The following is a 57,671-nucleotide window of genomic DNA, read 5'->3' as shown; positions in this document are numbered from 1 at the left end:
GGCGCAACCGCATTCCCGGTGAGTACGAGCCACTGCTCGCGGAATCGGAATGCGGTGGACACGATCCCGCAACCTTCGCAGACATCGCCCGCAGTGGACGAACAGTGGTGCGGGCCTCGGATCTACCGTCGACCGAAGTCGCCCACAGCCTCCGGAACGCGGCGGTATGGCGTCCACTCGGACTCGACCGCGAGGTGCGAGTCGTCTTCACAGTGGACGGGTTGTGTTGGGGAGCGGCCGGTTTCGTCCGCTCGGGTCCGGACTTCACGGATCGGGAACTGGAGTTCCTGACAATGACCGCACCGGCGGTGGCGGTTGCGACCCGGGTGGCCGCCGTCCATCCCCTGCACGCACGCCCCGGAGCCGATCCCGGTCCTGCCGTGATCGTGACGGATCCCGCGGGTGAGCCGGTCGCATCGACGGTCGCGGCGCGGATCTGGGAGGATCGGCTCGCCGGTCCGGTGCGACTGGCGCTGCTGTTGCGGGCGGCAACATTCGGGGCTCGGGCGAGTACGACCGGGGTGTTCCGGGCACGTATCCGCAACGACGGCGGAGGCTGGATCGTCGTCCGTGCGGCGCCGTTGAGCGCCGACGGCGACGAGGCCCGCACGGCGGTCACCATCGAACCCGCGGCCGACAGTGAACTCACAGACATGCTGTTCGCCGCGTACGCGCTGACCGCCCGCGAGTGCGAAGTGTGCACCGACGTGCTGAACGGACTGTCGACGGCCGAGATCGCTCGGCACCGGGGCATCACGCCGAACACGGTGCACGACCATCTCAAATCCGTCTATGCGAAGACGGGGGCGGGTAGTCGCGCGGAACTCGTCGCTCGGTTGGCCGGCCGGCAGATGCCCCGACCGTCCCTGTCGCCCCCATACACGCCGACGATCAGGTCCGCGCACTGAGCGATCACGCTCACTACACATTGAGCGGGGTTGCTCGTTGTATGCCACAGTGCCACTCGGTGCATGCAGCTGCCACGCCCGAGATCCCTCTGTTCCAGAGCAGGTGACGTCGGCCCGTTGTTTTTTGCACCTTGTTGCACATAGTCTGGCGTGAGAGGGACCGCCCCAGACGAAGAAGGAACACACCATGACGCTGCCACCGATCCTGTCCGGCCCGCTGAGCCTGCCCCTGGTCGCTTCCCCGATGTTCATCGTGTCGGGACCGGAACTGGTGTCCGCCCAGTGCCAGGCCGGAGTCGTCGGGTCGTTCCCGGCACTCAACGCCCGTCCCCAGTCGATGCTTGTCGACTGGCTGCAGCAGATCACCGAGAGCAACGCCGACTACGCGGTGCGCCACCCCGAGGAGTACGTCGCGCCGTTCGCCGTCAACCAGATCGTGCACCGCTCCAACGAGCGACTCGAGCAGGACCTCGAGGTGATCGTCGAGCATCGGGTCCCCATTGTGATCACCTCGCTCGGTGCCCGAGAGGAGGTCAACGAGGCTGTTCACTCCTACGGCGGCATCGTCCTTCACGACGTGATCTCGAACGAGTTCGCGCACAAGGCGATCGACAAGGGCGCGGACGGCATCGTCGCCGTCGCCGCAGGCGCCGGCGGCCACGCCGGGACGCAGTCACCGTTCGCATTGCTCCAGGAGATCCGCCGGTGGTTCGACGGCCCCCTGCTGCTGTCCGGCTCCATCGCCCACGGCCGCTCGATCCTCGCTGCCCAGGCCGCCGGTGCCGACCTCGCCTACGCCGGCACAGCCTTCCTCGCCACCGAGGAGGCCCGCAGCGCCGACGACTACAAGAACATGATCGTCGACAGCACCGCCAAGGACATCGTCTACAGCAACCTGTTCACCGGCGTGCACGGCAACTACCTGCGGGGAAGCATCGTCGCCGCCGGACTCGACCCCGACGACCTCCCCGAGTCCGATCCGTCCGCCATGAACTTCGGGTCCGGTGGCAACACCGGCGCCAAGGCCTGGCGCGACATCTGGGGCGCCGGCCAGGGCCTCGGCGCGATCGAGTCCGTCGTCCCCGCCCGCGAGCTCGTCCAACGACTCCGCGACGAATACGAGCTGGCGTGGACGTCCCTCGAACGACGCCGAGTCGCCATGATCGACGCCGGATAGCGTGACCTAGGCTGACGCGGTGTCTCTCAGGTTCGCCATCCTCACCGCACTGGTCGAGCGCGACAGCACCGGACTGGAACTGACGCGGCGCTTCGACCGGTCGATCGGGTACTTCTGGCCCGCGACCCACCAGCAGATCTACCGAGAACTGGACCGGATGCGGGCGGGCGACCTGATCCGTGAAGTCCCGACGGACGGAAAACCCGGTCGCGGTCAGCCCCGACGTTTCACCATCACAGCGGACGGTCGCCGACTGCTGCGCGGCTGGATCTCCGAGATCGAGGATCCGGACGTGGTGCGCTCCGGTGTCTCCGTGCGCCTGCGCGCGGCCGCGGCGCTCGACGATCCCGACGCCGCGCGTCCCGCGCTGGAACATCAACGCGCCTACCGGACGGCGATGCTCGAGCAGTATCGTGCCATCGAGCAACGCGACTTCGTCGAGGTCCGGGGCGACGCGCGGAGCACCCTGCAACATCTCGTGCTCCGCCTCGGCATCCTCCTCGAAGAAACGTGGCTGACCTGGCTGGACGAGGCGCTCGACACGATCGACCGGCTCGACCCGACACCGGATTCCTCCGCCGACCGCAGCGGAACGGTCCCGTAGACCGGAACACGAGAACCGGGCCGAGGCGTACCACGCGAGGGAGGTCGGCTTGTCTACACGGATGCAGGTCTACCTGTCACGGTGCGTTTCCGGCCTCAGGGTCGACTGCCGTCAGCGCGGTGATCAAGGTCCGACTCGGCCGCATCACGGCCACGGTCTTGTCCCTGTCCGGCCGGTAGTAGCCGCCGATGTCGACCGGCGCGCCCTGCACCTCGTTCAACTCTCGCACGATCGTGTCCTCGTCCCTGGCCAGTGCCTCGGCCAGCGGGGCGAACTGTTCTGCGAGTTCCGGATCCTCGGTCTGCGCGGCAAGTTCCTGTGCCCAGTACATCGCGAGGTAGAACTGGCTGCCCCGGTTGTCGAGCTCGCCGACCTTGCGCGACGGGCTCTTGTTCGTCTCCAGCAGCTTGCCGGTCGCTGCATCGAGCGCGTTCGCCACGATCTTGGCGCGCTCGTTGCCGGTCTTGATGCCGAGGTCCTCCAGGCTTACGGCCAACGCCAGGAACTCACCGAGCGAATCCCAGCGCAGGTGGTTCTCCTCCACCAACTGCTTGACGTGCTTGGGCGCCGACCCGCCGGCGCCCGTCTCGTAGAGGCCGCCACCCGCCATCAGCGGCACGATCGACAGCATCTTGGCGCTCGTACCGAGCTCGAGGATGGGGAACAGGTCGGTGAGGTAGTCACGCAGGATGTTGCCGGTCGCGGCGATGGTGTCCATTCCGCGGTTCAGCCGCTCCAGCGTGTACCGCATCGAGCGCACCTGCGACATGATGTGGATGTCGAGGCCATCGGTGTCATGATCCTGCAGGTACAGCTCGACCTTCTTGATCAACTCGTTCTCGTGGGGGCGGTACGGGTCGAGCCAGAACAGGACCGGCATACCGGAGTTGCGTGCCCGGGTGACCGCGAGCTTGACCCAGTCGCGGATCGGCGCGTCCTTGACGGTGCACATGCGCCAGATGTCACCCGCCTCGACGTGCTGGGTGAGCAGCACCTCACCGGTCTCGGCATCGACGAAGTTGGCCTCGCCCGCCTCCGGAACTTCGAAGGTCTTGTCGTGCGAGCCGTACTCCTCGGCCTTCTGCGCCATGAGACCGACGTTGGGAACGGTACCCATGGTCGTCGGGTCGAACGCGCCGTTGGTCTTACAGAAGTTGATGATCTCCTGGTAGATGCGCGCGAAAGTGGACTCCGGCATGACCGCCTTGACGTCCTTGGGTCGTCCGTCGGCGCCGTACATCTTGCCGCCCGAGCGAATCATTGCGGGCATCGAGGCATCCACGATGACATCGCTGGGGGAATGGAAGTTGGAGATGCCGCGTGCGGAATCGACCATGGCCAATTCGGGACGGTGCTCATGGCAGTTGTGCAGGTCCTGCTTGATTTCGTCGCGCTGCGTACTGGGCAGCGTCTCGATCTTGTCGTACAGGTCGCCGAGACCGTTGTTGACGTTGACGCCCAATTCGTCGAACAGCTTCTGATGCTTGGCGAAGGCGTCCTTGTAGAAGGTCTTCACCGCGTGGCCGAAGACAATGGGGTGCGAGACCTTCATCATCGTCGCCTTGACGTGAAGGGAGAACATCACGCCCGTCTTGCGCGCATCCTCCATCTGCTCCTCGTAGAACTCGAGCAACGCCTTCTTGCTCATGAACATGCTGTCCATGATGTCGCCCTCACCCAGCTCCACTTCGGGCTTGAGGACGATCGTCTCGCCCTCCTTGGTGACCAGCTCCATCCGGACCTTGCGCGCCCGGTCCAGCGTCATCGACTTCTCGCCGTGGTAGAAGTCGCCGTGCCGCATGTGCGCGACGTGGCTGCGTGAGGCCATCGACCACTCGCCCATGCTGTGCGGGTGTTTACGGGCGTACTCCTTCACCGCCCGGGGTGCGCGCCGATCGGAGTTGCCCTCACGCAGGACAGGGTTGACCGCACTGCCGAGAATCTTGCCGTAGCGCTCCCGGATGGCACGCTCTTCGTCCGTCTTCGGGGCGTCCGGGAAATCCGGGACCTGGTAGCCCTTGCTCTGCAGTTCCTTGATGGCAGCCAGGAGCTGCGGCACGGACGCACTGATGTTGGGCAGCTTGATGATGTTGGTCTCGGGCAGTTGCGTCAGACGACCCAGCTCGGCCAGGTTGTCCGGGACGCGCTGCTCTTCCGTGAGGTGCTCGGGGAACTCGGCCAGGATCCGCGCCGGCACCGAGATGTCGCTGGTCTCGACCTCGATGCCCGCGGCTCCAGCGAAGGTACGCACGATCGGCAGGAAGGCGTAGGTCGCAAGCAACGGCGCCTCGTCGGTCAACGTATAGATAATGGTCGACTGCTTGTCGGCGCTCATTCTTGTCTCGACTCCCTACGTCGGTCCGGTCCGCCTCACGAAATGCTCCGCGTGCGGGATTGCATCGGGTATCAGGCTACGTGCGAGAACTCGAGAACGACATTTACTCGCCGGTAACTCGAACTCCGCCGACAGGCTTCGACGGCCCCTCGGGCGCCCAACCGTCGACCTCATGTCCGCTCGCGACCGAGAACGCCGCAGTCCTGCGAGCCACCGCTTCGATGGCCCCTCGACCTGTCGTAACGCGGGTGCGACCGGCGCACAGCATCGCCGTCAGTAAAGAAGTCTTCACAAGCAGTGGGAAGACTACTGTCACAAGCGATTCCGTTGTCGAACCGGACTGCGATCCCTCGTCCGTCCGATCGCGGCTCGAATGCCGACGCCGGAAGATGCTGTCGGCGGGGGCGATCGTTCCGTCGAGAATCGAGGTTCGTCGATCGTTGCTTGGGGGAGACGACCGCGGACCCGAGAGGGAACCGCACGCCTGCGTCCCGATGAAGTACTTCACATTTCTCGCCGACGACTCGACCCGAGCGTCTACCGACAGGAGCCCGCCACTACTCCGACATCAATCGCAGGCGGGCGCGGGAACATCCTCGAACAGCGGCGACCCGATCGGCACGAGGTACACCACGTCGAGGATCACCGGTTCCGTGCCGAGATTGCGACCGACGTGCAGATGGTCCGGACCCGAGGGTTCGTTGATGAAATCACCGGTCTCGAACGTGACAGGCTCGCAGTCTCCTTCAGGATGCGTCAAGGTGCCGGCCCGCACGATGCCGAGCACGGGACCATCGTGATAGTGCCAACCGGTGCTACCGCCCGGTTCGATGGTGATCTCCCGGGCCACGGCGTGCACGCCGTCGGGTACGAACGGCAGCAGTCCCGGTGGCACCTCGATGTCCACCCATGTCACCCCTGAGATGCCCTCGCTCGGAGTGGCGTAGGCCCACCCGGGTATCGCCACCGCTACTGCACATGCCGTCGCCGCGAGTACACCCTGCACAGAGCGCTTCATGCGCACGGACGCTACCGTCTACACGACACTGCTGCAGGACAGCTCGCATTGCGACCCGCTCGCCTGCACCCGCGTCACTGTCGCCGGGTACGTCGAGCGGCCCGAAGGCGAGGAACTGGCCGCCGCGCGCGAAGCCCACCTGGCCGCTGTCCCCGGGACCCGCGTGTACATCGATTTCAGCGACTTCACGCTCTGGGTTCTTCGGGTTCGGCGCGTGCGCTGGGTCGGTGGGTACGGGCGGATGGATTCGGCCACCGCCGAGGACTATGCCGAAGCATTGCCGGATTCTGTGACCCCGTCGGCAGCTCGTGCGATCGCGCATCTCAACGACGATCACGCCGACGCGCTGCTGGCGATGGCCCGGAAGCTCGGCGGGTTCCCGGATGCGGCGGCGGCAACCTGTGTCGGAGCGACCGATACGGCCTCGACCTCGATGTCACCACGCCGCATGGGCGAGCCATGACGCATGCCGGCTATCTGTCACCGCCCGACTCCGACTACGAATTGCGCTCAGCAACAGTTGCTTTGGCTCGCGCGGCGCACCGCCAGACCGTCGTGGACACGTCCGTCTGCATCGACGTCGGCGGCGAGGGCGACACGGTAGTCGAGTCCCGCCTCGTTCACCGTGACGCCGACAGGTGCAGGTCGTGCCGGGCGGCGAGCGCGAGGGCGTCGGTGACATCGAAGGGTCTCATGCGGTTCACGCTCTCTTCGCCGCGTCGTTCCGGTCTACCGATATCCTCGGACGGTGGTGGCGGCCCACGTGCTGCTACAGGCGGGGAACAGGTCGGCCCCACACGCGTGTCCTGCCCGGGAATCGCCGCCCACTCGTGGCAATGTCCACAGAATGCATCCGTACGACCAGGGGTTCGAGCCTCCGCAAGCGTGCTCCGAGTGGTGCCGGGCACGCTCGTTCGACCTGCAGGTGCTCGACGAGGGCGTCACTGTCGACCTCAAATGGTGGAACAGCCACCTCGAACGGACCGGGCACGATATCCGCCTCCGGGGACGGAATCTCGACGGACGGATCATCGACGACGGCGACGCGATCGTCCAACGCAACGACCTCCGCCTCGACAGTGAACTGATCGAAGCCGACCACGCCGGTCTGGGGCTGTTGTTCCTGTGCGCGGCCTGGCGCAGCGCACATCCGCGACGACGCGGTGCCCGACGTTTTCCGGACGTCCGCGACGCACACGCCCCGAAGGACCGGGACCGGTTCACCAAGATCAAGGGAGTCCTCGACTACTGCGCGAAGACCAAGTCGCTACCCGACACCGCGCGGCAGACCTGGTCCGGATGGCCGGACACCCCCGGCGTCGGCGTATCGCTCCTGGCGACCTATCTGTGGGCGGTCGAGGTGCGGACCGAGGCGGGCCCGGCGCAACTTCTCGATCAGCACGCGGTGTCGACGCTCATCCACGAAGGGTGGCTCGAGGATCCGTCGGTCGCCGACTTCACGCTGCGGCGCTATCACCGGTACCTCGAACTCCTCAACATGTGGGCGTCGTTGATCGCCACGCGTCCGGAGATGGTCGAGATGTGGCTCGTCGACCGGTGGCACGCCCGAATCTGCGAAGCCCGGGACGGGTCGCACGCGACTCCGCGATTGTTCTGATCCTCTTGGGCGTCGCGGTGAGGCCGCCCGAATCGTCCCGTGGAGGCTGATGCACACTCGCAGAATGGGGTCACCGACTACGACGACCATCACCATGACGACCGGCGCGCAGCCGATTCCACAGCCGCGATGGAGACTGCCGCTGGTGGGTGATCTGCTCAGCATCGACGTGGCCAAGCCGGTTCAGCGTGAGATGCAGATGGCACAGGAACTCGGTGGGATCTTCGAACGCAAGATCCTCCAGCACCGGTTGATCGTGGTCTCGGGCGCCGATCTGGTGCGCGAGGTCAACGACGAGGACAAGTGGGCGAAGTTCCTCGGCAAGCCGCTGCGCAAGCTTCGCGTCATCGCCGGCGACGGACTGTTCACCGCGTTCAACTCCGAACCGAACTGGAGCAAAGCCCACAACATCCTCGGCCCGGGCTTCAGCCAGGCCGCGATGCGCGGCTATCACGACTCGATGCTCACCGTCGTCGACCGACTGGTCGACAGCTGGGACCGCGCAGCGGCCGACGGCGAGTATGTGGACGTGCCGAAGAGCATGACGTCGCTGACCTTCGACGTCATCGGCCGGTGCGGCTTCAGCTACGACTTCGACTCGTTCGGCCGCACCGAACCCGATCCGTTCATCGCGGCGATGAGCCGGGCGCTCGAGTACATCAACCGTTCGTCGAACGACATCCCCATCCTCCGGACACTGTTCGGCCGCAGTGCCAGGGAGCAGCATGAACACGACATTGCGCTGATGCAGGAGACGGTCGATCGCATCGTCGAGGAGCGGATGCGCTCCGGCGAGCAGCACGGCGATCTGCTGGACCTGATGATGCACACCGTCGATCCCGACCCCGGCGAGCCGCTCGACCGTGAATCGATCCGCAATCAGGTGCTGACCTTCCTGGTCGCGGGTAACGAGACCACCGCGGCCACTCTGGGGTTCGCGGTCCATTTCCTGAGCCGACATCCCGAGGTGGTGGCGAAGGCACGCGTCGAGATCACCGAGGTCGTCGGTGCCGACGGCCGGATCGGGTACGAGCAGGTCGCCAAGCTGCGGTATGTGCGGCGGGTGGTGGACGAGACGCTGCGGTTGTGGCCGGCCGCCCCGGGTTATTTCCGCAAGGTACGCGGTGAGACCACCCTCGGCGGACGGACGCTGCCGAAGGGTTCGTGGGTGTTCGTGCTGTTGCCGCAACTGCACCGCGACCCGCTGTGGGGCGACGATCCCGAGCGGTTCGACCCGGACCGGTTCGAGCCCGCGGCCGTGCGCAAACGGCCGGCGCACATCTTCAAACCGTGGGGCACCGGCATCCGGGCCTGTATCGGTCGGCAGTTCGCGCTGCACGAGGCGGTGCTCACGCTCGCATCGCTGATCCGGCGGTACGACTTCGCTCCGGAACCGGGCTACGAACTCGACGTTCACGAGGCGATCACATTGAAGCCCCGTGACCTACGGGTGCGGCTCTCCCCCGCCTGACCCGTCGCGTCGCCCCGGCAAGAGGGACGGCGGTCGGGTCGTCGACAGAGGCTGGCCGATCGGTGGCGACGAGCACGGCGATCCTTCCGATCATGCACTGAAGGACCACACGTCATCGCTCTATGCTCGGACGATGTTCCTTCTCTTCGGCTTCGGCACCAAGCGACAGAATCTCGGTCCAGGGCAGAACCGGACGTGTCCGCGCTGCCACAACACCACGCAGTGGCTCCGGATCCGGGAGTCCAAGCAGTTCACGCTGTTTTTCGTGCCGGTCGCGCGGTGGGGCCGCCGACAGTTGGAGCAGTGCGGGATCTGCGGTACCGCCGTGGAGATGTGAGCCCGGTCAGTCGGGATCGGCGAAGGCCACGAACGTCCTCGGCTGCCGTTCGGAGACGTGCCGTCATCCAGGCACCGCCCGCCTCCGGCGTGCAGACCGTGACCGAACCGTTATAGTCGGCGTCGTGACTACAGTTCTCGGTGTCTCGGTCGGTGCCAGCGCGGTGCGCTTTGCGCAACGTGACACCGGGAGCCTCGACAGCCCCGTCTTCGGATCCCACTCGATGCCCGCCCTGCTCGACCGGCCGGCCGAGCTGGCCGCGGAGTCCATCGAGACGATGCTCGCCGAAACCGACGAGATCGAGCAGGTGCGCGCCATCGGCGTCGCCTACCAGAACGAGACGCAGGCCGATTTCGTCCAGGGCGCGATGAGCCGCCTGGACATCGACAACTTCCGGCTCGTCCCGGAAGTGACCGCCGCGCTCGAAATGCTGGAAACCACAGGAGATCTCGACGACCACGAGACACTCGTGTTCTACGACCTCGGCAGCTCGGGCCTCACCGTCACCGTCGTCGATCGGGGCACCCGCATCGCATTGAGCACGGCACGCTCGGACCGGATCAGCGGCGACCTCGTCGACCACCTGATCTACGACCACCACGTCGAACTGCAGCGCTTCGCCGAGCCGGCCGACATGGCGGCGCAGCGGGCCCTCACCGCCCGGTGCCGCGACGCGAAGGAGCAGCTGTCCTCGAAGGACGCGGTGTGCATGCCCGGCGAGGGGGGTCTGCTACTGCTCTCGCAGGCCAGCTTCGATTCGCTCATCGACGGACCCGTGAAGGCCTCGGCCCGCCTCACCCTCGACGTCATCCGCCGCTCGGGACGCACTCCCGACGCCGCGGTGCTCATCGGAGGCGGAGCGAACATTCCACTGGTCACCGCCGTGATGGAGTCGTGGCTCGACATTCCGGTGATCGTGCCCTCGCAGCCCGAACTCGTGGCGGCGGAAGGCGCGGCGCTCCTCGCCCGCCCGGACACTGCGAAGGTCGTCGAGACGGCGGAGTTCGCTGCGCCGACGGAGTTCACCGAGACCGCACAGTTCGCCCCGCAGCTGGTCGCGCCGGACGCAGCGACCGCAAGCTTCGCTGCCCCCGACATCCGGCAGGAGACCGAGACGCCCGCGCAGCCGCGGAACCGTCGACGCCTCCTGCTCGCCGGTGGTGCCGTCGTCGTCGCAGCGGCGATCGGCCTCGGTGTCGACCTGCTGCAGAATTCCGGTCGCGATCCGCAGCCCACCTCCACGCACCAGGAGACGCAGGAGCCACCGGCAGCGGAACCGCGGCCCATGACCACCACGGACGCATCGCCCGCGCCGGAAACCGTCCCGGCAGTGTCGGACGAGCAGTCGACGGCCATCGATCGCAGCGAGACCCGCACCGCCTACCGGCCGCAGACGACGGCGGAGACCTCCGCGCAGGTCCCCATCACCACCGGCGCGCAGGACGATGCGGCAGCCGACACCTCGGTGCCGTCACTCGAACCGGAGCCGGCCCCAATGGTCCCCGGGCTCCCCCAGTTCGAGCTGCCGACGCTGCCGCCGCCTCCGCAGATCCAGCTCCCGCAGCTGCCCAGCATTCCCGGGTTCTGATCAATCAGCCGGAGACCGCCGCGGTGCGGCGCGCCGTCTCCGGTTCCGGATGAGGCAGCAGTCGCTGCCACCACCGGGCCACCTGCGGACTAGGAATCAGTCGCGCGATATGGAACCGGTTCGTCTCGGGTCCGGTGCGAACCGGCGACGCGGGCGGCAGGATCCGCTTCCGCGGAGGCGGACGGCCGGGGGCCGACCGTGGCCGCGGAGACCTTCGAGGCGCTGGGGGCACTCGCCGACGCGGCCGATGCCCACGCCCTGGCCCCGATCGCGTACCGCGACCACGCCGACACCCAACGGTCCGTCGAAGCCGCCGCCGCGGCCGCGGCACTGGCTGCGCGATGCGATCACGCCTCGTCGCCTGCGCTGGACGAAGCGGCCCGCCCACTCCCCCTGACCAGCCGGGAACGGGAGTTCGCCGCCATGGTCACCGCCGGGCTGTCCAACCGGCAGATCGCCGACCGGCTCGTGGCGCCGGTCGGCACCGTCGAGGGGCACATCTACCGGGCGTGCACCGAACTCGACGTCTCCGACCGCACGGAGCTCGCCGAGTTGATGCGCGACACGGGCCGGCGCTAGCGCGACCTCCGGTTCATCCCATCGACTTCGATCCGTCGAGGGACTCGCGGATGATGTCGGCGTGTCCGGCGTGCTGCGTCGTCTCGGCGACGATGTGCAGCAGCGCGCGACGCACCGACCAGGCGTCCTCGATGTTCCAGGGGGCCTTGGGGAGTTCGTGGACGACGTCCAGCGACGGCAGCGTGCGCACCAACTCGTCGGTTCGGGCCGCCACCTCGTCGTAAGCGCGCAGCGCACCTTCGAGGGTCTCACCGGGCTGCAGCTGGAAGTCCTTGTCGCGTTCGGCGAAATCCTCTTCGGTCCACTCGGTGAAATCCTTCTCCATGTAGTCGGCTCCGACCACGAGGAAATCCGCCCAACCCCGCTCGACCTCGGTGACGTGCTTGATGAGACCACCGATCGTCAATTTGCTCAACGTCGTTCGCTGAGACGCCTGTTCGGTGGTGAGATCGCGGGCCGTGAACCGCAGGAAGTGCCGAGCGTGGGCGAGGCTCGACAGCAGATCCCGGCGTTCCTGGTCGAGGGTCGGGGTGGCGTTCCGGGTGGTGGTGCTCTCGGTCATCGGGTGCTCCTCGTCGTCGTGATCCGGCAAGATCTACGTTACGAGCCATTGGTGCCAGTTCCTGTCACTTATAGGTCGGCAGGTGCGGAAGAATGAGGTCATGTCCGACACGAGCTCCCGCATCCTGCGGCTTCTGTCGCTGTTGCAGACCCACCGCTACTGGCTCCGCGCCGAACTCGCCGACCGGATGGGCGTCTCGTTGCGCACCCTGCGCCGCGACATCGAACGGCTCCGCGATCTCGGATATCCGGTGCGGTCCGATCGCGGGGTCGGCGGTGGGTATCAGCTCGCGCCGGGCGCGTCGTTGCCACCACTGGCTCTCGACGACGACGAAGCGGTCGCGCTCGCGGTCGGCCTACTCACCGCGGCCCAGACCTCGATCACCGGGATCGCCGAGATCTCCGTGCGCGCGCTGGCCAAGGTCATCCAGGTGATGCCGCCGCGACTGCGACGCCAGGTGGAGGCGATCGATGCGGCGACGGTCTCCGCCGATATCCCCTGGGCGACCCGCGCGACCGATTCGCAGCAACTCGTCACCGTCGCGCGCGCCTGCCGCGACGACGAACGCATCGTCTTCCAGTACACCGCCGCCGACGGCACCGCGACGGGCCGGCGCGTCGAACCCCGGCAGCTCGTCTCCCTCGGGCGACGCTGGTATCTCGTCGGCTACGACCTCGACCGCGGTGACTGGCGCAGCTTCCGGCTCGACCGCATGGCCGAGACCACGGCCACCGGGATGCGTTTCCGACAACGCGAGCTGCCCGGCGGCGACGCCGCGGCCTTCGTCGAACGCGGCATCCGCAGCCGCTCCCAGGTGAAGGTCAGCGCCGAACTGGAGGCGTCGGAGCACGAGGTGCGCCGCCGGATCGGTCAGTGGGCCGAGGTGATCGCGATCGACTCCGAACGGTGCCGGATCGAGGTGGACGCCGACAGCATGGACTGGGCGGTATTCGCCGTGGGTATGTCCGGTGGGCGGCTGCTCGGCGCGTCGCCACCGGAGTTCGTCGAGTACCTGGAGAACTGGTCGAATCGGCTGGTCACCGCCGACGAACACTCGAAGTGACCATCCATCTGGCGCTATGACACATCCCACAATCGGCCGGGCATCGGAATGCCGTCGGGGGTGGGGGTGGTTGCGCCACCCATGGATCTGTTCACACCCGCAGCCCTCGGAGACCTCGAACTCGCGAACCGCATCGTCATGGCCCCGCTGACCCGCCTGCGTGGTGGTTCGGCCGGTGTACCCGGAGACCTGATCGTCGAGCACTACCGTCAGCGGGCGAGTGCCGGCCTGATCATCACCGAGGGAACCTATGTGAACTTCGAATCGCAGGCCTTCGTCGGTCAGCCCGGCATCGTCACCGACGAGCAGGTCGCCGGCTGGCGTCGCGTCGCGGATGCCGTGCACGAGCGCGACGGACGCGTCGTGCTGCAGTTGATGCACGGCGGCCGCGTCACGCATCCCGACGTCAACGGTGGCCGGCGTGTCGTCGGGCCGAGCGCGATCGCCATCGACGGCCAGGTGCACACCGAGCAGGGCAAGCAGCCCTACCCTACGCCGCACGCGCTGACCATCGACGAGATCCCGTCCGTCGTCGATGATTTCGTCGCCTCGGCTCGCCGGGCGATCGATGCCGGATTCGACGGCGTCGAGGTCCACAGCGCCAACGGCTACCTGTTGCACGAATTCCTCTCCCCTGCATCGAATGTGCGGGACGACGAGTACGGCGGTTCGGTGGAGAACCGGATCCGCCTCGTCGTCGAAGTCGTGAAGGCCGTGTCGGCGGCAGTCGGCGCCGGACGTGTCGGGTTGCGGATCTCTCCCGAGCACAACATCCAGGACGCAGTCGAGACCGATCGCGACGATGTGCGTGCTGTCTACGGCTCTCTGGTCGACGCCCTGCAGCCCCTGGGCCTGGCGTATCTGTCGGTCCTGCACAAGGAGCCGACCGGAGATCTGGCGCAGGAGCTCCGGAAGCGTTTCGGCGGCAAGGTGATCGCCAACAGCGGTTTCGGCTCGCCGACCACGCGTGACGAGGCCGTGCAGCTGATCGACGATTCGCACGCCGACGCCGTGGCCGTCGGCCGCGCGCTGATCGCCAATCCCGACCTGGCCGAGCGCTGGCGGGACGGGCATCCGGAGAACGCACCGCGTCCGGAGCTGTTCTATGCATCCGGAGCCGAGGGGTACACCGACTACCCGTTCCTGCAGACCGTCTGAGCGTAAGCCCTACGAGGCGCTCGGATCCTTGCGCGCCGAACCGTTTCTCGCCGCTGCTGTAGCGCGGGCGAGGCCCGGTTCGGCGCGCGAGGTCGTTTCGGTCTCCCGATACAGGTCGGGCATCATCCGTTCGAGCACCGGTCGCCACCGCGCCACGTCATCCGGGAAACACGTGCTCAGCAGCTCGACGATCGCCGATGGAGCGATCGAGGCGCCGGGCGACGCCCCGAGCAACCCGGCGATGCTGCCGTCCGCGCTCGCCACGACCTCGGTGCCGAAGGTCAGGACGCCGACCCTGCGACGATCGGGTTTGACGAGCTGGGCTCGTTGCCCCGCGTCGATCAACTCCCAGTCGGACTGCTGTGCCTCGGGACAGAATCGCTGCAGCTGCCGGAATTTCCGCGCGCGGGACGCGAGCAGTTGGCCGACGAGATAGCGCACCAGCGACAGATTCTGCAGGCCCACCGCCACCAACGGGGCGATGTTGTGTGGGCGCAGGGTGGTGAACAGATCGGTGAGCCGGCCGTGTTTGAGCAACCTGGTGCTGAACGTGGCGTACGGGCCGAACATCAGCGACTCGCGTCCGTCGACGATCCGCTTGTCGAGATGCGGCACGGACATCGGTGGTGCGCCCACGTCGGCCTGGCTGTAGACCTTCGCCGCATGTTGGGACACCACGTCGGGATTACCGGTGCGGAGGAACTGCGCGCCGATGGGAAAGACGGCAAAACCTCGCACCTCCGGGATGCGGGCCTTCTGCAAGAGTTTCAGGGCGTCCCCGCCGGCGCCGACGAACACGAACCGGGATCGGACCGAAAACCGTCCCGTCGTCGTGCGTCCCGAGACCGTCCACCTCCCGTCGGTGGTGCGGCGCAGTCGTGTGACCTCGTGCCCGGTACGAAGCTCGACGCCACGACGACGCGCGTCCGACAGCAGTCGGTGGGTCAGGGCACCGAAGTCGACGTCGGTGCCTGCCTCGTAGTGCGTGGCCGCGATCGGTTCGGATCCGGAGCGACCGCCCATCACCAGCGGTGCCCACCGGACGATCGTGTCGGGGTCCTCGCTGTACTCCATGGCGGAGAACAGCAGCGAGCGTTGCAAGGTGGCGTGCCGCCGACGTAGATAGTCCACATCGCGTTCGCCGAAGACGACGTTCATGTGCGGTGTCGCGTTCACGAACGTCGTCTCGTCCGGCTCGTCGAGGGACTCCCAGAACTGCCGTGAGATCCGGAACTGTCGGCCGATCTCCTCGGCCCGGGTCGAATCCTCAGGATCGGGCATGTAGTTCAGTTCGCAGAGGCCCGCGTGGCCGGTGCCGGCGTTGTTCCACGGGGCGCTGCTCTCGGCCGCGACCTCGTCGAGTCGTTCCAGGACGAGGATCGACCGAGCGGGTTCGAGCCGTGTCAGCAGTGCACCCAGTGTTGCCGACATGATGCCGCCGCCGATCAGGACGGCGTCGCACTCGTGGTCGTCGTGCTGTGGTCCGTCGGCAGAGTGCTTCCGATTCACCATCATTCACCTGCTTTCGCCGTTGTCGATCTTCAGCGTGCCTCTTCCCGATTCATCCGTCCAATGAGATTTCGCAGGTATTACCATGCAGATGTGGATTGGTATATGACGTCCGAGACCGCAATGGTCGCCCCACTGCTCGTCGCCTTCGACGCCGCGGCGCGCGAAGGTCACATCACGCGCGCGGCGGATCTGCTCGACGTTCCCCAGTCTTCCGTCAGTCGCCGCATCCGGGCACTCGAGAAGGCAGTGGGTGTGACGTTGTTCCAGCAGTCCGGGCGAGGGGTCGTGCTGACGACTGCCGGGAGGGAGTTGCACGAACGCACCCGGCATCTGGTCCGCGAACTCGACGGTGCGATCACCACGGTGCGTGAGCACGCCGATCCCGACCACGGCCTCGTCCGCTTCGGGTTCCCGCTCACCCTCGGGCCGGTGAGCATCCCGTCGTTGCTGGCCGAGTTCCACCGACTGGCCCCCGGCGTCCGGTTGCATCTGGTCCAGGCACACGGTGAAGAGCTCGCGGAGATGGTTCGCGACGGCCGGCTCGATCTCGCCGTCATCATCCCTCCACCGGAGGATCTGCCGGTCACCGTGCTCGCGCAACAGCGACTGTTGCTCCACCTCCCGAGCAGCCATAGACTCGCCGGCCGTGCCCGCCTCGACCTGCGCGATCTCGCGGACGATCACTTCATCGCCAGCCCACCCGACTATCACATCCGCAGAGAACTCGAATCAGCTTGCGACGAAGCAGGATTCGAACCGTACATCGCGTTCGAGATCAGCGAGTTCGAAACGATCCGGGCACTGGTCGCCCAGGGCCTCGGTGTCGCACTGCTGCCTCGCTCGGAAACGCCTGTGCCCGGAATCGTCACCGTGCCGGTCGCCGGAATCGCGAATCGCACCATCGGATTGACGACCGGGACGAGGACGCCGTCCCCGGCGGTCGCGCGACTGCACGCTCACATCGCCGGGCACGCCGATAGATTCGACGGTCGCCGGCTCGATTCGTAGGTATCGTCCATCGAACGCAAGACATGGCGCACAGCTTCGCGAGCCGTGCGCCATCTCCTGCGTCGCCGGTCCCGACAAGGCGCAAGTCCGGGTTCGAATGGTCGCCGGCGGGGTATGCCACACAGATGCGATCGCCCGCAACGAGTGTTATCCGACGCCGCTGTCGGCAGTTCTCGGATACGAGGACATCGTGCGGACTCCGGCATCCAGACCGGCAGGGGGAGCCTATTTGTTCGAACAGATCAACACCACATTCGACGATTCGGTAAACGCATCGACCTTCGAGCCCGTCGTCGCTTTTCCCTGACCTACCTACCGTCGAGGAGTTCTCCATGACAACAACAGATCTCGGTTCCAGTGCCACGTTCGCCGGGCAGCCGGTCGCCTCCCAGTTCATCGATGGGCAGTGGCGCGAGGGACGCTCCGACCGCGTCCTGACCGACACCAACCCGTTCGACGACAGCGTGGTCGCGACGATCCGCCTCGCTTCCGCCCAGGACGTCGACGCCGCCTACACCGCTGCCCGGGCAGCACAGACCGAGTGGGCCGCGACCGCTCCCGCCGAGCGCGCCACGGTCCTGCGTCGCGCCGCACAGATCCTCGAGCAGCGCCGAGCCGAGATCATCGACTGGCTGGTCGCCGAGTCCGGCTCGACGCGGATCAAGGCCGATACCGAGGTCTCCCTGGCCATCGGCATCACGCAGGAGGCGGCGTCGTTCCCGTCCCGGGTCCACGGATCGATCTTCGATTCGAACACCCCGAACCGTGAGATGCGGGTGTACCGAAAGCCCATCGGAGTGGTCGGGGTGATCAGCCCGTGGAATTTCCCGCTGCACCTGTCGCAGCGATCGGTGGCACCGGCGTTGGCGTTGGGCAATGCCGCGGTGATCAAGCCGGCCTCGGACACTCCGGTGACCGGCGGCCTGTTGATCGCGCGGATCTTCGAGGAAGCAGGCCTCCCGGCGGGAGTGTTGTCGGTGGTGATCGGCTCCGGTTCTGAGATCGGCGGTGCTTTCGTCGAGCATCCCGTCCCGCGGTTGATCTCCTTCACCGGCTCGACACCGGTCGGCAAGCAGGTCGGTGCGGTCGCCACCGGCGGTAAGCACCTCAAGAAGGTGGCACTCGAGTTGGGCGGCAACGCACCCCTGGTGGTCCTCGACGACGCCGATCTCGACGCGGCCGTCGAGGCAGCGGTGACCGGGTCGTTCCTGCATTCCGGACAGATCTGCATGGCCGTGAATCGCATCATCGTGCAGGCGCCGGTGTACGACGATTTCCTCGATCGGTTCACCCGAGCCGCGCAGGCCGTGTCCTACGGCGATCCGTCCGCAGACGGCACTTTGGTCGGGCCCGTCATCAACGATTCGCAGTTGAAGGGCCTCGAGGAGAAGATCGAGCAGGCCCGGGACGCCGGAGCACGCGTTGCGCTCGGTGGGGAGATCGACGGCCGGGTCGTGCCTCCGCACGTGTTCGTCGACGTCACGTCCGATATGGAGATCGCCCGCGAGGAGATCTTCGGCCCGATGGTCGCGGTCCTACGCGCCGATGGCGAAGCACACGCCCTCGAACTGGCCAACGACCACGAATTCGGTCTGTCCAGCGCGGTCTTCACGCAGAACATCGACCGGGGACTGCAGTTCGCGCATCGGGTCGAGGCGGGCATGACGTTCATCAACGAGATGACCGTTCAGGACGAGGCACACGTGGCATTCGGTGGCGAACGCAACTCCGGTCTCGGACGATTCAACGGCGAGTGGGCGATCGAGGAGTTCACCACAGATCACACCATCGGCGTGACTCGGCTGGTGTAGGCACGCCGCAGCGCCCTCCGACTCCGATACAGCATTCTGCCGTCTGCACCCTGCCCAGCCTCGGGGTGCAGACGGCAAGCTGTCACAGAAGCCTCCTCGGTTGACGGTGAGAACGCCCGGGCCGGCGTGACGTTGCGTTCGCTGCCTCCTCTTTGTAGGCTCCGTTCATGGCAGGATTGTTGACAATCCTACAAACCCGGAGGCGGCCGATGGAGTTCCCGAACCGACGCGCCCATATTCTCTGCGGTCCCCGATCCTGACGCGGCGCACGCGATGAACGACGACCAGCTCGACATAGGACAGCGCCCCAGCGTCTCCTGCACGGACGAGGACGTCCGGATTCGCGTCCTCGCCGACAGACTCCGGACACTGGGCGTCCCGGTCGACACCTCCACGCGTCGACGGGCCGAGTACTCTTACGACGCCTCCAACTACCGGGTGCCACCTTCGGCCGTGGTCTTTCCTCGGTCGGTGGACGACGTCGTGGCGGTGGTGACCGTCTGCGGCGACACCGGGATTCCGTTGGTCAGCCGAGGGGGCGGGACCTCGATGGCGGGCAATGCCGTCGGCCCCGGTGTGATCGTCGACTTCTCCCGGCACATGAACCGCATCCTCGAGATCGACGAGACGGCCGGTGTCGCCGACGTCGAACCGGGCGTCGTGCTCGCGACCCTCACGCGGGTGGCCGAGGACGCGTCCTCGGGCCGGACGACCTTCGCCCCCGATCCCTCCTCGAAGAACCGGGCCACGGTCGGTGGCGCGCTGGGCAACGACGCCTGCGGCAACCACTCGGTGCGCTACGGCCGCATGTCCGATCACGTCCACGAGATCGACCTCGTCACCGCCGACGGGTTCCGGCTCACCGCGGCGCAGCAAGGTCTGCGTGCCACCGATCCCGACGACGCGGCCGCTGCGGCGCGCGCGCAGCAGCTCGACGCCGAGCTCACCGCGCTGGCAGGCGAGCACCTGTTCGAGTTCCGCACCGAACTCGGGAGGATCCAACGGCAGGGCTCGGGTTACCACCTCGATCATCTGTTGCCGGAGAAGCGGTTCGACGTCGCCCGTGCGCTCGTCGGATCCGAGGGAACCTGCGCGGTGATCGTCGGTGCCCGCGTCGAGCTGGTTCCCCGCCCGTCCAGCGCGTTGCTGGTCTGCCTCGGCTACGACGATGTCGTCGACGCGGCCCGCGACATCGGAACCATCCTGGAGTTCTCGCCTGCGGCAGTCGAGGGTGTCGACGCGGCGATCGTCGAGACCATGCGGCTGCGTCGGGGCGAGAACTCCGTCCTCGGACTCCCGGTGGGAAACGCCTGGCTCTACGTCGACCTGGACGGTGACGACCCGGACTCCGTGGCCGCGGCCGCCGACGCACTGCTCGACAAACTTCGCCGGAACGGCCGCCTCGTCGACGGCCGCGTCGCGGCCGACACCACCGAGCGTGCTTCCCTGTGGCGGGTGCGCGAGGACGGCGCCGGACTGTCCTCCCGCCTGGCATCCGGCGGCGAATCCTGGCCGGGCTGGGAGGATTCCGCTGTCGCGCCGGAGAACCTCGCCGATTACCTCCAGGACTTCCGCGCACTGCTCGACCGGCACGGTCTGCAGGGCGTGATGTACGGGCACTTCGGCGCCGGCTGCATGCACATCCGCATCACCTACGACCTGCGCACCGAGGAAGGCCGACAGGTCTTCCGCGAGTTCACGCACGAGGCCGCGCGGCTGGTGGTCCGTCACGGCGGATCGCTCTCCGGAGAACACGGCGACGGCCGTGCCCGCTCGGAACTGCTGCCGGTGATGTACTCCGCGCGGATGATGAGCGCATTCCGCGCCTTCCGCACGATCTGGGACCCGCAAGGCATCCTGAACCCGGGATCGCTGACCGACCCGGCGCGGATCGATGACGATCTGGCGTTGGCGGACGTTCCCGAACGCACCTGGCGTACCCACTACGACCTGCACCCGATCGAGGCGGTCCGTCCCGACGGCGCGCGGCCGCAACACACCCCCGCCCCGTGGGTGCACGCCGTCCAGGGCTGCATCGGCGTCGGACGATGCCGGGCCGACTCCGGTGGCGTGATGTGCCCGAGCTACCGCGCGACCCGCGACGAGAAGGACTCCACTCGGGGCCGGGCCCGGGTCCTGCAGGAGATGGTGCGCGGCGCCCGCACAATCGAGCAAGGGTGGAAATCCGAGGAAGTGCGTGAGGCACTCGATCTGTGCCTGTCGTGCAAGGCCTGCTCGACCGACTGCCCGGCCGGCGTCGACATGGCCACCTACAAATCCGAGTTCTTCTCGCACTACTACGACAGCACACGACGACCGGTGTCGCACTATTCGCTGGGGTGGCTGCCACGCTGGCTCCGCCTCACGGGGTTGGCAGCACCGCTGGTCAACACGGTCCTGCGCACTTCTCTCGCCAAGCGCGCCGCCGCACTCGGCGGTATTTCCCCCGACCGGGTATTTCCGCCCTTCGCCTCCCGGCGGGCCTGGAAGAAGGCCGTGCGCGGCGCACTACGTGGCCGGTCCGGTTCGACGCCGGTGGTGCTGTTCGTCGACACCTTCACTCGCGGGTTGCGGCCGGAGGTCGCCGGTGCCGCCGCCCGCGTGCTCGCCTCGGCGGATCAGCAGGTGATGAGCTGCTCCGCAGACGCGTGCTGCGGACTGACGTGGATCTCCACCGGCCAGCTCGACACCGCGAAGAAGAAGCTCTCCCACGCCGCCCGCACACTGGACGACGGCACCGACCGGCCGATCGTCGTCGTCGAGCCGAGTTGCGCCGCCGCCCTGCGCAAGGACCTGCCCGAGCTGGTGCCCACCGAGGCTGCGCGTCGCGTCGCCGCACGGGTCCACAGCTTCGCGTCCTATCTGGACACCATGGTGCGCAACGGCTGGACCCCCGCCCCTGCACAACCGCTACCGAACGAGATAGTGCTGCAGACCCATTGCCACGAGTACTCCGTGTTCGGCGCCGGAAGCCATCGCCGGATCCTGACCGCAGCGGGAGTCGACGACGTCCGCGACGCAGTCGGATGCTGCGGCGTGGCAGGAAACTTCGGATTCGAGAAACAACACCACGACATCAGCATGAAAGTCGCCGAGACCTCCCTCGCCCCGGCACTGCGCGCGGCCGACGACGACTCCGCGGTGATCACCGACGGCTTCTCATGCGCGATGCAGGTTGCGCAGATCGACGTGTCCGCCCCGGGGCAACATCTCGCAGAACTTCTCGACCCCGGGCCACGAATGTCGATGAACAACGCCATCTCCGAGGAGGAAAGCGCATGACCGATGCAACGATCGTCGGGACACGGGTAGGCGTCTCCGACGCAGTGTCCCGCGTCAGCACAGAATTGTTCATCGACGGTGAGTGGGTCGAGTCGACCACCGGCGAACGATTCGAGGTCGTCGCCCCGGCGACCGAGGAGGTCATCGCGACCGTCGCGAACGGCAACGCCGACGACGCCCGGCGTGCCGTCGAGACCTGTGCTCGCGTGCAGAAGCACTGGGCGAAGACCGCTCCGCGCGAACGCAGCGTGATCCTTCGCCGGGCCTACGAGCTCATCCTGGAACGGCAGGACGAGTTCGCGACCATCATGACCACCGAGATGGGCAAACCCTTCGCCGAGGCGAAGGGCGAGGTCGCCTACGCCGCGGAGTTCTTCCGGTGGTTCTCCGAGGAAGCCGTCCGCATCGGCGGCGATGTGACCAGCACCGGCGACGGCGCGACCCGCATCCTGGTGTCCAAGGAGCCGGTGGGACCGTGCGTCCTCGTCACGCCGTGGAACTTCCCGCTCGCCATGGGTACCCGCAAGATCGGACCCGCCATCGCAGCCGGATGCACCATCGTCTTCAAACCCTCGGAGCTGACGCCGTTGACCTCGCTGGCCCTGGTCGACGTGCTCGTCGAGGCCGGTGTGCCCAAGGGTGTGCTGAACGTCGTGCCCACCACCGCACCCGGGGAGGTCGTCTCGACCTGGATGTCCAGCGGTATCGCACGCAAGATCAGTTTCACCGGTTCGACCGCGGTGGGCATCCGGCTGCTCGAACAGGCATCCCAGCACGTGATGCGCAGCTCGATGGAGCTGGGCGGAAATGCCCCGCTCATCGTGTTCGAGGACGCCGATCTCGACCGGGCCGTCGACGGCGCGCTCGCCGCGAAGATGCGCAACATGGGTGAGGCCTGCACCGCCGCGAACCGCATCTTCGTGCACCGCGCGGTCGCCGATCGGTTCACCGAGAAGCTCGCTGCCCGTATGGATGCCCTCGCCGTCGGGGAGGGCCTGGTCGAGGGCACCCAAGTCGGTCCGCTGGTCGAGGAGAAGGCTCTGACGAAGGTGGAACGTCTCGTCGCCGATGCCGTCGAACGTGGAGCGCGCGTGGTGTGTGGCGGCAGCCGGCCCGAGGGACCCGGCTACTTCTACCCACCCACCGTCCTCGCCGACGTGTCGAAGGACGCCGCGTTGATGAGCGAGGAGATCTTCGGGCCGGTCGCGCCCATCGTCGTCTTCGATACCGAGGACGAGGTCGTCGAGATCGCCAACAACACGCCCTGGGGACTGGCCGGATACATCTTCACCCAGGATGTCGACCGCAGTTTCCGTGTCAGCGAAGCGCTCGAGGTCGGCATGGTCGGGCTGAACACCGGCATCGTGTCCAACCCCGCGGCACCGTTCGGCGGCATCAAGGCATCGGGTCTCGGACGTGAGGGAAGCACCATCGGTATCGACGAGTTCCTCGAGGTCAAGTACGTCGCTGTTCCTCGTCGGTGACGCATGGTCTCACTGCGCCGCCGATCCTTGCGCGCCGAACCGTGTTTCGACGCAACTGTAACGCGCGCGAAGCCCTGTTCAGCGCAAGGTCGGTACGGCCTACCCGCGTAGCTCAGGAATCACCTGTTCACGCAACGGTTCCTGCTCGGCCGGCCGCAGTGCCGCACCACTTCGCGAGCGCGGCGTCGAGACCGTCCGTCGAGCCCCCCACCCATGCCACGTGCCCGTACGGGCGCACGAGCACAGCCGACGGCGCGTCCCCCTCACCGAGCAACGACAATCCCCAAGCGGCGTCGTAACGCGCCCACACGAGGTCGACGCATTCAGGACGATGCCCGGAATCGATTGGTGGACCGTCGAATTGCAACAGAAGTGGGCGAGCCCGAACACTCGCACCGGCTTCTCCTCTGCAATGACGTCGAGATTCGGCATGCGTCGTCCCAGCAGCGGGTGTCCCTCACCGAGGTCGTAGGCGACGTCGAGGCCGGAGATCAACGCCGCGATCGGTGAGCCGGCATCGTCGACGCGGAGCACCTCGTCGATCAGATCGCGCAGGGCCTCCTAGCGCGAATCGGCCTTCTGGATGCCCAGGCCGACACCCAGTCCGCCGGGGGGGAGTTCCTCGGTGACCCGCACTTCGGCGATCAGGCTGCTACGTGTCGCAGCCGACCCCTCGAATCCGATCCCGGCCTCGCAGCGCACGACACTGCGCCCACCACGTACCGAGCCTGGTGCACCCGAAGGTCGCGGTGTTCTCCGTTCGCCCCTCGGCAAGGAAGCGCCCGGCGATCCCTCGATGATCGACGAGCGTCCCGGGTCAGCCCTCGATGATGCGCTTGATCGCGTCCAGGGTCGCCGGAATTCCGCTGCGGGCGGCCTGCTCCCGCGCGGCGATCCGGGCAGGTGCCTCCGCCCCCAACTTCTCGTGGAAGAATTCCTGCCCGGCTTCGGTGAACTCCCAGGTCTCCGTGAGTTCCGTGCCGGCGTCCGCGGGCTTGATGACGTAGCTCCAGCGCACGAGGCCCGGGCCGACCGACCATGCGAATTCGCGGCCCGGGGAGGCGACGACGACCTTCGACCGGGCCTCCCAGGTGCGTTCTGGGGTGACGTTCCGGCCGGTGAAGAAGGAACCGACCTCGGGGCCCTGCCCTTCGTCCCACCAGCACTCCGCGCAGACGGGCGACCATTCACCCGTGCGGGTGACGTCGGAGACGAGGGCGTACACCTCGTCGGGGGTGGCGGAAACGACAACGGAGGACTCGAAGGTCAGGGGTGTGGTCTGCATGGCCACCATCCTGCCCTGTCCCGATCAGTGCGGCGCGACGCACCTGCCTGCCCGCCTGCCCTTGCCGACGACTACGCAGTGACGGCTCTGGTCCCCACACGCGCGGGCACGGGTCCGGCCGCGACCAAGGTGAACGGCGTCTTCACCGGAGAATCGTCGTGAAGGGATTCCACCTCGAGTTTTCGCACCACACTGGCGAGGCCCAGGATTGCTTCGAGCATGGCGAAATGATCTCCGATGCAGGTGCGTGGGCCACCACCGAACGGCAGATACTGCCACCGCGACCTCTCTACCGATTGCCCGGGGGCGAACCGATCCGGGTCGAATTTCTCGGGCTCGTCCCAGAGCGACGGATCATGGTGGAGCGCGTAGGTGCCGACGATCGTGTTCGTCCCGGCAGGGATACGGTAACCGTCGACCTCCACGTCGCGCATTGCCATTCGCGCGGCCGTCGCTGCGGGCGGACACATCCTCAGTGACTCATGGACTATCTGGACGGTGTAGGGCAGATCCCCGATATCGCTCGCGCGCAACAGGCGGTCTCCGATGGCTGCAGCCTCCCGCGCCACCCGCTCCTGCATCTCGCGATTGCGGCCGAGCTGCCACAAGCTGTAGGCGAGAGTGGTCGCGGTGGTGTCGTGACCCGCGAAGAGAAACGCGAGCAACTCGTCACGGATCTTCTCGTCGCTGAACGCTCTGCCAGTGACCGGATCGGTGAGCTCGAAGAACAGCTTGATCAATTCGGCGCCATTGCCAGCACCGCTCCGCGCGGCGTCCATCGCCTCGTCGAGCGTTTCGGTGACAACAGCCAACGAAACACGGAAACGATGACGGGCACGTGTCGGCAGCCATGTCGGGGTTCGTATCGGTTGCAGGGCACGTCGTCCCACGAATTGCACCACCTGTCCGAGTGGAACTCCGACAGCTTCGGATCTCTCGCTGAGATCCGTTCCGAAGAGTGACCGGCCAAGGACACGCAGGGTGAGTCGCCGGGTTTCGGTGTCGAGATCGATCGACCCGCCCTCGCTCCACTCTGCCGCCATCGTGTCGGCGACCTCGGCGATCCGGTCGGCGTAGACCGCTACGTGCTTCTTGGTGAACAAAGGCTGCAACGCACGACGGTGCGGCACCCACGAATCGTGAGGAAGATTGAAGAGATTGTCGCCGACCCACACCCGTCCCTCGACGTGGACGGTCATTTCCTTGTCGAAGGAACCGTCGGAACCGCCGAGAACATCGTGGGCGCCCTGCGGTGAGGTGACGATAGCGAAGGTCGGCGCCCACCGGGCAGGACCGATATGTACGAGGGTGACCGGCCCGCCTGCGTCACGGAATTTCTCGGGACCGGTATCGAGATGTCGGAGTGCCCGGATGCGGTCGATCAAATGCATCGGCACGTCGGGCGCAATCGGAAAATCCTGGGCCTGTGCGCTTGTCCTGGCCATTCTCCGAGTGTGGTCCGCCTCGGACGGTCACACCAGACCCACTACCGAGTCATTGCGCAACCGCAACCTTGCTGAACTCGAAGGGCAGGCTCGCATGTAACAACAGTTTGACCCGCGGGAAGACCGGATCTCGAATTGCACTCTCGAGACGTAAAGCGGTGTCCGCGTGAGGATGTCCACTTGTACTCGCGCAATGTTGATCATCGGGATTATTCTGTTCGGGCTGCTCGTCGGCGCGGTGGCACAGCTCGTCGTGGGCAGGTCCGGGACCGGGATCGACTGGACTCTCGCGTTGGTCGCGGGCGTCGGGGGTTCGTTCATCGGCGGTCTGCTCATCAGCCTTCTCGCAGGTGACGGACTCGAATTACGCCCCAGCGGGATCATCGGCCCCCTCGCCGGCGCGATCATCGTGACCGCTGCCTGGTCGGCCTGGAAGTCCCGGTCGCGTCAGGCCTAGCGCTATCGGTATCCCGCGACGAGAGACGATGCCCGAGTGACCTCACGCCCCGCAACCGAGCAGCGACTGCTCGACATCGTTCCCGGAAATCCGGTGTGCCGGGTCGTCCTGGACCGGGCGGGTGAACTCGGCATCGGAGACTGGTATCTCACCGCGGGCGGAGTCTTCCAGTCGGTCTGGAACTTTCTCGACGGCCGCGACCGGCAGGCCGGCATCCGGGACTACGGGTCTACGCTCCGCACGGTTTCGACGACCTGTTCGGGATGGCGCTCCGCCCGAATCCGGTGCTGGCACCTCGCAACGTGTACGAAGCGAAAGCCCGACGATGGCAGGTGGAATGGCCTCGATTGGTCGTCGAACCGTGGCCCGAGCGCTGACATCCTCATTCGCCGAGATCCTCGTCGAATCTGCGTCGCGCTTCCTCGATGCGGGGAAGATTCGTCGACGCCCACATCAACAGAGCGTCGATCGGTTCGCGCACCGTCTTCCCCAGTGCCGTGATGCGGTATTCGACCGCGACGGGACGGGTGTTCACCACCCGGCGTTCGACGATTCCGTTGCGTTCGAGTCTGCGCAACGTGGTCGTCAGGGATTTCTGCGTGACCTCGGGAACGGCGCGCCGCAGCTCGTTGAAGCGGCGCGGAGCCTCGCACAATTCGGTGAGCACGCTCAAGGACCACTTGTCGAGGATGTGCCCCAACAGTTCCCGGTGGGCGGCGACGGCGAGCAGATCGTGGTCAGCGGTATCCGACATGAAACCTGGTTTCGTTGAAGTGACTTCCGGATACCAAGTATAACTCGGATACCATTTGGTTCCGACCCCAGGAGAACTCCGTGTCCGTCACCCTGTTCAGCCCCGAAGGCACGCTGCCGAACGCTCCTTACCACCACGTCGCAGTCTCCACCGGCACGCGACAGGTCCATCTCGCCGGACAGGTCGCATACATGCCGGACGGCTCACCGATTCCTACCGAGCTGGCCGGTCAGGTGGCCCAAGCGCTGCGCAACGTCGCACGAGGCTTGGACGGAGCCGACGCGACCTTCCGCGATGTCGTGCGCCTGACGTTCTACGTCACAGACTGGCATCCCGAGAGGATCGGACAGTTCATGGCCGGTGTGCAGGCCGTCGCGCAGGAGATCGATCTGCCCGATCCGATGCCGCCGGCATCGCTGATCGGTGTCGCGGCGCTCTACGAACCTGTCGTGCTCGTGGAGATCGAAGCCACCGCGGTTCTCGAGGGATGAGCGTCGTAGATCAGGCCGCGCAGATCCCGAAGACGGGGAATCCGTCGTCACCCGCAGTGGACCGGAACGCGACCCGCACCCGGGCCTCGGCGCAGTCGGGGAACGATCCTTCGATCTTCGAGTAGAGCCATGGCCCGTCGTCGAGTTCGACGATCGCGAGGGTGACCGCGCTGTCGTCCTGCGCGCCGTCGTCGAGCGGTTCGACGACCTTCCAGGACACGATCGAGCCGGTGCCGGAGCAGCGGGCGGACTCGAGGTTCGCGCCGCCGCAGGAGGAGCAGCACGCTGTCTCCGGAGCGTGAAGCGTCGTGCAGCTTCCGCAGCGCAGGATCGTCATGCAGTTCTGCGTCGCGTGGGGCGCCATCGCAGTCCTTCCGTCAACGGAAAATGTCCGAGCCACGAAGCGGTCCGTCGTAGGGGGGGCGGGACCCCGACGGGCCGATGACGTGGCTCCGATCATCGGCCCCCTATTCGAAGGTAGGTCGGCTCGGGACCTTTTCCATCGGTACGCGAGCACACAGATCGTGGGGGTTCGCTGGTCGCAGCGCACAATGCCGGGTCGGTCGACAGGGGCTTTCGGGTCGTTCGGGCCACCGGATGTCACTTGGACAAGCGCCGGTAGCAACCTCCCTACCTGCAGATCTTCCCTACTTCGACGTGTTCCAGCTCGCACCGGCACCCAGTGCCACGCGCGGACACTGTGCGCGCAGCCCGAACCACTACCGAAACAGTGTGCAGCCGCACCGATGAACCGAGGGACGTTCGTCCTTCACGTGGAAGACAGCGGCACCCGATTCGCCGGGTCGACTCGCCCGCAAGCTCGGTCACTCCAACGCCGCACACTGCGCGCTGTTGCCCGGCAACGCACTCGAAGCGCTGGCCGGCCTTGCAGGACGTCGCCAGGAGTCGGGGCGGATCTGCCCCGCCGACGCGGATACGTCGGGCATGCCGCCCACTCTCATCCAGGTCGGCTCGCACTAATTGTTCTTGTGGACGCGGAGTCGATGGCCGACCGTCTCGCCGACGTCGGTATGGCGTGCGATCTGCAGGTCTGGGACCGGCAGGGGCACATATTCCAGGCCGCCGCGGATCTGCTACCCGAAGGAGCCCGCGCGATCGGCGAGATCGGACGGTTCGTTCGCAGCACCGTGCCCGGCTCCCGCTGACGCGCAGTCAGCCGGACGCGGGCGGAATCTCCGAATCGGGGGCGAGCACGGCGGCGCCGAGCCAGTGGCACAGCGCCAGCGCGTTCTCGAGGTCGAGCCGACACTCGCGGACACTGTGCCCGATCTGCTCCTCCGCCTTGCTGATCCGGTAGGCGACCGAATTCCGGTGCAGATGTAGTCTTTCCGCTGTGGCGACGAAACTCCCTCCGCTGGAAAGGAATTCCCGCAGCGTGTGCCGCAGTTGCGCGGCAGCGGGATCGTCGGCGGCGAGGCGACCGAGCACATCCCCCACCCAGCCGCGGGCCCACTCGAGATTCGTGCACATCAACGCGACCGCGCCGACCTCGTCGATCGAGACGAGACGCGGACCCGGCAGCGCCGATGTCAGAGCCACCTCCCGCGCCTGCGCCGCCTGCCGATGGGTGCGGACGAAACCGTCGATCCCCTCCTGCGGCGCGCCGACGGCGACACCGACAGGTCGCTGCCATGCCGCGACGATCCCGGACAGTCCCCTCGGGTCGATGCGATCGACCGTGCCGAGCGGGATCCATGCCCAGGCGGTGTACTCGTCGAACTGCTCGAACAGCACCCGACCTCCCCGCCCGAGATGTTCGGCCAGAGTCGTCACTGCCTGCTCGAGACCGTTCCATTCGGTGCCGGACCGGTCCCCACCGACCACCTCGATATCGTCCGTCCAGACGATCACCCCGAGGTGGCGCTGGCCGAGCCGGTAGCCGAGGGTGCGCTCGGCGTCCCCCACCTCGATCGGTCGTCCGGCCAGGATGTCCTGGATGCGGGCGGTCCGCGAGGCGTTGCGGTTGAGCAGCCAGGTATCGCGCTCGGTCTCGTAGACCCCGAGCAGCTTCTGCGACACCCCGTCGATCCCCGCGGAGAGTTTCATCAGGATCTCCACGCCCGCCTGCATCACTGCCGCGGCGTCGTCGCTGAGTCCGGCCAGCACCTCGAGGCACCAGCGCATGATGCTGTCCTGCGCGAGCCGGTTGCTGCGGTCGACCACCGAGACGGGGAATCCCTGTCGGGCCAGCATGCGCACCAGCGAGTAGGACGCCGCCGGGATCTCGATCTCCTCGAGGTCGTCCCGCAGGAACCGGGTCATGGCTGCGACGCCTTCCTCCGCGGCCTGGGCGAGGGAGCGGCGGGGGTGGCGGTCGGTGGACACCGCCTCGATCTCGGCCGAGATCCGCTCGGTCATGTACTGCGTGATCTCGGCGTGCCGCGTCGTCGACAGGTCGGCGACCGCCTCGATCAAGGCACGCGTGGCAGGTCCGGGATCGCCCACGCTGTGGGTGTCCTGTCCGATCTCGTGAGGATTCATCGTGTCCGATTCCGGAGGCTACGGCGTCTGTCCGAGTGCACTGCCTTGCCGAGCGCACCGCCTCGACCGTAACGGCTCGGGACGGGCCGCCACCGCGGATCGGGGCGTCCCTCGGGCAACGATCATGCCGACACTCACGCCGGGTGTTGTCCGGACCCGTCGGTTGCGCCGCCTAACCTGTCACGGTGAGTGAATCAGGCCGAGCGCGGTTCGGCGCGATGGAGGACGCGTTGGTGCGGGACGACCGCCTGCGCCTGTTCTCGTTCGCGACGGCCGAGAAAAGGGTGCACTACCTGTGGGTTCTGCGCGCATTCGATCACGCGCGCGGCAACTACTCGGTGCTGTTGCACGCCGGCGACGTCGAGAACGTCCTCACCCGACTGCCCGGCGCGAGCGGCGACGACGTGCCCGATTCCTCCGAGATCCCGGCGCTGCTCGAGCAGCTGCACGCGTGGGGTGTGCTCGAACGCAGCTACGACGGATCCCGGGCAGCGACGCTCGCCGAGTACCGCAACCGGCACTACGTCTACCAGTTCGGGCAGGCGGGCTACCGGGTGTTCCGCGCCGTGGAGGACGTGTTGTCCTCCCGCGGGGAGGACGTCTCGCTGTCACGTCTGGCCCTTCCCGATCTGCTTGCCGATCTCAACGATCTCGCCGACGCGAACGCGGCCGGCGACGGCGAGCTGGTCTACCGGAAGTTGAGCCGCCTCGACGCGACGTTGTCGGACATGGCCGAGCGCGCCGCCCGTTTCTATCTCGTCCTCGGCGAGCTGGTGCGCACCACCGAGGTCACCCCGGAGACCTTCCTCGCCCACAAGGACGCGCTGCTCACCCATATGCGCGAGTTCAGCACCGACCTGGCCCGCTACGCCCCGAAGCTCTCCACGGCGCTCGACCGGGTACAGGCCACCGGGGTTCAGAAGCTCACCGCGGCCGCGGCCCGGCACGACGAGCGGGTGCTGCTCTCGTTCGAGGAACGCGAAGCGGACTGGGCGCAGCGCTGGTGGGGCGTCGAACACTGGTTCGTCGGTGTGGGCTCCGAACCGAGCGAATCCGAACGCCTGCGCGGCGCGACCATCAACGCGATCTCCGCGGTGCTCGGGCTGCTGCGCCGGCTCACCGAGCAGCGTCGCGGGGGTGTCAGCCGCGAGTCGCAGCTGCGGCATCTCGCGGGCTGGTTCGCTGCCGCGCCGTCCGAGGAGGCCGCGCACGCACTGTTCGATGCGGTGTTCGACCTGGGCCGGCCCCGACACTTCTCCGTCGCCCATCCCGATGCCGACATCGTGCCGGTCACCCGCTCGTGGTGGGAAGCGCCTCCCGTGGAGATCGCCCGCACCCTCGCCGAGACCGGCCGGCGCCCCGCAGCGGGAGCGCCGGGGCGGATCCAGCGCAACGACGCCGGAGTACGGCGGCTGCGCGAGGCGCAACTCGAGAAGCAGCGTCGCCGGGCCGAAGCGGCGCGTTCCCTCGCCGCCGGAGGGGTGCGCGAACGGAAGCTGAGCGAACCGGAAGCAGAGGTGCTGTTGAGCCTGCTCGACGCCGCACTGTCGGCCCGCGTGCCCGTGAGCGGGCGGGTGCGCAGCGACGATGCGTCCTCTGGTACGCAGAACGGCGTCAAGCTCACCCTCCGACCGAGCGGCGAGTCGACGGTGGTGCACACCGCGCGCGGGCGCCTGTATCTCGACGGTCTGTCGGTGGAGGTGCGATGAGGGCGCGTTCGATTCCGTCCGTCGAGCTGGATTCGTATCAGCGCGCCGCGCGGCTGGTGCTCACCCACCACCTCGTCACCGCGACCTTTCCCGACCGGTCGGCACTGGCGACGGTGCGCCGCTGGGCCACCGAGCTGCGGGAGGATCTGCTCGCCACCTTCGGATACCGGCTCGAGGTCACCGAGACCACCGCGCGGCTGTTCACCGTCGCCGATCGCCTCGACGCGGGGGCGGGCACGTCGACGCACACCGGCCGGCCGTTCGACCGGCGCCGCTATGCCTATCTCGCGTTGGCGATCGCGGCGCTCGGTCGCGGCGCCGGGCAGATCACGCTGTCCGAACTCGCCGAGCACGTCGCGTCCGAGGCCAGCCGGGTGGACGGTGTCGAGCTCGACACCGAACGTGCCGCCGATCGCGATGCCTTCGTCGATGCCGTGACCTGGCTCGGCGTGCGCGGGGCGATCACCCTCGCCGACGGTGATGCGGGCAGGTGGGCGAGCGATCCCGACAGTGGTGAGGCGCTCTACGACGTCGACCGCGCGGTCGTGCATGCCCTGTTCCGGCCACCGCGGGCGTTGCAGCACCTCGAATCGGTGCGCGGTCTGCTCGGCAATGCCGGTGCCCCGCAATCAGATACGGCGGAGGTCCGGAGGCGGGTGCGACGCGCACTGGTGCAGCGTCCCGTGGTGTACGCCGACGATCTCGACGACGACGAAGCGCTGCAGTTGGCGTTGCCGCGCACCACCGACGAAGTAAAGTTGCTCACCGGCCTGGTGTGTGAGCGTCGCGCCGAAGGTGTTGCGCTGGTGGATACCTCGGGACGACTGTCAGATGTACGGTTTCCGAACACGGGGACGGTCGCGCAGGTCGCGCTGTTGCTGGCCGGGGAGATGTGCGATCGCGTCCTCGATCCCGACGCCCCTGCCCCACCCCGGATACCCGTACCTGCACAGACACAAGACGCTCTCCTCGCGGCCGTCGATTCCGCGATCCCGAGGTCGACGGTGTTCACCCCGCTCGCGGCGTCCGACACCCCGATCCCCGACGAGCTGGAGCAGGACGACGCCGCTCGTGCCCCGCTCGAGCATCCCTTGCTCGAGGATTCGTGGCTGGCGGGCACGGTCGGGCGCCTCGTCGACATCTACGGCCGGACCTTCGCCGCGCAGTGGCAGGCCGACCCTGCGGGACTCGCCGAGGCCGCGGTGGACATGCTCGACCGGCTGCGGCTGGTGGCCCGGGTACCCGGCGGGGTGCTCGTCCTGCCCGCGATCGCGCGCTTCCGCGGCGTGACGGTCAGTGTGCGCGAACGTGATCCGGAAATCGACCTGTTCCCCGAGACCACCCCACCGACAGTCCCCGCACCCGATACGAACCCGACGGAGATCTCATGAGCAGCGCCCGATTCCGCCCCACGCGTGCCGGGATCATCAACCTGTGGGACTACCGCGACCAGGAGTTCTCGTTCGCCGACGGACGACTGGTGCTGCGCGGACCGAACGGGTCGGGCAAGACGAAGGCGCTCGAGGTGCTGTTCCCGTTCGTGCTCGACGGCCGGATCGAACCGCGACGTCTGAACCCGTTCGCCGGCGAGGAGCGCACCATGCGCTCGAACCTGCTGTACCGGGGGCAGGACAGCGCCCACTCGTACGTGTGGATGGAGTTCTGCCGCGGCCGCGCCGACGACCCGGAGGCCGTCACCATCGGCATCGGGATGCGCGCCACCCGCGGCAACGACAAGGTCACCCGCTGGCATTTCGTCGTCGACGGCCGTGTGGGAGTCGACTTCTCGCTGCTCGACGACGAGGACCGACCGCTCACCCGCAAACAACTGGTCGATCAGATCGGGGCCGACGCGATCGCCGATCGTCCCGTCGACTACCGGGCGGCGATCGACGCGCGCATGTTCGGTCTGGGCGCACAACGCTACGACCAGCTGATCAACCTGATCCTCACGCTGCGCCGCCCCCAGCTCGCCAAGAACCTCGACCCGAAGGGCCTGTCGCAGGCGCTGACCGACGGTCTTCGTCCCCTCGACGACGATCTCATCGTCGAGGCCGCCCGCTCGTTCTCCGCGATCGAGGAGGTCGAACGCACCCTCGAATCCCTCGCGGCCGCCGACGATGCGGCGCAGCAGTTCGTCAAGGTGTATTCGAAGTACATCCGGCAGCAGGCCCGTACCGCCGTCGACAAGGTCGCCACCCGTCTCGGGGTGGTGGACACCGCGGTGCGGTCGCTGCGTGAGGCGGCCGAGGCCCGCACCGAGGCCGCCACCGCACGCACGGCCTCGGAGGAACAGCTCCTGGTGGCCGAACGTGACCACGAACAGGCACGCACCACCCTCGAGGCACTGCACCGCTCCAGCGCCTACGAGGGCAAACAGCAACTCGACGACCTCGCCTCGGCGGTGAAGAACCTCGAGCGCACCACCGCCGCGCAGGCCGAGCAGGCGAACCGCGCCCAGGCCGTCGTGGCCGACCGGCTCCGCGACCACGACAGTGCCCGCGACGCGCTCGAGACGGCGACGGCGGCACGTCGTCGCGCCGAGGACGGGCTGAGTGCGGCGGCCGAGGACGCCGGCATCACATGGACCGGTCTCGACGGCATCGAACGGACCGAGCAGCTCAGCGCGGCGATCGACGCGCTCGCCGAGGAACGCGACGCCGACGTGCGCGTGGTGCGCAGCGCACTGTCCCAGCTCGACGGTGCCGCCGCTGCGCGGTCGCGGGCCGAGGCTGCCGCGGTGCGTGCTCGCGCGCAACGCGGCACCGCGTCGGCCGCGGTGGAGGCCGGCGAGACCATGGTCGAGCTGTCCCGCAGCGAGGTCGCCGCCGAGCTGGGCCGGTGGTGGTCCGATCGCGCCGAGACCTTCGCGGCTGTGGGCCTGTCCACCCCGGTCTTCGAGGTGCTCGACACCGCCTTCGGCACCGTCGGTCAGGACGATGCCCCGTCCCCGGCGGCGGTGCTCGCCGAGCGCACCGGGCCCGTGCTCGACGACCTGCGGTTCCGGCGTCGCGTGTGCGGCGCGGAGATCGAATCGCTCGGCACCCGGATCGCCGAACTCGAGGCCGAACGCACCGCCGTCGCAGCCGAAAGTGACGACGCTCCCCCGACCTTCCCGGCCCGCACCGGCAACCGTGACGATCTTGTCGGCGCCCCGCTGTGGCAGCTCGTCCGGTTCCGCGACGACGTGTCGACACAGGACGCCGCCGGTATCGAAGCGGCATTGCAGGCCGCGAACCTGCTCGACGGGTGGATCACCGATGGCGACCTGCCGGACATCGAGTCGGAGCAATTGTTGGTGCCGTTGGCGCCCGAGCACCGGCCGAGCGGTCCCACGCTCGCGGATGTACTCGTTCCCGAGCCCGACACGGCCGTCCCCGAGGAACGGGTCGCCGCGGTGCTGTCGTCGATCGCGTGGGCCACCGACCCCGGACCGGGCGCGCGGGTGTCGGTCGATGCGCACGGCGGGTTCCGGCAAGGAGTGCAGCTCGGTCGCCACGTCAAGGAGCAGGTCGAGTTCATCGGGGCCACCGCCCGCGCCCGGCGTCGGCAGCGTCGCATCGTCGAGCTCGAGACCACCATCGCCGAATGCCGCGCCGACGTGGAGTCGCTGCGCGAGCAGGACCGCGAGATCGGCGACCGGCTCACCGCACTCGACGACGCCGCGAAGTCGTTGCCGCGCACCGGATCCGTGCTCGCGGCTCTGCGCAAGGTCACAGAATGCGCCGGTGCGCTGCGGACCGCATCCGAGTCCGCGGCCGCCGCCGACCGCGACCTGGACCAAGCGATCGCCGCGGTCGCCACCAAAGAACAGCACCTGCGGTCGACGGCCGGCCGACACCGGGCACCGCTCACCGCGACGGAACTCGACAGTCTCGATGCGGCCGTGCGGCACTTCCGTTCGCAGGGCCAGGCCTTGCAGCGCGCGCTGCGCGAGCAGGTCACCTGCGGTGATCGCCTCCGCGACAACGACGTTCGCCTCGACGAGGCGCGGGTCTCCGCCGAGAATGCGGCCGAACTCGCGGCGGAGAACGCCGAGACGCTGGCCAACGAGCAGCAGAAGCTCGAGACGCTACGCGAGTCGATCGGGGCGAGCGCCGACCGAATCGATGCCCAGCTCGACGAGGCCCGGCGCCGAATCGAGGCGGCGAAGACCGCCGAGCGGACCGCACGTAAGGCCCACGAGTCGGCGCTCGAGCGGATCGGCAAGGCCGAGGCCGCCCACACGGGCGCCGAGCAGACACTGCGGTCGGCGCTCACCGAGGCCCGCGCCGACGCCGATGCTCTGGCTCCCTTCGCCCGCCGCGACCTGCTGACCCTGCTAGGCGTGGAGAGCGAGCACATGTGGCCGTCCAGCGCCGCCGCGTGGCTCGACGCCGATCAGCTGACCTATCGGATCCGGCAGTCCCCCGACGACACCGTCGACGTGCTGCCCACCGAGGTTGTCGCGTTGTTCCGGGCACTCGACGCCGCCACCGACTCGGTCACGGCCTCCGAGTCGACCCGCAAGTCCACCGCGTCTGCACTGACCTCCGCGCTGCAGGAGTTCGACGCCGAACTCGCCCGGGGTCGCGACTACCGCCTGCATTGGGACGCTGCCGACGGCATCACCGTCGTGCAGGTACAGGACGAACAGGGCTACACGTCCGTCGCGGCCTTCGCGCAACGTATCGCCCGAGCGCGGCAGGAACAGGAGACCCTGCTCACCGACTCCGAACGGCGCATCCTCGAAGACGCGCTCCTCACCGGTCTCGCGCAGCAGATCCACGAGCGCACCGTCGACGCCCGCGACCTCATCGCCCGGATGGGTACCGAGATGCGGCAACGGCACATGTCCTCGGGCAACACCATCGGGGTGCACTGGGTGCTCGCCGACCATCTCGACGAGCCGGCCCGGGCGGTGTGCAAGCTCCTCGACCGCGACGCGTCGATGCTGGCACCGGACGATCTCGCGGGGATCCGCGCGCATTTCGCGTCGCGGATCCGCGCGGAGCGGGCCGCGCACCCGGAACGGTCGTACCCGGAGATCCTCGCCGCGACGCTGGATTACCGCCGGTGGCGGGTGTTCTCGTTCAGCCTCGTCGGCGCGGACGGCAGCGAGGACCGCCTCACCCCGGCCCGGCACTCGGCGTTGTCCGGTGGCGAACAGTCCGTCTCCCTGCACCTGCCGTTGTTCGCCGCGGCGCACGTGATGCTCGATTCGGCCGACCCGCACGCGCCGCGCCTGCTCGCCCTCGACGAGGCCTTCGCCGGCGTCGACGACACCGGCCGCAGCGAATTGCTCGGCCTGTCCGTGCAATTCGACCTCGACCTGTTCATGACCGGTTTCGACCTGTGGATCACTTATGCGGGCGTGCCGGGGTGCGCGCACTACGACCTGTCGCATTCGGTGGCCGAGCACACCGTCGCCACCACGCTGCTGGTGTGGTCCGGTGGCGAACTGCTCGCCGAGCACGACGGGTCGGATCTGGAGAGCGCGCTGGGATCCCCGCGCACCCGACGGATCACACGCCCGGTGGAAGGAGCCCTCGAGTTCGCCTGATCATGACGACGGTCACTACGGCGTGTTCCTCCTCGATCGAGGCTCTCACCTGCGCCGCGGACCTACGATCCGGAAGATGACGAGGCTTCGGGTATCCAGACTCATCGTCGGCGCCGCGACCGTGGTCGGGCTGCTGCTGGGCACGAGCCCCGCGGCAGCGGCACCGGCACCGGGCGCGCGGGTGACCGCGTCGCCGGACGGTTTCGCGCTCGACGGTCGGGCCTGGTGGCCCACCGGGTTCAACGCCTACCAGCTCGCCACCGACTGGTCGGTGAACTGGGGATGCGGAGCGATGGTGAACCTCGACGCCTATTTCGGTACGTTGCCCCCGAATTCGCTCACCCGCTTCAATCTCTTCCAGGCGCTCGCCGTCAACCGGTTCACCGGGCAACTCGACTTCGGACCGATGGACGCGGTCTTCGCCGCGGCCGAAGCGCATGATCAGATGCTGCTGCCGGTCCTGGCACCACAGGACGGCGCATGCGAGGACGAGGTCTTCAAGGGACGGCAATGGTACGTCGACGGGTGGACCGAATTCACCCCGGGACACGAACAGGTGGTGATGAGCTACCGGGACTGGATGCACACCGCCGTCGCCCGCTACCGGAACTCACCATCCCTCGCAGCATGGGAACTGGTCGGCGAACCGGAGACGAGTTCATGCACCGACCCCGCGTGCCACTGGTGGACCCGGTCGTGCGAGCCCGGCGCCGCGCAGGTGCTGCGCGACTTCTTCGACACGGCCGGAGCCGAACTGCGCGCCGTCGACCCACGCACCCTGATCACCGCGGGTTACACCGGGGGCGGTCAGTGCGGCACCCAAGGTGACGAGTACCAGTTCGTCAGCGCCTCCCCCTATGTCGATGCCGTGCAGTACCACGACTACGGCGCCGACGGCGTGCCGTTGCCCGGCGATCAGTGGAACGGTCTCGCCCGGCGGGTCGCGCAAGCCGCAGCCGTCGGAAAGCCGTTGCTCGTGGCGGAGATCGGTGAGCTCGCCGGGTCCTGCGGGTCGCTCGGTGACCGCGCCGACCACATCACCACAAAGATCGAGGGCCAACGCGCCGCCGGCACCGCAGGTGCACTGCTGTGGGCGTTCGTGCCCGACCCGAGGGAAGCCGACTGTACCTACGACATCGGATTCGACGACCCGTTGTGGGATGTGGTCGAGGACCTCGGATCCGTCGAACCCTCCACCCTCCCGAACGCGCAGTTCTCTCCGTAAGAGCAGTCCTCACACATCGACGGTCAATCGACGCTCGCGCCCAGAACGATTGCATGGTCACCGGTCTTGTCCATCTCGTCATCTCCGTCGTCCGGTCGACTGTCGCACTCCGTGCCTGTACACGAAGTCTGTGGTGGCGATCGTCGAGGGTCGCGAGTAGCGCACTACTCGATTCGGAATCCGGTTGACCGGCCGCGGCGGCACTGCTTCGATCGGTGCCATGAGCGACCGCACGCGCCTGACCCGCAAACCCGAACGCGGCACCGACGATCCGGCGGTGCTGCACCGGCTTCTCGACGAGGCCCGCATCGCGCACGTGGGTTTCGTCCGCGAAGGATCGCCTGTGGTGCTGCCGATGGCGATGGGCCGCGACGGGGACCGGTTACTGCTGCACGGCTCGACCGGCGCCGGCATGTTTCTCGACGCGCGGTCCGGGATCGAGGTGTCGGTCGCGGTGACGCATCTCGACGGGCTCGTCTTCGCCCGGTCGGCCTTCGACCACAGCATGAACTACCGCAGTGCGGTGTTGTTCGGTGTGGCCACACCGGTCGCGCCGGGCGAGAAGGAACACGCATTGAAGGTGGTGACGGAGCATCTGATTCCCGGTCGGTGGGACGAGGTCCGGTCGCCGACACCGAAAGAACTGGCCGCCACCACGGTCCTGGAAGTGCCGCTCACCGAGGTGAGCGTAAAGGTCCGGGCGGCCGGACCGGGAGAGGACGCCGGGGACGGTGAAGACCACTCCGTGTGGGCGGGAGTGGTGCCGTTGCGGACCGTCGCCGACGATCCGATCCCGTCACCGATCACCGGGTCCTCGACCGCGTTGCCACGCTCCGTGCGCGCATTTCTGTGACATCGAACGGGCTGTCCGTTGTGACATCGAAGGGGCTTTCCGTCGTGTCCGCCCCCGAATCCGACATCGGTGATGAAAGGATGCCCGCGTCGAAGGAACAGATCGGAGTCGCCGCGAGTGCCATCAACGTCCGTGTCCGTGAAAGCCGCACGCAAGCGGCTCGGTGAGCTGGTCCGGGAGGTCAACGACGAGACCGTCGCCGTCGAGATCGTCGGCAAACGCGGCACAGGCGTCCTGATCTCCAAGGACCGCTATGCGGCGCTGCAGGAGGCAACCTTCCTGCTCCGCTCCCCCGAACTAATGGACAGCCTGCGCCGGGAGATGCAACGTTCGCTCGAGGCCGCCGCGTCGACGGGCCGGCGGCAGCCGCCGGCTGCTCGCCGGCGCGCGAAGAACAAGAAGAAGCGCAAGAAACGGCGTCGCGCCCGTTGACCGTCTCCATCCCGTACATCTGCACACCGCCGCCGAGCACTGCGGCCGGGCGGTGCAGATGCCGGAAGTCTCGCCGCGAGGCGGTGAAAGCGGTCGTCCAGCTCGCCGATCCCGCGGCCGCCTCCGACGCGAGCTCGCCACCTGCAAGTGCCCGACCGGAGTCGAGTTCGTGCGTAACCGGCCGCGCGATCCGACCCGCACCCGACTGGTCCAGAATCGACCGAGACCGGTGTTGTTCGCGAAATCCGTTGGGAACTCGCGAACAACACCGGTCTCGATTCGTCAGTATCGGGCGGTCAGGTGCCGCAGAAGGTCCGGAAGGACTCGGCGAACGAACGCGGTGCGGGCGAGACGTATTCGTTCCACTCGGCACGCGCCTCGAAGGGATGTGTGACGACCTCGAGCAGCCTCGCGAACGGTTCGAGGTCGCCGCCGGTCGCTGCCTTCAGCGCGGCGTCGACCTGATGATTGCGCGGGATGTACAGCGGGTTGACGCGGTCCATCGCCTCCGCCCTCTCCCCTGCTGCCCGGTCGTCCCGCTCGGCCGCGGCGTGCCAGCGTTCGAGCCACGGCGCCGAGCGCTCACGCGGCACGAGTCCGTCGAGGGGTGCCGGATTGCCGCGCAGTTCGTCGGCGAGGGCACGGAAGGTCACCGTCCAGTCGGCGCGGTGCTCTTCCAGCAGCGTCAACAGATCGTCGACCAGTTCCTGATCGAGAGAGTCCTCCGGGAGACCGAGTTTGGCGGCCAGACCGGACCGGTAGTGACGCTCGTAGCGGGTGTCGAAACTGTCCAGAACAGCGGTGACCGCGGCGATCGCCGCATCCGGAGTCGAATCGACGAGTCTGAGCAGGGTTTCGGCGAAACGCGCCAGATTCCATTTCAGGACGGCGGGCTGGTTGCCGAACGCATAGCGCCCGCTGTGGTCGATGGAACTGAACACCGCCGCCGGATCGAAGGCGTCGACGAAGGCGCACGGACCGTAGTCGATGGTCTGCCCCGAGATGGTGGTGTTGTCGGTGTTCATCACCCCGTGGACGAAACCGACGAGCATCCACTGCGCCACCAGCGACGCCTGCGCCTCGACCACGGCGGTGAACAGTCCCAGGTAGCGGTTGTTCTCGCCGGTCTCCGGCAGGTCGAGCAGATCCGGATAGTGCCGGGCGATCGCGTGGTCCGCCAGTGCACGCACGACCTCTCCCTGCCGCGCCGCGAACTCGAAGGTCCCCACCCGCAGGTGGCTGGCCGCGACACGGGCCAGCACCGCGCCGGGCTCGGCACCCTCGCGGTGGACCGGCCGACCGGTCGCCACCACCGACAATGAACGGGTGGTCGGAATGCCGAGGGCGTGCATGGCCTCGCTCACCAGATACTCGCGCAGCATCGGCCCGACGACCGCGAAGCCGTCCCCACCCCGGGAGAACGGAGTGGGCCCCGAACCCTTGAGATGCAGATCGACGCGGTCACCGTCCGCGTCGACGAGTTCACCGAGCAACAACGCCCGACCGTCGCCGAGCAGCGGAGCGTATCCGCCGAATTGATGTCCGGCATAGGCCATCGCGACCGGCTTGGCACCCGCCGGCACCTCCGCGCCGGCCAGGACGGCGACGCCGTCGGCGCTACGCAACGCCGCCACGTCCAGTCCCAGCGACACCGCGAGGTCCTCGTTGAGCGCGAGCAGTTCCGGGTCGGGGACCTCGGCGCCCTGCCACGGCACCGACAATCCGCTCAATTCGTCGGCGAAGGAACTGCCGAGACCGGATATCGTGGTGTTCGTGCCGACGGGGAAATCCGGAATCGCAGTCATCCTTCGAGGGTAACCGTGTGAGACCGACGCATGTCGCGGGCGAGGAGCACGCCGGTGGAGCCCGGTCACCGGCGGCGCATCATTCCGCCCCGGACCGGGTATCCGCCCCCGTGCACACCGACCCGGACGATCCTCGCCGTCCCATCCGGCGGATCCAGGTCCGCGACGTCGCCGAGCACCTCCGCGATGTCCTGCGATCCGGACCAGCGGACCGGCACGACCATGTGATCACCGGCATCAGCGACGATTCCCGGACGGTGCGCCCCGGCGATCTGTACGTAGCGCTACCCGGACACCACGCCCACGGCCTGGACTTCGAAGCCGAAGCCGCCACCCATGGCGCGGTCGCGGTGCTCAGCGACCGGCCGTCGCGCCTGCTGCCCGCCTTCGTGGTCGATCGACCGCGCGACGTGGTCGGCCCGTTGGCGTCGTGGATCCTCGGGCATCCCTCCCACGACCTGCAGGTCCACGGCATCACCGGCACCAACGGCAAGACGAGCGCGACCTATCTCCTCGACACCGCACTCGCGGCCACCGGCGTGGTGACCGGCATGATCGGCGGGGTCGTCGTGCGCGGTCCGGCCGGCACACGACCCGCGACCCGCACCACTCCCGAGGCCTCGGTCGTGCACCGCACGCTTGCCGAGTTCCGTGACCAGGGCGTGCAGGCGGTGACGCTCGAGGTGTCCTCGCACGGCATCAGTCAGGGCCGCGTCGACGGTGTGCGGTTCCGTACCGTCGCCTTCACCAATCTCGGGCCCGACCACCTCGACTTCCACCACACGATGGAGCAGTACTTCGCCGCCAAGGCGGCACTGTTCACCGCCGACCGCACGCAGACGGCCGTGGTGAACATCGACGACGAGTACGGGCGACGTCTGGCGGCCTCCGTCGACGTGCCGCTGTGGACGCACTCGACCTGCGATGCCCGCGCCGACGTGTACGCGGACTCGATCCGGTGCGATCTCCACGGCACCTGCTTCACCGTGCACACGCCGGCCGGGAGTGCGCCGGTGCGACTGTCGCTGCTCGGACCACACCAGGTGGCCAATGCGCTGACGGCGCTCACCTCGGTGGCCGCCGTCGACGGCGACGTCCTGCAGGCCGCAGCGGGTCTGGAGACCCTCGCGGGTGTGCCCGGCCGGCTCGAACGCGTCGACGCCGGTGAGGGTGTTCTCGCGCTCGTGGACTACATGCACAACACGTCCGGGCAACGCGAACTGTTGCCCTTCCTCCGGTCGCTCGCCCCCGAGCGGCGACTGGTCCTCGTGATCAGCGCGACCGGAGAACGCTATCCCGGCAAGCGATTTCCGCTCGGGCACACCGCCGCGACCTACGCCGACGTGGTGGTCGTGACCGACGACAGTCCCCTCTCGGAGGACCCGCGTGTGCTCAGGGATGCGGTCGCCGAAGGTGCCTTCGCAGCGCGCAGCGCCCGCGTCGTCGTCGAGGCCGACCGACGTCGCGCGTTCGACATCGCCATCGCCCACACCGGTCCCGGAGACGTCGTCGTCGTGGCCGGACGGGGATGCGAGCCACGCCTGGTCTCCGGGGACACGGTGCAGGTGTTCGACGACCGGGACGAACTGCGGCGCGCACTGCACCGCGCGCACCGGAGGTCCACCTCGCGCGTGCCCCGCTGCTGAGGACTGCCGGGTTCCTAGGCCTGCAGGCCGGGTTGCCCGGGCAGGATCGTGAACGACGCCGCCGTCGACACCGGCGCGTCCGGTTCGGTGACCGTGTCGAGCACCCGGAAGTCGGCGTGCACGGCGTCCGGGGTGATCATGGTACGCACGTAACCGCGCCGGTCGTTGTGGAACTTCAGGTGCGGGTTCGCCGGCATGTGGTCGACCTGCGTCGCGCCGGTTCCGTTGCCGTTCGACGTGATCGACGTGCACACCAGTTCCGAACCCACTACCGGCGCGTCGGGATCGGTGAAGTCGACCTTGATGTCGTTGGCCCAGTGCCGGTGCACGTCGCCGGTGAGCACGACGGCGTTGCGTACCGGCGAATCCACCCAGCCCTGGGTGATCCGACGACGTGACGCCGCGTACCCGTCCCAACCGTCCATACTCACCTCGTCGCCCTCAGGGCTCGGGTCCTTGTCCTGTTCGGCGAAGAACACCTGCTGACCGAGGAAGTCCCACTGCGCGGTGGAGGTGCGGAAACCGTCGAGCAGCCACTGTTCCTGTTCGGTTCCGGTGAGTGTTCGTGCCTCGTCGTGACGTTCGGCGACGTTCTTCTTCCACCCGTCGCCGGCGGCCTGGTCGTCGCGGTACTGACGGGTGTCCAGCATGTGGAAGTTGGCGAGATCCCCCCACTGGATCCGCCGGAAGATCTTCATGTCGTGCCCCCGCGGTGTCGACGAGGGTCGCAGCGGCATGTTCTCGTAGTAGGCCTGGAAGGCGGCGGCGCGGCGGGCGAGGAAGTTCTCGGTGGTCTCGTTGCTCTGAGCGGCGTCGGTGTTCTCCGGAATCGTTCCGGCCCAGTTGTTGTCGACCTCGTGGTCGTCCCACACCACCAGCCACAGTGCGATCGCGTGCGCGGCCTGCAGATCGGCGTCGGCCTTGTACTGGGCGTGACGTTGCCGGTAGTTCGCCAGGGTGACCGTCTCGGGTCCGTCAAGCGAGCGGACGAGACCGGTGTCGCTGGTGTAACCGCCGCTGGTGTACTCGTACAGGTAATCCCCTAGGTGCAGAACGAGATCAGGGTTGTCCTCCGCCATGCGCCGGTAGGCGGTGAACCAGCCGTGTTCGTACTGCGCGCAGCTCGCGAACGCCATCGTCAGAGCCGCCGCGGTCTCGGTGGCCGACGGTGTCGTCAGCGCCCGCCCCACCGCACTCATGTGGTCGCCGGTACGGAACCGGTAGAAGTACTCCCGGCCCGGACGCAGCCCGAACAGTTCGACGTGCACGGAGTGGGCGCTGTCGGGGACGGCTCGTTCCTCACCGCGTGCGACGACACGGGTCATCTTCTCGTCCTCCGCGACCTCCCACTGCACGGTGACGGGACGGTTCGGCATGCCGCCGAGTCCGTCCTCGGCGAGCGGGTCGAGCGCGAGGCGGGGCCAGATCACGAATCCGTCCGGCACCGGGTCGCCCGAGGCAACACCCAGCAGGAAGGGGTCGCCCTTCACTCCCGGCGCGTCGGCGCGCGCGTATCCGGTGACACCGACGGAGGTGGCTGCGGTGACGACAGTGATTCCGAGTCCGGCCGAAAGGAACGATCTACGTGACAAAGGCATGGCCACGGAAGGTAGTGGCCGAATCTCCTTCGCACGGAATACGTTACCGAACGTAGGAAGAACACTCGGAAACATTTGGGGATACGCCGACAGGGGTCGGCAGCACCGCATCGAGGTCTACGATGAGGAGGGGCCTCGAACGGAGGAGACTGTCATGGTTTTTCCCGCACTCACCCACGTCGCCGTCACCGTCTCGGATCTGGCCGCAAGCACGGCCTGGTACTCGAACCTCTTCGACGCCACACCGGTCCTCGACGAGGACGACGAATCGGGCACCTTCCACCACGCGGTCTTCGCACTCGACGGTGGCACCTTGTTCGGCTTGCACACCCACCCCGGTACGCCGGCGCAGGCGACTTTCGACGAACGGAACACAGGGCTCGACCACATCGCATTCGGTTGCACGGCGAGCGATCTCGAGAAGTGGCGCGATCGGCTCGACACCCTCGGAGTTCCGCATGGAGACATCAAGAACGCCTCGTACGGTTCCGGGTTGTCGTTCCGCGATCCCGACAACATCGCGCTCGAATTCTTCGCGCCGCCGAGCTGATCACCCTCGCCCCCAGCGACGATCCGCCGCGCCCGGATGCTCTCTAGCGCAACCTCCGCCGCGGACGATAGCTCAGTCGCGGACGATAGATCGACGTTGCCCATTGAATGGCGTCCTCGAGTTGCCGCTCGCTCATCTCGAACACTTCGTCGACCTCCGGCTCCACCGGCTCGCAGGGACAGTAACCGTTTGCAGGTCCGGCATAGGTGGACAGGACGGCACCACCTTCCACGACGAACACCCCGGGGTAGATCTCGCACGCGAAACGCCGGTTCGCCAGGACCCGATGGGTGACCTTGACTTCGTACACCTTCGTTACCTCCTCGGAAGCCCGAGTGTTCGGACCGGGTAATTTGCAAACCTGCAGAACTCCGCAGCGAACCGATCGAGTCGAATACTCGCGGTCGTCCAGCGATTGCTCGAATTCACGCCTGACGGCACGATGCTTCGCTCTGCCTCGACGGGAGTTCCGCGAACGAGGCCAGAGCAGCAGCGGGAAGTTGCCGACAATGCGACGGCTTGTATGCCGACTGACGTTTACGCATCAAGTCGAGGTTGAACTTCGCAGCCGCAGCGCGGACGTGCTTCGATTTCAGAGCTGAACGCACGAAGCGGATGTCATCGACAATCAAGCACTGCTCGAATCCTCCGCCGGACTTGTGGGTCCCCTCGCCGAACATCACTCCCCGAGCGGCGAGCAACACCCGGCCCCACCTACTGACCGGGAGATAGCGACTATCGACGAAGAACACGGCGGCTATGTCGTCCGACCCGTCGGAGACCGCAATATAGAACGTCTCCAGAGCAGCCATGGAGACGCAGAAGATTCGCCTGCGGTTGGAACTCGGGAAACAACTCACCGTCCAGAATGTCGCTTCGGTACGGCACGGATACGGCACGCACCGGGAGAGGTACAGTCCGAGTGCCGCGACGATCTGGTCGTATCGAGGGTGTTCCTGGAGCCGTCGGAAGTCGCCGGCGTGCGCGGCAAGCTGACTCGCATCGAGCTCAACCAGGGCGGATCCGTCGCGCGCGTTCATGTCGATCGGATTGCGTAGCCAAGCGTCTTGCCCGGTCTTGCTGACCAACTGGTCGAGAGTTGACGGTCCGATATGACCGCTGGCATGTTCCCGGTTCCGGACGATGAGTCCGCTGCGCTGCGCGTCGCGGACCAGGCGTCGTTCGACTTTTCTCCGCTCGACCTCGTCACCGGGATGAGGAAGAAAGCGGAAGATGCGCGCATCGGGGTGCTGCTTCGAGTGTCGAGGAAGCCTCGAAGCAGCGTCTTTGGCAATACCGATATAAACGTCGTGATTCGCACATTCGAACAGGTACAGACCACACCTGTCGACGGGGAAATCCTTCTTGAATCGCTCGAAACCGCGACTGTCGAACGTGTAGCTGCGAGGCCTGTACCCCTGCCGGGTCGCCCAGTCCACCACCTTGCGGTCGCTCGACCATCCAGGATGGCGTTCCACCTCGATATTGCTTTCGACACGCACGCATCGAATAGTACAAAGCGGAATTTCTGCCCTTCACATGCGGGCAGACGAACGACAAAGCTCGTGGCATTTGTTCTGCCGGCCCTACCCTCTCAAGATCGGTCAGCGGATCGTCACTTCGGCCGTGCAAGTCGGTTCTGCAACCTTCGCTCCTTTTCTCGGAGCTTCGCCAGACGCGCTCGACCGCTTACCGTTTGGTCGTAGCTCTGCTTCTGTTCGTCTCGTATACGCAACTGCACGGATGCGAGAAGTCGCCGATCGTCTGCTGGCTCGGGGATTTCAGCATTCCCAGAACGCTTCGTTCTTCTCTTCGGCTTCTTCCTCGAGGCGGCACCTGTGGTCACCGAGACCGCGGAGGCGCGCTTGGTGCCAGGTTGGCTCGCACGAGACTTCTCAGTGCTTTTGCCCGCTTTCTTCTTCGTCGGCTGCCGCCGTACATTGTTGAGGGTCGTGCGCGCCTTCGCAGCCGCTGTGCGATGTCGTTCCTCCTCCGGACTCTCGGACCTGACGGAGCCGCCGAGTGGGCGCAGCCCGTTGGAGGCCAGATACTTCTCGGCCGTGGCGATAGTTCGTTCATGTTTGGCGCAGCGCTTGCATCGTTTGGGGTCTGATCCCACAACAGCATTCGGTGCGCCACACCAACTGCACTTCGTGGGCCGTGTACGCGAAGCATTCTTGCGAGGGGCGATCGGATCGGCGACAGCATCCTTGATGTCACGAGCACCCCATACCGGCGTACGTGCTTTGCTCGCGGGAGCACCGGTGTGCAGATGGACTCCCGATCGTCGTGCACGGACCATTCCACCCTCCGAAGGTCGTGAATATGCAAACCAACTCACAGCAATGGACGACAGTGCTACCGCATTATCGTCCATTGCTGCTCTCAGAAGAATTCGTATCGTTGTCGCGACACGAAGAACCCGCTCGCCGTCGCGTCGTGACGACACGTCACGCCCACACGATCGATCGCGCAGGTGAACCCGTGCGCAGTGATCTGATGGTCGTAGGGGAAGGAGGACGACGCGGCCGATTCCCGCGTTATCTTGTTCACGCCGGCGGTGATAGCACCGAGGGAGGTGCTGCCCTGAGCATCGACCGAGATCAGATTTGCCTCGACGGTCCGACTTCCACCACTCCCGGCGAGCGGTACGCGAACCCCTTCGACGAGCGGTTCACCGGCCGGCGACACGCAATTCGCCGCAGCGGCGCTGATGGAGCACAAAAAGTCTCCACTCGGCGCGGAAATTTTGCATACCGAATCACCAGGATATCCCGGCGACGCACAAGCCCCTGCGTCGAGACGAGGGTAGTCGAACGGATCGGCTCCATTCGCGCCCCGGTTCGCAGCCACCGACGCGGACGCATCTCGCTCATCGTTCTGCGCGAGGCCAGGCACCACGGCCAGCACTATCGCCAAGGCCAGGACGGTCGCTGCAACAATGATCCACGGTCCGATTCCGGACGCCTCGACGTTCGGCATCCGTGGTACCGGATTCGAACTCGGTAGGTTGATCACTCGGGTTCCACCCGCGAAGCGATCATGAATTCCTTGCCGTGCCGGGTTCGCGGTGACCGATAGGCCGAGCCACAGCACGACGATCACACCGATCAGGGGCGTCCCGATCTCCACAACTGCCCCGACGTTGCTGTTTACGAGGGAGATGCCGCTCCCGACCACTGTGAGAAGGCCGAGCAGCATGAACAGGTTGCGACGCCGAGCCTGATCCGCGGTGGGGGCATATCCGTGAGCCCCTATTACCGCCAACCCCAGAATCCGTTTTCCTATCGTCTTCCCGAAACGTTCTTCCATCAGCGAGAAGTATGCAAACGGGACCGTGGCCGCCACAGTCCGGACGAGCAGCTCTGCGACGGTCGCTTCGACACCCTCCCCTGCCTGATCTATCAACGTGAACACGAGTGAGACGAGCAAGGCGGTGACAATCGACACGAGCACTAGGTCGACGATGAACGCCACCAGGCGATACATCACGATGGCGGGTGTTCCAGGCACCCTCGGTTGTCGCTCGGCCGGAGGGGCCTGTGTCCGGGCGAAGTGGAAGGCCGATGGTCCCGCCGGTCCACCCGGCTGGGCAAGCGCGACCGCGACCTGCCTTTCGAAGACCATCGCGATGACGGCGCACCCCGTCAGAAGTAGGGACAGAACCAAGGCGGCGATGGCACCGATTCCCGGCGAGACCGAAGCGACCATGTAGACGTCGGCGTACATGCCCTCCGCGTTGGCGAGCACCCACAATGAGCCGATCAAGCCGCCCACACCGGCCACGCCAGTGGCGATTGCAGCCATCCCTCGATAGCGGGTACGCCCATACACCAGGCCGGCGATCACGGCGAGAATGCCTAGAGCGAGCGCAAACCCGCCTGGGACACCACCAGCGGACTCGAAGGCCTCTTCCGCGCTCGCGGCCACGAAACGGTCCGCTGCGGAGCCGAGCCCCGTATCGACAGCAATCGACGCATCACCCAGTCCCGAGACATGTAGGCGCAAGGGGACGCCGCCACCCGTGACTGCCACGTCACCCCGCACCTCAGCCCATGGAATTGCGACCGAGAATGCCAATACCGCACCTAGGACGACCATCGCCCAGTGCAGCGCCCACCGAGGAGTGCCACGCTGGACCGCACCGGGGTCCGATGACGATGCGCCTGTCGGCCCCGCCGGGTTGTTGTTGGTATGCACGTCGGAGTCGACCTCTCACACGTCGATGTGTCGCTGTTGGTCGATTTCGTCGTCGCATCGGCGCGAAACGTTACTGTTTCGGCCTCCTAGTGCCCTCGAGGAGTCGACCGTTGAACGCCGCATCATCCGCCGCGATCGCTCAGAGGCCGCGGGGTCCAACAGGTAACAACTGCGCCCGCCGCGATATGAACGTAGACCGATCTGCGGCACTGTGACGAGTACGGATACCGACCTCATATCGTATGCGGCGAGCAGCGTGCCAACGGGTGACGAGGTTGGGGGATCTATTCGCCACTATCCGTTCGGTGGATCTGTCGACGCATCGCGACGATGTCCCGCGCACGCGGCTCGTCCCCGAGTCGCACCGCGAGGGTCTTCTCTGCCAGCCCTGGCGGAAGTGCTGCAGAGAACTTCAATCCGGCCACAGCATTCGGCGCGACATGCGGGACCGTCCACACAGGATCGGCCAGAGCCGCGCGGACGTCGGCCGGCGTGATACCCGGGAGCAACCGCAGCGACTTCTCATCGACTCGCTGGCGGGGATCCACCAGTGTCGGAAGGGACGCCTGTAGCGTGCGGTTCGCGGCCGTTCCTGCCCAGGTCCACCAGCGGCCGGACCCTTCCGACGGCATCATCAGCACAGTCGCTTCCGCGTCGACGGTGTCTGCGTAACCCTGACGCAGTTCCGCAAGCACCTGGTCTGCGCGTCGGGTGAGGGTCACGCCTGTAGGCGTGACGCCGAGGAGCACTGCACGCATCCCCTGCGTGACGTCGAAACTCACTCCGCTACCGGTGCCGGACCACTTCGCCTTGCCGCCACCGTCTACGGGTTCGACGAAGCACCGTCGTCGTTGCCAATCGACGTGGGTCACCAGCCATGAGCGACCGCCGAGCAACAACACGCGGGGTCCGTCGACCTCTTCGACGAGCAGGTCGGTACCCACGGTGCCGACCTCATTGCGGCCGGCCAGCACCGTGAACTCGGGCGGCGCGCTGAAGACGGCGGTCAGGTCGGAAAAGTAACGACGTCCGAACCGGCGCTCAGCCTCGGGGCCGATGTACAGGAAGCTCTCGTCCCGCTCGAAGAACCCCTCCGAGCAGAGAAACGCCATGATCTCGTCGGCGTGCTCGTCGAAGATGGGCAGCGATCCCCACCAGTCCCGCCAGCTCTTCTCCCCCAGCCGGTGTTCCTGCAGACACAGCGCCAGTATCTGCTGGGCAGCGATGTGCCGAGGGGACGGTGGGGCGACGATCGGTTCGACCCATCCCCGCGACCAGCATTCGAGCATTCCCAGGGTGAGCAGCACCTGTTCGTCGTCGATGCCGAGGAACAAACAGTTGCGGACAGTGCCCGGACGACGCCCGGTGCGGCCGAGCCGCTGGAGGAACGACGCGACGGTACGGGGAGAACCGATCTGGATGACGCGGTCGAGGTCGCCGACATCGATACCGAGTTCGAGGGTGGACGTCGCGACGATCACCGTGTCCCGAGCATCGGCGAAGGCCGCTTCGGATCGACGCCGTTCGGCCGCTGAGAGCGACGAGTGCGACAGGAAGGTCGTGGTCCCCCGTTCCCGCAGGGCCGCGCCGAGTTCTTCGGCGCGGCGCCTCGAGTCGACGAACACCAAGCGCTTTTCACCCTGATGCAGGGCGGCGATGACTCTGGCGGCATTGTCGATGGACCCGACGTAGTCGACGGTGATCTCGGGTGAGGAAGCCGCAGCGCCCACCGCGGGGTCGACGACTCGGCGAGGACGGCCGGGTGTCCCTCCCTGCAACCACTGCAGCAATTCGTCGGGGTTGCCGACCGTTGCGGACAGGCCGATGCGCTGCAGCGGGCGGGCGGCGATACGTGCGAGTCGTTCGAGCACGGCGAGGAGGTGCCAGCCCCGGTCGTCGCCGGCGAACGCGTGCACCTCGTCGACGACGACGGCCCGTAATCCGGCGAACAGCACGCGCGGGTCGACCTTGGTGGACACCAGCATCGCCTCGAGGGATTCCGGTGTGGTGAGCAGAATGTCGGGGCGTTCGCGCACGATCCTCTGGCGCGCGGACTGACCGACGTCCCCGTGCCACACGGCGGCAGTGCGCCCCAGCCACTGGGCGTAGCTGTGAAGACGTGGTTGGAGGTTGTTGAGCAGCGCCCGCAGCGGGCACACGTACAGCACCGAGGTGCCCTGCCAATCGTGTTCGGCCATCGCCGAGAGCAACGGAAAAGCTGCGGCTTCGGTCTTGCCACCTGCGGTGGGGGCGAGTACGAGTGCGTCGTCACCGGCAAGGATAGGTTCGACTGCTGCTGCCTGGGTCGGGCGAAGGCCGTTCCAACGCAGGGTGTTCGCGAGGTGGTATTGGACACCTGGATGGAGGAGCTCGAACGACTCGGTCGGCATCAGGTCTTCTTCTTCGGCACCACACGCTTGGTCGCGCGTCGCGGAGCGCCCACCCGCGCCTTGCCGATGACCCTCTCCGCTTGGTCGCGCCAGCGGGGCTCGTCCACCCCATCACGGTCGTCTGTGGTGAACAGGACACCGTTGGAACCACCCGCTTCGGAAATCCCCTGCGCTGCGTACCACGCCCGCTTCTTTTCCCAAGCAGCCGCGTACGCGGGGTTGTCGAGCATGCCCAAGTGCTCCCAGTACACGGTGCGGCCGTCGGCGGTCGTGATGGTGAAGTCCGGGACGCGAGTGCGACCGTCGCCGCCTACGAGGGGTTGCTCATATACCCATGATCCCGGCGCGATGTCTTCGAGGATTCCGGCGATGATCAGTTCGTTCTTGCTGCGCACCAGGACACCGGTCTTACTGACGTGCACGAGACCTGCGTCCAATCGGCCCAGATCAGGTCCGCTCGAGGTGCGCACGCTCACCGGGTCGGGTGGAAGGGTGAGGTCCGTCATCCGACGGCCGGTGTCGGAACCGCTTGCGCGGGTCAAGTCGAGAAGTTCGTCGATTGGTCCCTCATGGCAGAGCACCACCCGGTCGGTCTGGCGGGTCAACGCCGTATACAGCAACTCGCGGGATACTCGACGAGCCCCCGCGGGGAGCATTACCACAACCAGACCGAACTCGGAGCCCTGCGCCTTGTGAACGGTGAGCGCCCATGCAAGTTCGACCGGTGCGTCCGTCTCGGAGGAGCCCATCGTCGTAGTGAATCGCCGGCCGAGCTGACTGGAGTACTCAACCTGTGTCTTCCACGGCGGATTCTTCATTGCTTTGGTCTTGATCTGCCCGATGACGACGCCGATCTCGCCGTTCGCGAGATACCCCTTCGATTCGCCCTCGGTCTTGGACCAGAACCACGCCCGCGACCTGTTGCGAGTATTGACAACCTTGTCGCCCAACACGATTCGTTCCGGTCCGAGCGGCTCGGGTACGCTTCGACTCTTTCCCCACATTTGCGCCTTGTGGAGTTCGAAGCCGCGGTGCGTCTCCTTCAAATGCCGGTTCAGCCGGACAGTGCCGTAGGTGTAGTTTCGGAACGGCGAGAGAATCTGCCAACTCTCGATGTGGGCGGCAGCATCGAAGTAGTTCACGTACGGCTCGACAGTAGCCCCGTACGACGCTGCAAACGAACGGCCGTCATCGTCCGTGCGCACACCGAGCTCGTCGGCCAGGACATCATCGATCACCTGCTCCGGGGACCGCCCCTCCCACGCGACCGCACGTAGAGATGGCATCTTGTCACCGCGGCGGATTCGTTCCCAGACGTCGTCGAAACCCTCCGGAATTTCGTCACCGGCGAACCACTTGGCCAGCATCAGATCGTCGCGAACGTGCCCCTGCTGGCGGCGCAGCACAGTCAACTCCGCCCATCCAGGCGCGACCGCCGGCCAGCGTCCGTCATGTCCGCCACGCGCCGCACGTTCGAGATCGACGAATGGTCTTCCTTCACCGATCGGAGGAAGCTGACGCGGATCGCCCACCAGGATAAGACGGTCCGGCGGCACGAGAGCATCCATCAGCGCCGCAAGCATCGTCTCGGTGAGCATCGACGCCTCATCCACCACGACCAGGCCGTACTTAGCGCGGTTACCCGGATCACCCGTCACGCGGTACCGTCCGGTGTTCCCGTCATACCTATCGGTGCGGGCGAGGAACTGAGCCACGGTGACAGCATCGTGGTCGGCCTTCTTCGCCAGTTGCACGCGGGCTTTGCCGGTGGGTGCAACGAGCAGCACGCCTCGGTTTGCAACCGTCGGATGATGGATCAGGGCCTTGACGAGCGTCGTTTTGCCTGTGCCGGCGGGCCCATTGAGTACGGTGAAACGCCCGGCGTACATCTCCCGTAGGGCCGCCGTCTTCTCGGTTCGGGCACGTCGTTCGAGTTCGATATCGCCCGGGTCGTGCTTGTCCAATGGGCCCAGCATGGCGTCGAGTGCCGTGTCGAGACCGCTCGGCACCACGTGGCGTGGCTGGGCTCGCAGCATGTCGGACATTTCTCGGATCGTCTCGCGCACCAACACGAGGGTGCGCAACTTGTAGGCGGCGCTGCCGTCTGCAAGGCGCGTTCCGGCGATCACCGGCCAGACTTCATTGGGATCGTCATCGAAATTCTCGGGTTCGAGATCGTGGCCCTCGAGCACCTGGCGGGTCAGCGGTAGGGGCCGAACGAGCGCGCGTCGCTCGATTCGATCGAGCATGTCGGGCAGCGACACCACGGTGTCCCCCTCCGCGGCGGCGGTAGCAAGTTCCGACGCGAGCAAAGCCTCCACGCGACGTCCGTCGATAGGGTCATCAAGCACGTCGGTGACAGGAAGAGGGTGCCGGGACAGAAGTTCCGGTGATCCGAAACAGCCCCGGTCGACGGTGTCGAAATCGATGGGCTGATCGTCGTCCAGGCTGCATGTGACCAGATAGTAGGGATTCTCGAGCAACTCGTCCCGTGTGAGCTCTACGGATGTCTGCTTGTCGAGTACCGCTTCGACCTGGTCGTGCGTCAGGTCGAAGCGGACCAGCAACCGAAGCGCGTCGCGATCGAGTTGCTCAGTCTTCCGCCAGATCCTGCGGCGGGTGTCGGTGAACAGTGCGTTCACCGCCCCCTGTAGGCGCTTGCCGTCGAGACCCGCACACAACGTCGTCCACGGGTCCTCACCGTCCGGCGTAGCCGCTGCGATCAGCCTCGCACTGTAGGTGGGATGCTCGAACCCGAGGCGTCCGAGAACTGCGGGCAGGCCGGGTGCGACTCCCCGGCGGTGCCATGCTGCGTTCATCTGGGCGTCGAGCCAATCGAACGACGTAGCGGGTACCGCACAACCGAGTTCACGTGCAGCCTCCGCTGCCGTGCGCAGCGTCATCAGCGCCGCGACGGCGCTGTCCGGCGAGACGTGCTCGGTGACATACGAGAATTCGCGATCGGTCTCCGGGGCCGGAGCCAGCGCAGCGGAAACATCCACGCCCTGCGCGGACAGATGCGCGAGTTCCTGCATCGGCAGGAGAATGCCACCGGATCCATCAGGACGCAGGGTATGGCGAAGGGTTGTCTCCCACATGTGGTTCGGGAATGCGGTGGGCCCGGTAGTGGGCCACCGGTCGGGTAACCGCACGTCATCGACGAGAGCAGCGCCGACCAAGAGACGCCCGGTGTCTTCGAACGGTGAGTGCCGCAAATAGAAGAAGACCAGCGACTGATTCGGAGTGACATGACGGAAGAAAGTCTCGATGAGTGCCTTCTGGTTGTCGCCGTGCAGAACCCAGGTCATCCTGTCCGGGTTCTTGAACCCGATCGCTTCGAATGCCTGTTGTTCGGATTCGTCGCTGTAGCCGTCGATGCGCTCCTCGGCAAGCAGTCCACCGGTATTGACCCGCGCCATCCAGTAGTAGGGAGTCGCGTGCACCGACCAGGCAGGCAACGTCAGCGCCGCTTCGGAGACACCCGCGAGCGCTGTGGTCCATCCGTAGGGGTGCTTCTTAGGGATGTGCACGGTGTGGGGACTCAGGAAGGTGACGCGCTCTTCGACACAGGGCGGAAGGGTTCCGACGACCTCGTGGAACGGCAGACCGGCAGCGGACTGTTCGAGCTTGTCGTTGCGGTTCTCGCCGATGTTGTTGAGTAGGACACAACTGGTGTTGCGTGCCGGATCGCTACAAACGGCCCCGTTCCATCCGGAATCGTGCCACGGCACGCGGACGGACAGGTGCTGCACAACATTCCCCATCATTCCCCCTCTACAACTGCAGGTCGATATCGTCCGCCGATACGACCTCACGTTCGGCCTCCGACAACTCGGATGCCCCGATCTTGATCTCGTAATCGGTGTACGGGTCGAAATCCGGGTGGAGTTCGATCACGTCGAGCACGTCGACGAGTTTGCGCAGGAACAGCCTGGGCGCAATCCCGACACGACCACCGAGACTCCCCGCGACCGCACCAGCAAACCGGCGAAGGAACTCGTCGTCCGCGGTCGACCGCACCCGCTCCCCCGCGTCGATGCCGGAGCAGAATAACTCGCGCACACGACCACCGAGCTCGACGAGTCGGTCGAGGTCGAAGCCTGTCAGTCGCAACTGTGGGGCGCGCGGATTGTCGAAGCGCGGATCCCGGGAGAAGTCGGTGTGCAGCCGATCCGCCAGGGGCGGGAGCAGCTGGATGCCTTGCCGACCTTCGAAGAATGCCGGTGTGCCGGTGATCAGCAGGTACAGACCCGGAAAGTGTCCATCGTGGATCTCGTCGATCAACTGACGCAGCGCATTGAGCGCTTTCGCGCGGGCGTCCGAGCGCACCCGCTGCAGAGTTTCCACCTCGTCGAGCACCAAGAGCAGACCTGCGTTGCCGGCGTCAGCCAACACTGCGAGCAGGCCGCGGAGGAAGCCGAGCGCGAGGAAATGGTCGAGGTCGCCTTTGATGCCGGCGCGGCGCTTGACCGATGCTGCGACATGCGGTTGGCCACCGAGCCAGGCGACCAGCCCGTCGGCGCCGTCGTTGTCCCCTTCGGCCACCATCCGGCGGTAGGCCCGAATTGCCATGGGAAACACCGGTGCTCGCGCGGCGACGTCGGCGAGGCGACGTTCGAGGAGATCGTCGACGCTCACCCCCTGCTGGGTGGCGTCGTCTTCGATGGTGAACAGCCACGCATCGAGGATCGGACGCAGCGCGGACGGTGGAATCGAGGCAGTGCGCAGAGATTCGATGCTGCGCCGGTACACGGTTTCGAGCTTGTGCAGTGGCGTGTCGATCTCGTTGATCTGTACTTCGGCGACGGCGAAACCGCGTTTGGTGGCGTGATCGGCGAGCCAGCGGGCGAAGAACGTCTTGCCCGAGCCGTAGTCGCCGCGCACGGCCTTGAACATCGCTCCCCCGCCGGCAACAACCTCGAGCTCGGCGTCGAGTTCGGATTCGAACCGACCGAGTCCGACGGCGAGCTGGTCGAGACCGTTCGCGGGGACGGTGCCGCGTCGCAGCGCGTCGAGGATTTCTCGTCGCCTCCGTGGCGACACCGCCGCGCTCACGATTCGATCCCGAACTGTTCGCGCAGCGCCGCTTCGTCGAGTCCGACGACACCACTGTCGAGCAGCAACACCTCGTAGCCTTCGACGTCCAGAACCCGCTTGATCTGTAGCAACGCCCCACCGACTCGGCTCGGGGCCAGTCCGAGGAGAGCCGCTGCATGGGCGGTGGTCAGTTCCCGCGCGGGTGCCGCAAGCAGTGCAGCCAGCAGCGCGCGAA

47 protein-coding genes and 2 pseudogenes (2 of these 49 only partly in view) are annotated in these 57,671 nt (G+C 66.9%); 29 read left to right on the top strand and 20 right to left on the bottom strand.

Annotated elements, in window-relative coordinates; genetic code table 11:
- From IM25_RS17180 to IM25_RS17170, 3 genes are all read left to right on the top strand, one after another.
- Positions 1 to 908 carry the 3' portion of a helix-turn-helix transcriptional regulator gene (locus tag IM25_RS17180; protein WP_065996188.1) on the top strand. Its footprint begins 181 nt before the window's first position, so the window shows 908 of its 1,089 coding nt (coding positions 182-1,089); its start codon lies off the left edge, out of view; its stop codon occupies positions 906 to 908.
- A gap of 187 nt (positions 909 to 1,095) precedes the next feature.
- Complete coding sequence (locus tag IM25_RS17175; protein ID WP_024100901.1) at positions 1,096 to 2,085, top strand: NAD(P)H-dependent flavin oxidoreductase; 990 nt, start codon at positions 1,096 to 1,098, stop codon at positions 2,083 to 2,085.
- 19 nt (positions 2,086 to 2,104) lie between these two features.
- Complete coding sequence (locus tag IM25_RS17170; protein WP_006552020.1) at positions 2,105 to 2,689, top strand: PadR family transcriptional regulator; 585 nt, start codon at positions 2,105 to 2,107, stop codon at positions 2,687 to 2,689.
- Between the two features lie 76 nt (positions 2,690 to 2,765).
- Here the strand turns inward: IM25_RS17170 and IM25_RS17165 are convergent, their stop codons facing one another.
- Positions 2,766 to 5,024: an NADP-dependent isocitrate dehydrogenase gene (locus IM25_RS17165; RefSeq protein WP_019289382.1), complete on the bottom strand. Its 2,259-nt coding sequence runs from the start codon at positions 5,022 to 5,024 to the stop codon at positions 2,766 to 2,768.
- Positions 5,025 to 5,592: 568 nt separating this feature from the next.
- Positions 5,593 to 6,042, bottom strand: coding sequence for a cupin domain-containing protein (locus tag IM25_RS17160; protein ID WP_033098208.1), 450 nt, complete (start codon positions 6,040 to 6,042; stop codon positions 5,593 to 5,595).
- A 49-nt stretch (positions 6,043 to 6,091) separates the two neighbouring features.
- On the opposite strand from IM25_RS17160, the pseudogene IM25_RS17155 reads away from it, so the two are divergent.
- The 6 genes and pseudogenes from IM25_RS17155 to IM25_RS17130 form a co-directional block, all read left to right on the top strand.
- A pseudogene (locus IM25_RS17155) lies at positions 6,092 to 6,582 on the top strand (DUF2470 domain-containing protein); the annotation flags it as partial.
- A 307-nt stretch (positions 6,583 to 6,889) separates the two neighbouring features.
- A complete protein-coding gene (locus tag IM25_RS17150) occupies positions 6,890 to 7,660 on the top strand; it encodes an 8-oxoguanine DNA glycosylase OGG fold protein (RefSeq protein WP_019289378.1) in 771 nt (256 codons plus the stop codon).
- A 64-nt stretch (positions 7,661 to 7,724) separates the two neighbouring features.
- Positions 7,725 to 9,131 carry a cytochrome P450 gene (locus IM25_RS17145; protein ID WP_232333345.1) on the top strand — a complete coding sequence of 469 codons (1,407 nt, stop codon included), beginning with the start codon at positions 7,725 to 7,727 and terminating at the stop codon, positions 9,129 to 9,131.
- Between the two features lie 133 nt (positions 9,132 to 9,264).
- A complete protein-coding gene (locus IM25_RS17140; protein WP_024100896.1) occupies positions 9,265 to 9,468 on the top strand; it encodes a zinc-ribbon domain-containing protein in 204 nt (67 codons plus the stop codon).
- A gap of 124 nt (positions 9,469 to 9,592) precedes the next feature.
- Positions 9,593 to 11,056: an Hsp70 family protein gene (locus IM25_RS17135; RefSeq protein ID WP_033096680.1), complete on the top strand. Its 1,464-nt coding sequence runs from the start codon at positions 9,593 to 9,595 to the stop codon at positions 11,054 to 11,056.
- A gap of 198 nt (positions 11,057 to 11,254) precedes the next feature.
- Entirely contained in the window at positions 11,255 to 11,635 is a 381-nt protein-coding gene (locus IM25_RS17130) for a helix-turn-helix domain-containing protein (protein ID WP_174556284.1), read from the top strand.
- Between the two features lie 13 nt (positions 11,636 to 11,648).
- Here the strand turns inward: IM25_RS17130 and IM25_RS17125 are convergent, their stop codons facing one another.
- A complete protein-coding gene (locus IM25_RS17125) occupies positions 11,649 to 12,197 on the bottom strand; it encodes a DinB family protein (protein WP_183079130.1) in 549 nt (182 codons plus the stop codon).
- A 100-nt stretch (positions 12,198 to 12,297) separates the two neighbouring features.
- Between IM25_RS17125 and IM25_RS17120 the strand changes: the two genes are divergently transcribed.
- Together IM25_RS17120 and IM25_RS17115 are read left to right on the top strand one after the other, a co-directional pair.
- Positions 12,298 to 13,260: a helix-turn-helix transcriptional regulator gene (locus IM25_RS17120; protein WP_065996546.1), complete on the top strand. Its 963-nt coding sequence runs from the start codon at positions 12,298 to 12,300 to the stop codon at positions 13,258 to 13,260.
- Positions 13,261 to 13,341: 81 nt separating this feature from the next.
- Positions 13,342 to 14,418, top strand: coding sequence for an alkene reductase (locus IM25_RS17115; RefSeq protein ID WP_033096678.1), 1,077 nt, complete (start codon positions 13,342 to 13,344; stop codon positions 14,416 to 14,418).
- A 9-nt stretch (positions 14,419 to 14,427) separates the two neighbouring features.
- Here the strand turns inward: IM25_RS17115 and mqo are convergent, their stop codons facing one another.
- On the bottom strand, positions 14,428 to 15,933 hold the full coding sequence (gene mqo / locus IM25_RS17110) for a malate dehydrogenase (quinone) (RefSeq protein WP_065996185.1): 1,506 nt from the start codon (positions 15,931 to 15,933) through the stop codon (positions 14,428 to 14,430).
- Between the two features lie 99 nt (positions 15,934 to 16,032).
- Here mqo and IM25_RS17105 point away from each other — a divergent pair, with 99 nt between their 5' ends.
- The 4 genes from IM25_RS17105 (at position 16,033) to IM25_RS17085 (ending at position 23,515) form a co-directional block, all read left to right on the top strand.
- Positions 16,033 to 16,938, top strand: coding sequence for a LysR substrate-binding domain-containing protein (locus IM25_RS17105; protein WP_033096676.1), 906 nt, complete (start codon positions 16,033 to 16,035; stop codon positions 16,936 to 16,938).
- Between the two features lie 332 nt (positions 16,939 to 17,270).
- Positions 17,271 to 18,749 carry an aldehyde dehydrogenase family protein gene (locus tag IM25_RS17095; protein WP_033096674.1) on the top strand — a complete coding sequence of 493 codons (1,479 nt, stop codon included), beginning with the start codon at positions 17,271 to 17,273 and terminating at the stop codon, positions 18,747 to 18,749.
- A gap of 273 nt (positions 18,750 to 19,022) precedes the next feature.
- Entirely contained in the window at positions 19,023 to 22,031 is a 3,009-nt protein-coding gene (locus IM25_RS17090) for an FAD-binding and (Fe-S)-binding domain-containing protein (RefSeq protein WP_232333344.1), read from the top strand.
- Positions 22,028 to 23,515: an NAD-dependent succinate-semialdehyde dehydrogenase gene (locus IM25_RS17085; protein ID WP_052039977.1), complete on the top strand. Its 1,488-nt coding sequence runs from the start codon at positions 22,028 to 22,030 to the stop codon at positions 23,513 to 23,515. Before IM25_RS17090 ends, IM25_RS17085 begins: the two co-directional genes overlap by 4 nt.
- A 127-nt stretch (positions 23,516 to 23,642) precedes the next feature.
- Here IM25_RS17085 and IM25_RS26480 read toward each other — a convergent pair whose 3' ends face one another.
- The 4 genes from IM25_RS26480 to IM25_RS17070 form a co-directional block, all read right to left on the bottom strand.
- A complete protein-coding gene (locus IM25_RS26480; protein WP_331712091.1) occupies positions 23,643 to 23,882 on the bottom strand; it encodes an aromatic-ring hydroxylase C-terminal domain-containing protein in 240 nt (79 codons plus the stop codon).
- Positions 23,883 to 24,076: 194 nt separating this feature from the next.
- Positions 24,077 to 24,217, bottom strand: a complete 141-nt coding sequence (locus IM25_RS26475; protein WP_198162503.1) for a hypothetical protein — start codon at positions 24,215 to 24,217, stop codon at positions 24,077 to 24,079.
- 115 nt (positions 24,218 to 24,332) lie between these two features.
- Positions 24,333 to 24,809, bottom strand: a complete 477-nt coding sequence (locus tag IM25_RS17075; RefSeq protein WP_052039976.1) for an SRPBCC family protein — start codon at positions 24,807 to 24,809, stop codon at positions 24,333 to 24,335.
- Between the two features lie 62 nt (positions 24,810 to 24,871).
- Positions 24,872 to 26,245 (bottom strand): cytochrome P450, encoded by a 1,374-nt coding sequence (locus IM25_RS17070; protein WP_033096672.1) that lies wholly within the window; start codon positions 26,243 to 26,245, stop codon positions 24,872 to 24,874.
- A 193-nt stretch (positions 26,246 to 26,438) separates the two neighbouring features.
- Between IM25_RS17070 and IM25_RS17065 the strand changes: the two genes are divergently transcribed.
- From IM25_RS17065 to IM25_RS27645, 3 genes and pseudogenes are all read left to right on the top strand, one after another.
- Positions 26,439 to 26,702 (top strand): GlsB/YeaQ/YmgE family stress response membrane protein, encoded by a 264-nt coding sequence (locus tag IM25_RS17065; RefSeq protein ID WP_033096671.1) that lies wholly within the window; start codon positions 26,439 to 26,441, stop codon positions 26,700 to 26,702.
- A 36-nt stretch (positions 26,703 to 26,738) separates the two neighbouring features.
- Positions 26,739 to 26,876, top strand: a pseudogene (locus IM25_RS27495) (hypothetical protein); the annotation flags it as partial.
- Positions 26,843 to 27,079 carry a nucleotidyltransferase family protein gene (locus tag IM25_RS27645; protein WP_306672643.1) on the top strand — a complete coding sequence of 79 codons (237 nt, stop codon included), beginning with the start codon at positions 26,843 to 26,845 and terminating at the stop codon, positions 27,077 to 27,079. The pseudogene IM25_RS27495 and the gene IM25_RS27645, both read left to right, overlap by 34 nt.
- A gap of 5 nt (positions 27,080 to 27,084) precedes the next feature.
- Here IM25_RS27645 and IM25_RS17060 read toward each other — a convergent pair whose 3' ends face one another.
- Positions 27,085 to 27,456 (bottom strand): winged helix-turn-helix transcriptional regulator, encoded by a 372-nt coding sequence (locus IM25_RS17060; protein ID WP_033096670.1) that lies wholly within the window; start codon positions 27,454 to 27,456, stop codon positions 27,085 to 27,087.
- An 80-nt stretch (positions 27,457 to 27,536) separates the two neighbouring features.
- Here IM25_RS17060 and IM25_RS17055 point away from each other — a divergent pair, with 80 nt between their 5' ends.
- Positions 27,537 to 27,947 (top strand): RidA family protein, encoded by a 411-nt coding sequence (locus tag IM25_RS17055; RefSeq protein WP_033096669.1) that lies wholly within the window; start codon positions 27,537 to 27,539, stop codon positions 27,945 to 27,947.
- A 10-nt stretch (positions 27,948 to 27,957) separates the two neighbouring features.
- Here the strand turns inward: IM25_RS17055 and IM25_RS17050 are convergent, their stop codons facing one another.
- On the bottom strand, positions 27,958 to 28,311 hold the full coding sequence (locus IM25_RS17050) for a Zn-ribbon domain-containing OB-fold protein (protein WP_006551994.1): 354 nt from the start codon (positions 28,309 to 28,311) through the stop codon (positions 27,958 to 27,960).
- A gap of 488 nt (positions 28,312 to 28,799) precedes the next feature.
- On the opposite strand from IM25_RS17050, the gene IM25_RS27385 reads away from it, so the two are divergent.
- Entirely contained in the window at positions 28,800 to 28,928 is a 129-nt protein-coding gene (locus IM25_RS27385; RefSeq protein ID WP_257785273.1) for a hypothetical protein, read from the top strand.
- A 23-nt stretch (positions 28,929 to 28,951) separates the two neighbouring features.
- On the top strand, positions 28,952 to 29,113 hold the full coding sequence (locus tag IM25_RS26470) for a hypothetical protein (protein WP_198162502.1): 162 nt from the start codon (positions 28,952 to 28,954) through the stop codon (positions 29,111 to 29,113).
- Between the two features lie 7 nt (positions 29,114 to 29,120).
- Here IM25_RS26470 and IM25_RS17040 read toward each other — a convergent pair whose 3' ends face one another.
- Positions 29,121 to 30,449: a PucR family transcriptional regulator gene (locus tag IM25_RS17040; protein ID WP_065996184.1), complete on the bottom strand. Its 1,329-nt coding sequence runs from the start codon at positions 30,447 to 30,449 to the stop codon at positions 29,121 to 29,123.
- A 218-nt stretch (positions 30,450 to 30,667) separates the two neighbouring features.
- On the opposite strand from IM25_RS17040, the gene IM25_RS17035 reads away from it, so the two are divergent.
- The 6 genes from IM25_RS17035 to IM25_RS17010 all read left to right on the top strand — a co-directional run bounded on the left by IM25_RS17035 (position 30,668) and on the right by IM25_RS17010 (position 40,210).
- Entirely contained in the window at positions 30,668 to 32,158 is a 1,491-nt protein-coding gene (locus tag IM25_RS17035; protein ID WP_033096668.1) for a TIGR02677 family protein, read from the top strand.
- A complete protein-coding gene (locus IM25_RS17030) occupies positions 32,155 to 33,549 on the top strand; it encodes a TIGR02678 family protein (protein WP_006551991.1) in 1,395 nt (464 codons plus the stop codon). Before IM25_RS17035 ends, IM25_RS17030 begins: the two co-directional genes overlap by 4 nt.
- Positions 33,546 to 37,700, top strand: a complete 4,155-nt coding sequence (locus IM25_RS17025; RefSeq protein WP_033096667.1) for a TIGR02680 family protein — start codon at positions 33,546 to 33,548, stop codon at positions 37,698 to 37,700. Before IM25_RS17030 ends, IM25_RS17025 begins: the two co-directional genes overlap by 4 nt.
- A gap of 76 nt (positions 37,701 to 37,776) precedes the next feature.
- Entirely contained in the window at positions 37,777 to 38,925 is a 1,149-nt protein-coding gene (locus tag IM25_RS17020; RefSeq protein ID WP_033096666.1) for a beta-mannosidase, read from the top strand.
- Positions 38,926 to 39,145: 220 nt separating this feature from the next.
- On the top strand, positions 39,146 to 39,778 hold the full coding sequence (locus IM25_RS17015) for a pyridoxamine 5'-phosphate oxidase family protein (protein ID WP_006551988.1): 633 nt from the start codon (positions 39,146 to 39,148) through the stop codon (positions 39,776 to 39,778).
- Positions 39,779 to 39,910: 132 nt separating this feature from the next.
- Positions 39,911 to 40,210 (top strand): type II toxin-antitoxin system Phd/YefM family antitoxin, encoded by a 300-nt coding sequence (locus IM25_RS17010; RefSeq protein WP_019289349.1) that lies wholly within the window; start codon positions 39,911 to 39,913, stop codon positions 40,208 to 40,210.
- A 296-nt stretch (positions 40,211 to 40,506) separates the two neighbouring features.
- Here IM25_RS17010 and IM25_RS17005 read toward each other — a convergent pair whose 3' ends face one another.
- The gene (locus tag IM25_RS17005) at positions 40,507 to 42,015 is read right to left on the bottom strand and encodes a protein adenylyltransferase SelO (protein WP_033096664.1); all 1,509 of its coding nucleotides are present in this window, start codon (positions 42,013 to 42,015) and stop codon (positions 40,507 to 40,509) included.
- A 17-nt stretch (positions 42,016 to 42,032) separates the two neighbouring features.
- Between IM25_RS17005 and IM25_RS17000 the strand changes: the two genes are divergently transcribed.
- Positions 42,033 to 43,661: a Mur ligase family protein gene (locus IM25_RS17000; RefSeq protein ID WP_232333343.1), complete on the top strand. Its 1,629-nt coding sequence runs from the start codon at positions 42,033 to 42,035 to the stop codon at positions 43,659 to 43,661.
- A 14-nt stretch (positions 43,662 to 43,675) separates the two neighbouring features.
- On the opposite strand, the gene IM25_RS16995 is transcribed toward IM25_RS17000, so the two are convergent.
- Positions 43,676 to 45,259: an alkaline phosphatase D family protein gene (locus IM25_RS16995; RefSeq protein WP_065996183.1), complete on the bottom strand. Its 1,584-nt coding sequence runs from the start codon at positions 45,257 to 45,259 to the stop codon at positions 43,676 to 43,678.
- 154 nt (positions 45,260 to 45,413) lie between these two features.
- On the opposite strand from IM25_RS16995, the gene IM25_RS16990 reads away from it, so the two are divergent.
- On the top strand, positions 45,414 to 45,809 hold the full coding sequence (locus tag IM25_RS16990; protein WP_033096662.1) for a VOC family protein: 396 nt from the start codon (positions 45,414 to 45,416) through the stop codon (positions 45,807 to 45,809).
- Positions 45,810 to 45,852: 43 nt separating this feature from the next.
- Here the strand turns inward: IM25_RS16990 and IM25_RS16985 are convergent, their stop codons facing one another.
- The 7 genes from IM25_RS16985 to pglZ form a co-directional block, all read right to left on the bottom strand.
- Positions 45,853 to 46,119 (bottom strand): hypothetical protein, encoded by a 267-nt coding sequence (locus IM25_RS16985; RefSeq protein WP_033096661.1) that lies wholly within the window; start codon positions 46,117 to 46,119, stop codon positions 45,853 to 45,855.
- 115 nt (positions 46,120 to 46,234) lie between these two features.
- Positions 46,235 to 47,311 (bottom strand): hypothetical protein, encoded by a 1,077-nt coding sequence (locus IM25_RS16980; RefSeq protein ID WP_157126960.1) that lies wholly within the window; start codon positions 47,309 to 47,311, stop codon positions 46,235 to 46,237.
- An 883-nt stretch (positions 47,312 to 48,194) separates the two neighbouring features.
- Positions 48,195 to 49,844 (bottom strand): RDD family protein, encoded by a 1,650-nt coding sequence (locus IM25_RS16975; protein ID WP_198162501.1) that lies wholly within the window; start codon positions 49,842 to 49,844, stop codon positions 48,195 to 48,197.
- Between the two features lie 449 nt (positions 49,845 to 50,293).
- Positions 50,294 to 52,399, bottom strand: coding sequence for a DEAD/DEAH box helicase (locus IM25_RS16970; protein ID WP_033096658.1), 2,106 nt, complete (start codon positions 52,397 to 52,399; stop codon positions 50,294 to 50,296).
- Entirely contained in the window at positions 52,399 to 56,151 is a 3,753-nt protein-coding gene (locus IM25_RS16965; protein ID WP_198162500.1) for an AAA family ATPase, read from the bottom strand. Before IM25_RS16965 ends, IM25_RS16970 begins: the two co-directional genes overlap by 1 nt.
- A 22-nt stretch (positions 56,152 to 56,173) precedes the next feature.
- On the bottom strand, positions 56,174 to 57,454 hold the full coding sequence (brxD, locus tag IM25_RS16960) for a BREX system ATP-binding protein BrxD (RefSeq protein ID WP_198162499.1): 1,281 nt from the start codon (positions 57,452 to 57,454) through the stop codon (positions 56,174 to 56,176).
- A protein-coding gene (pglZ, locus tag IM25_RS16955) for a BREX-2 system phosphatase PglZ (RefSeq protein WP_033096656.1) crosses the window boundary here: on the bottom strand, positions 57,451 to 57,671 show its 3' portion. Its footprint extends 2,437 nt past the window's final position; 221 of the gene's 2,658 nt are visible here — the last part of the coding sequence; the start codon falls outside the window, past its right edge — the gene reads right to left on this strand; its stop codon occupies positions 57,451 to 57,453. Before pglZ ends, brxD begins: the two co-directional genes overlap by 4 nt.

The sequence above is a fragment of the Rhodococcus sp. p52 genome (assembly GCF_000763325.2).
Lineage (GTDB): Bacteria > Actinomycetota > Actinomycetes > Mycobacteriales > Mycobacteriaceae > Rhodococcus > Rhodococcus pyridinivorans.
The sequence above is the reverse complement of the archived record's forward strand: the minus strand, read 5'-3'. Positions and strand labels throughout refer to the sequence as shown.

Coding starts and splice junctions, on each gene's coding strand:
- IM25_RS17175 (WP_024100901.1), top strand. CDS start 1,096: ATGACGCTGCCACCGATCCTGTCCGGCCCGCTGAGCCTGCCCCTGGTC.
- IM25_RS17165 (WP_019289382.1), bottom strand. CDS start 5,024: ATGAGCGCCGACAAGCAGTCGACCATTATCTATACGTTGACCGACGAG.
- IM25_RS17160 (WP_033098208.1), bottom strand. CDS start 6,042: ATGAAGCGCTCTGTGCAGGGTGTACTCGCGGCGACGGCATGTGCAGTA.
- IM25_RS17150 (WP_019289378.1), top strand. CDS start 6,890: ATGCATCCGTACGACCAGGGGTTCGAGCCTCCGCAAGCGTGCTCCGAG.
- IM25_RS17145 (WP_232333345.1), top strand. CDS start 7,725: ATGGGGTCACCGACTACGACGACCATCACCATGACGACCGGCGCGCAG.
- IM25_RS17140 (WP_024100896.1), top strand. CDS start 9,265: ATGTTCCTTCTCTTCGGCTTCGGCACCAAGCGACAGAATCTCGGTCCA.
- IM25_RS17125 (WP_183079130.1), bottom strand. CDS start 12,197: ATGACCGAGAGCACCACCACCCGGAACGCCACCCCGACCCTCGACCAG.
- IM25_RS17120 (WP_065996546.1), top strand. CDS start 12,298: ATGTCCGACACGAGCTCCCGCATCCTGCGGCTTCTGTCGCTGTTGCAG.
- IM25_RS17115 (WP_033096678.1), top strand. CDS start 13,342: ATGGATCTGTTCACACCCGCAGCCCTCGGAGACCTCGAACTCGCGAAC.
- mqo (WP_065996185.1), bottom strand. CDS start 15,933: ATGATGGTGAATCGGAAGCACTCTGCCGACGGACCACAGCACGACGAC.
- IM25_RS17105 (WP_033096676.1), top strand. CDS start 16,033: ATGACGTCCGAGACCGCAATGGTCGCCCCACTGCTCGTCGCCTTCGAC.
- IM25_RS17095 (WP_033096674.1), top strand. CDS start 17,271: ATGACAACAACAGATCTCGGTTCCAGTGCCACGTTCGCCGGGCAGCCG.
- IM25_RS17090 (WP_232333344.1), top strand. CDS start 19,023: ATGAACGACGACCAGCTCGACATAGGACAGCGCCCCAGCGTCTCCTGC.
- IM25_RS17085 (WP_052039977.1), top strand. CDS start 22,028: ATGACCGATGCAACGATCGTCGGGACACGGGTAGGCGTCTCCGACGCA.
- IM25_RS17075 (WP_052039976.1), bottom strand. CDS start 24,809: ATGGTGGCCATGCAGACCACACCCCTGACCTTCGAGTCCTCCGTTGTC.
- IM25_RS17070 (WP_033096672.1), bottom strand. CDS start 26,245: ATGGCCAGGACAAGCGCACAGGCCCAGGATTTTCCGATTGCGCCCGAC.
- IM25_RS17065 (WP_033096671.1), top strand. CDS start 26,439: ATGTTGATCATCGGGATTATTCTGTTCGGGCTGCTCGTCGGCGCGGTG.
- IM25_RS17060 (WP_033096670.1), bottom strand. CDS start 27,456: ATGTCGGATACCGCTGACCACGATCTGCTCGCCGTCGCCGCCCACCGG.
- IM25_RS17050 (WP_006551994.1), bottom strand. CDS start 28,311: ATGGCGCCCCACGCGACGCAGAACTGCATGACGATCCTGCGCTGCGGA.
- IM25_RS26470 (WP_198162502.1), top strand. CDS start 28,952: ATGGCCGACCGTCTCGCCGACGTCGGTATGGCGTGCGATCTGCAGGTC.
- IM25_RS17040 (WP_065996184.1), bottom strand. CDS start 30,449: ATGAATCCTCACGAGATCGGACAGGACACCCACAGCGTGGGCGATCCC.
- IM25_RS17035 (WP_033096668.1), top strand. CDS start 30,668: ATGGAGGACGCGTTGGTGCGGGACGACCGCCTGCGCCTGTTCTCGTTC.
- IM25_RS17030 (WP_006551991.1), top strand. CDS start 32,155: ATGAGGGCGCGTTCGATTCCGTCCGTCGAGCTGGATTCGTATCAGCGC.
- IM25_RS17025 (WP_033096667.1), top strand. CDS start 33,546: ATGAGCAGCGCCCGATTCCGCCCCACGCGTGCCGGGATCATCAACCTG.
- IM25_RS17020 (WP_033096666.1), top strand. CDS start 37,777: ATGACGAGGCTTCGGGTATCCAGACTCATCGTCGGCGCCGCGACCGTG.
- IM25_RS17015 (WP_006551988.1), top strand. CDS start 39,146: ATGAGCGACCGCACGCGCCTGACCCGCAAACCCGAACGCGGCACCGAC.
- IM25_RS17005 (WP_033096664.1), bottom strand. CDS start 42,015: ATGACTGCGATTCCGGATTTCCCCGTCGGCACGAACACCACGATATCC.
- IM25_RS16995 (WP_065996183.1), bottom strand. CDS start 45,259: ATGCCTTTGTCACGTAGATCGTTCCTTTCGGCCGGACTCGGAATCACT.
- IM25_RS16990 (WP_033096662.1), top strand. CDS start 45,414: ATGGTTTTTCCCGCACTCACCCACGTCGCCGTCACCGTCTCGGATCTG.
- IM25_RS16970 (WP_033096658.1), bottom strand. CDS start 52,399: ATGCCGACCGAGTCGTTCGAGCTCCTCCATCCAGGTGTCCAATACCAC.